General features: G+C 32.9%; 55 protein-coding genes and 1 tRNA gene (2 of these 56 cut by a window edge). 22 read left to right on the top strand and 34 right to left on the bottom strand.

All coding sequences use genetic code 11. The annotated features are described in order from the left end of the window. Positions 1 to 741 carry the 3' portion of a peroxide stress protein YaaA gene (yaaA, locus tag AAON49_RS10755; RefSeq protein WP_349554538.1) on the top strand. It extends 18 nt beyond the left edge of the window, so 741 of the gene's 759 nt are visible here — the last part of the coding sequence; its start codon lies off the left edge, out of view; the stop codon is at positions 739 to 741. Here the strand turns inward: yaaA and AAON49_RS10750 are convergent. Together AAON49_RS10750 and AAON49_RS10745 are read right to left on the bottom strand one after the other, a co-directional pair. Next, entirely contained in the window at positions 738 to 2,159 is a 1,422-nt protein-coding gene (locus AAON49_RS10750) for an L-serine ammonia-lyase (RefSeq protein ID WP_349554537.1), read from the bottom strand. The two genes, yaaA and AAON49_RS10750, sit on opposite strands and share 4 nt — an antisense overlap. Before the next feature lie 4 nt (positions 2,160 to 2,163). Next, positions 2,164 to 2,499, bottom strand: a complete 336-nt coding sequence (locus tag AAON49_RS10745) for a DUF2853 family protein (RefSeq protein ID WP_349554535.1) — start codon at positions 2,497 to 2,499, stop codon at positions 2,164 to 2,166. A 294-nt stretch (positions 2,500 to 2,793) separates the two neighbouring features. Between AAON49_RS10745 and dnaK the strand changes: the two genes are divergently transcribed. The 11 genes from dnaK (at position 2,794) to AAON49_RS10690 (ending at position 15,052) form a co-directional block, all read left to right on the top strand. Beyond that, complete coding sequence (gene dnaK / locus AAON49_RS10740; protein ID WP_349554534.1) at positions 2,794 to 4,698, top strand: molecular chaperone DnaK; 1,905 nt, start codon at positions 2,794 to 2,796, stop codon at positions 4,696 to 4,698. Positions 4,699 to 4,948: 250 nt separating this feature from the next. After that, entirely contained in the window at positions 4,949 to 6,250 is a 1,302-nt protein-coding gene (locus tag AAON49_RS10735) for an NAD(P)/FAD-dependent oxidoreductase (protein WP_349554533.1), read from the top strand. A gap of 9 nt (positions 6,251 to 6,259) precedes the next feature. Beyond that, the gene (locus AAON49_RS10730) at positions 6,260 to 7,183 is read left to right on the top strand and encodes an AraC family transcriptional regulator (protein ID WP_349554532.1); all 924 of its coding nucleotides are present in this window, start codon (positions 6,260 to 6,262) and stop codon (positions 7,181 to 7,183) included. Between the two features lie 112 nt (positions 7,184 to 7,295). Beyond that, the gene (locus AAON49_RS10725; protein WP_349554530.1) at positions 7,296 to 8,156 is read left to right on the top strand and encodes a UbiA prenyltransferase family protein; all 861 of its coding nucleotides are present in this window, start codon (positions 7,296 to 7,298) and stop codon (positions 8,154 to 8,156) included. An 89-nt stretch (positions 8,157 to 8,245) separates the two neighbouring features. Beyond that, positions 8,246 to 8,791: a class I SAM-dependent methyltransferase gene (locus AAON49_RS10720; protein ID WP_349554528.1), complete on the top strand. Its 546-nt coding sequence runs from the start codon at positions 8,246 to 8,248 to the stop codon at positions 8,789 to 8,791. Between the two features lies 1 nt (position 8,792). Further along, the gene (locus tag AAON49_RS10715; RefSeq protein ID WP_349554527.1) at positions 8,793 to 10,355 is read left to right on the top strand and encodes a hypothetical protein; all 1,563 of its coding nucleotides are present in this window, start codon (positions 8,793 to 8,795) and stop codon (positions 10,353 to 10,355) included. Beyond that, positions 10,348 to 10,941: an HAD-IB family phosphatase gene (locus tag AAON49_RS10710; protein ID WP_349554525.1), complete on the top strand. Its 594-nt coding sequence runs from the start codon at positions 10,348 to 10,350 to the stop codon at positions 10,939 to 10,941. Before AAON49_RS10715 ends, AAON49_RS10710 begins: the two co-directional genes overlap by 8 nt. A gap of 119 nt (positions 10,942 to 11,060) precedes the next feature. Next, positions 11,061 to 13,220: a TonB-dependent receptor gene (locus tag AAON49_RS10705; protein ID WP_349554523.1), complete on the top strand. Its 2,160-nt coding sequence runs from the start codon at positions 11,061 to 11,063 to the stop codon at positions 13,218 to 13,220. Between the two features lie 121 nt (positions 13,221 to 13,341). After that, complete coding sequence (locus AAON49_RS10700; protein ID WP_349554522.1) at positions 13,342 to 13,767, top strand: DUF2141 domain-containing protein; 426 nt, start codon at positions 13,342 to 13,344, stop codon at positions 13,765 to 13,767. 2 nt (positions 13,768 to 13,769) lie between these two features. After that, positions 13,770 to 14,393 (top strand): DUF2306 domain-containing protein, encoded by a 624-nt coding sequence (locus AAON49_RS10695; protein WP_349554521.1) that lies wholly within the window; start codon positions 13,770 to 13,772, stop codon positions 14,391 to 14,393. A 32-nt stretch (positions 14,394 to 14,425) separates the two neighbouring features. After that, a complete protein-coding gene (locus AAON49_RS10690; RefSeq protein ID WP_349554520.1) occupies positions 14,426 to 15,052 on the top strand; it encodes a tetratricopeptide repeat protein in 627 nt (208 codons plus the stop codon). A 63-nt stretch (positions 15,053 to 15,115) separates the two neighbouring features. Here AAON49_RS10690 and AAON49_RS10685 read toward each other — a convergent pair whose 3' ends face one another. The 12 genes from AAON49_RS10685 to kynU form a co-directional block, all read right to left on the bottom strand. Next, positions 15,116 to 16,198 (bottom strand): amidohydrolase family protein, encoded by a 1,083-nt coding sequence (locus tag AAON49_RS10685; protein WP_349554519.1) that lies wholly within the window; start codon positions 16,196 to 16,198, stop codon positions 15,116 to 15,118. Then, a complete protein-coding gene (locus AAON49_RS10680; protein ID WP_349554518.1) occupies positions 16,195 to 16,608 on the bottom strand; it encodes a PaaI family thioesterase in 414 nt (137 codons plus the stop codon). Before AAON49_RS10680 ends, AAON49_RS10685 begins: the two co-directional genes overlap by 4 nt. After that, the gene (locus tag AAON49_RS10675; protein ID WP_349554517.1) at positions 16,605 to 17,129 is read right to left on the bottom strand and encodes a 3-hydroxyanthranilate 3,4-dioxygenase; all 525 of its coding nucleotides are present in this window, start codon (positions 17,127 to 17,129) and stop codon (positions 16,605 to 16,607) included. The genes AAON49_RS10680 and AAON49_RS10675 overlap by 4 nt, the downstream gene beginning before the upstream one ends. Positions 17,130 to 17,221: 92 nt before the next feature. After that, positions 17,222 to 17,998, bottom strand: coding sequence for an SDR family oxidoreductase (locus AAON49_RS10670; protein ID WP_349554516.1), 777 nt, complete (start codon positions 17,996 to 17,998; stop codon positions 17,222 to 17,224). After that, positions 17,999 to 18,439 carry a GNAT family N-acetyltransferase gene (locus AAON49_RS10665; protein WP_349554515.1) on the bottom strand — a complete coding sequence of 147 codons (441 nt, stop codon included), beginning with the start codon at positions 18,437 to 18,439 and terminating at the stop codon, positions 17,999 to 18,001. Beyond that, positions 18,432 to 19,880, bottom strand: a complete 1,449-nt coding sequence (locus tag AAON49_RS10660; RefSeq protein WP_349554514.1) for an aldehyde dehydrogenase — start codon at positions 19,878 to 19,880, stop codon at positions 18,432 to 18,434. The genes AAON49_RS10665 and AAON49_RS10660 overlap by 8 nt, the downstream gene beginning before the upstream one ends. 1 nt (position 19,881) lies before the next feature. Beyond that, the gene (locus AAON49_RS10655; RefSeq protein ID WP_349554513.1) at positions 19,882 to 21,387 is read right to left on the bottom strand and encodes a M20/M25/M40 family metallo-hydrolase; all 1,506 of its coding nucleotides are present in this window, start codon (positions 21,385 to 21,387) and stop codon (positions 19,882 to 19,884) included. Position 21,388: 1 nt separating this feature from the next. After that, positions 21,389 to 21,790: a RidA family protein gene (locus tag AAON49_RS10650; protein WP_349554512.1), complete on the bottom strand. Its 402-nt coding sequence runs from the start codon at positions 21,788 to 21,790 to the stop codon at positions 21,389 to 21,391. A gap of 1 nt (position 21,791) precedes the next feature. Further along, positions 21,792 to 22,316: a DUF1697 domain-containing protein gene (locus AAON49_RS10645; protein WP_349554511.1), complete on the bottom strand. Its 525-nt coding sequence runs from the start codon at positions 22,314 to 22,316 to the stop codon at positions 21,792 to 21,794. A 5-nt stretch (positions 22,317 to 22,321) separates the two neighbouring features. Continuing rightward, the gene (locus AAON49_RS10640; RefSeq protein ID WP_349554510.1) at positions 22,322 to 23,701 is read right to left on the bottom strand and encodes an FAD-dependent oxidoreductase; all 1,380 of its coding nucleotides are present in this window, start codon (positions 23,699 to 23,701) and stop codon (positions 22,322 to 22,324) included. Next, the gene (locus tag AAON49_RS10635) at positions 23,694 to 24,068 is read right to left on the bottom strand and encodes a DUF6980 family protein (protein ID WP_349554509.1); all 375 of its coding nucleotides are present in this window, start codon (positions 24,066 to 24,068) and stop codon (positions 23,694 to 23,696) included. Before AAON49_RS10635 ends, AAON49_RS10640 begins: the two co-directional genes overlap by 8 nt. Then, positions 24,058 to 25,326, bottom strand: coding sequence for a kynureninase (gene kynU / locus AAON49_RS10630; RefSeq protein ID WP_349554508.1), 1,269 nt, complete (start codon positions 25,324 to 25,326; stop codon positions 24,058 to 24,060). The genes AAON49_RS10635 and kynU overlap by 11 nt, the downstream gene beginning before the upstream one ends. An 89-nt stretch (positions 25,327 to 25,415) precedes the next feature. Here kynU and AAON49_RS10625 point away from each other — a divergent pair, with 89 nt between their 5' ends. Further along, positions 25,416 to 26,174, top strand: coding sequence for an IclR family transcriptional regulator (locus AAON49_RS10625; protein ID WP_349554507.1), 759 nt, complete (start codon positions 25,416 to 25,418; stop codon positions 26,172 to 26,174). A 2-nt stretch (positions 26,175 to 26,176) separates the two neighbouring features. Here AAON49_RS10625 and serA read toward each other — a convergent pair whose 3' ends face one another. Together serA and AAON49_RS10615 are read right to left on the bottom strand one after the other, a co-directional pair. Continuing rightward, the gene (gene serA / locus AAON49_RS10620) at positions 26,177 to 28,069 is read right to left on the bottom strand and encodes a phosphoglycerate dehydrogenase (protein WP_349554506.1); all 1,893 of its coding nucleotides are present in this window, start codon (positions 28,067 to 28,069) and stop codon (positions 26,177 to 26,179) included. 102 nt (positions 28,070 to 28,171) lie between these two features. Then, positions 28,172 to 28,990 carry a UbiA prenyltransferase family protein gene (locus tag AAON49_RS10615; protein ID WP_349554505.1) on the bottom strand — a complete coding sequence of 273 codons (819 nt, stop codon included), beginning with the start codon at positions 28,988 to 28,990 and terminating at the stop codon, positions 28,172 to 28,174. A 124-nt stretch (positions 28,991 to 29,114) separates the two neighbouring features. On the opposite strand from AAON49_RS10615, the gene gcvP reads away from it, so the two are divergent. Further along, on the top strand, positions 29,115 to 31,964 hold the full coding sequence (gene gcvP / locus AAON49_RS10610) for an aminomethyl-transferring glycine dehydrogenase (RefSeq protein ID WP_349554504.1): 2,850 nt from the start codon (positions 29,115 to 29,117) through the stop codon (positions 31,962 to 31,964). Between the two features lie 213 nt (positions 31,965 to 32,177). Here gcvP and AAON49_RS10605 read toward each other — a convergent pair whose 3' ends face one another. Next, entirely contained in the window at positions 32,178 to 32,429 is a 252-nt protein-coding gene (locus tag AAON49_RS10605) for a type B 50S ribosomal protein L31 (protein ID WP_349554503.1), read from the bottom strand. Between the two features lie 170 nt (positions 32,430 to 32,599). On the opposite strand from AAON49_RS10605, the gene AAON49_RS10600 reads away from it, so the two are divergent. After that, positions 32,600 to 33,643 carry a glutaminyl-peptide cyclotransferase gene (locus AAON49_RS10600; protein ID WP_349554502.1) on the top strand — a complete coding sequence of 348 codons (1,044 nt, stop codon included), beginning with the start codon at positions 32,600 to 32,602 and terminating at the stop codon, positions 33,641 to 33,643. A gap of 41 nt (positions 33,644 to 33,684) precedes the next feature. Then, positions 33,685 to 35,196 carry a hypothetical protein gene (locus AAON49_RS10595; protein WP_349554501.1) on the top strand — a complete coding sequence of 504 codons (1,512 nt, stop codon included), beginning with the start codon at positions 33,685 to 33,687 and terminating at the stop codon, positions 35,194 to 35,196. Here the strand turns inward: AAON49_RS10595 and AAON49_RS10590 are convergent. Both AAON49_RS10590 and AAON49_RS10585 read right to left on the bottom strand, forming a co-directional pair. Then, on the bottom strand, positions 35,186 to 36,199 hold the full coding sequence (locus AAON49_RS10590; RefSeq protein WP_349554500.1) for a hypothetical protein: 1,014 nt from the start codon (positions 36,197 to 36,199) through the stop codon (positions 35,186 to 35,188). The genes AAON49_RS10595 and AAON49_RS10590 overlap by 11 nt on opposite strands. Positions 36,200 to 36,268: 69 nt before the next feature. Continuing rightward, positions 36,269 to 37,549 carry a metal-dependent hydrolase family protein gene (locus AAON49_RS10585; protein WP_349554499.1) on the bottom strand — a complete coding sequence of 427 codons (1,281 nt, stop codon included), beginning with the start codon at positions 37,547 to 37,549 and terminating at the stop codon, positions 36,269 to 36,271. Positions 37,550 to 37,681: 132 nt separating this feature from the next. Between AAON49_RS10585 and AAON49_RS10580 the strand changes: the two genes are divergently transcribed. Beyond that, entirely contained in the window at positions 37,682 to 38,362 is a 681-nt protein-coding gene (locus AAON49_RS10580; RefSeq protein WP_349554498.1) for an SDR family NAD(P)-dependent oxidoreductase, read from the top strand. Positions 38,363 to 38,370: 8 nt separating this feature from the next. On the opposite strand, the gene AAON49_RS10575 is transcribed toward AAON49_RS10580, so the two are convergent. Further along, entirely contained in the window at positions 38,371 to 40,575 is a 2,205-nt protein-coding gene (locus tag AAON49_RS10575; protein ID WP_349554497.1) for a zinc-dependent metalloprotease, read from the bottom strand. 128 nt (positions 40,576 to 40,703) lie between these two features. Here AAON49_RS10575 and AAON49_RS10570 point away from each other — a divergent pair, with 128 nt between their 5' ends. The 5 genes from AAON49_RS10570 to AAON49_RS10550 are packed head-to-tail and all read left to right on the top strand — an operon-like array spanning position 40,704 to position 44,743. Then, complete coding sequence (locus AAON49_RS10570) at positions 40,704 to 41,219, top strand: hypothetical protein (protein WP_349554496.1); 516 nt, start codon at positions 40,704 to 40,706, stop codon at positions 41,217 to 41,219. After that, a complete protein-coding gene (locus AAON49_RS10565) occupies positions 41,203 to 41,796 on the top strand; it encodes a SprT-like domain-containing protein (RefSeq protein WP_349554495.1) in 594 nt (197 codons plus the stop codon). Before AAON49_RS10570 ends, AAON49_RS10565 begins: the two co-directional genes overlap by 17 nt. Further along, positions 41,786 to 42,862: a mannose-1-phosphate guanylyltransferase gene (locus AAON49_RS10560; RefSeq protein WP_349554494.1), complete on the top strand. Its 1,077-nt coding sequence runs from the start codon at positions 41,786 to 41,788 to the stop codon at positions 42,860 to 42,862. The genes AAON49_RS10565 and AAON49_RS10560 overlap by 11 nt, the downstream gene beginning before the upstream one ends. A gap of 11 nt (positions 42,863 to 42,873) precedes the next feature. After that, positions 42,874 to 44,289, top strand: coding sequence for a DUF389 domain-containing protein (locus tag AAON49_RS10555; protein WP_349554493.1), 1,416 nt, complete (start codon positions 42,874 to 42,876; stop codon positions 44,287 to 44,289). Between the two features lie 31 nt (positions 44,290 to 44,320). Then, positions 44,321 to 44,743: a hypothetical protein gene (locus tag AAON49_RS10550; protein WP_349554492.1), complete on the top strand. Its 423-nt coding sequence runs from the start codon at positions 44,321 to 44,323 to the stop codon at positions 44,741 to 44,743. Positions 44,744 to 44,821: 78 nt separating this feature from the next. Here AAON49_RS10550 and AAON49_RS10545 read toward each other — a convergent pair. The 14 genes from AAON49_RS10545 to carA all read right to left on the bottom strand — a co-directional run. Further along, a tRNA-Lys gene (locus AAON49_RS10545) sits at positions 44,822 to 44,894 on the bottom strand. A gap of 61 nt (positions 44,895 to 44,955) precedes the next feature. After that, positions 44,956 to 45,723 carry an ABC transporter ATP-binding protein gene (locus AAON49_RS10540; protein WP_349554491.1) on the bottom strand — a complete coding sequence of 256 codons (768 nt, stop codon included), beginning with the start codon at positions 45,721 to 45,723 and terminating at the stop codon, positions 44,956 to 44,958. After that, the gene (locus tag AAON49_RS10535; RefSeq protein WP_349554489.1) at positions 45,723 to 46,463 is read right to left on the bottom strand and encodes an MlaE family ABC transporter permease; all 741 of its coding nucleotides are present in this window, start codon (positions 46,461 to 46,463) and stop codon (positions 45,723 to 45,725) included. The genes AAON49_RS10540 and AAON49_RS10535 overlap by 1 nt, the downstream gene beginning before the upstream one ends. Positions 46,464 to 46,544: 81 nt before the next feature. After that, positions 46,545 to 47,423, bottom strand: a complete 879-nt coding sequence (locus AAON49_RS10530) for a sterol desaturase family protein (RefSeq protein WP_349554488.1) — start codon at positions 47,421 to 47,423, stop codon at positions 46,545 to 46,547. A 3-nt stretch (positions 47,424 to 47,426) separates the two neighbouring features. Further along, positions 47,427 to 48,347 (bottom strand): sulfurtransferase, encoded by a 921-nt coding sequence (locus AAON49_RS10525; protein WP_349554487.1) that lies wholly within the window; start codon positions 48,345 to 48,347, stop codon positions 47,427 to 47,429. A gap of 1 nt (position 48,348) precedes the next feature. Continuing rightward, positions 48,349 to 48,807, bottom strand: coding sequence for a monoheme cytochrome C (locus tag AAON49_RS10520; RefSeq protein WP_349554486.1), 459 nt, complete (start codon positions 48,805 to 48,807; stop codon positions 48,349 to 48,351). Beyond that, positions 48,807 to 50,021, bottom strand: coding sequence for a sulfite oxidase (locus AAON49_RS10515; RefSeq protein ID WP_349554485.1), 1,215 nt, complete (start codon positions 50,019 to 50,021; stop codon positions 48,807 to 48,809). Before AAON49_RS10515 ends, AAON49_RS10520 begins: the two co-directional genes overlap by 1 nt. Before the next feature lie 64 nt (positions 50,022 to 50,085). Continuing rightward, on the bottom strand, positions 50,086 to 50,757 hold the full coding sequence (locus tag AAON49_RS10510) for a PrsW family intramembrane metalloprotease (RefSeq protein ID WP_349554484.1): 672 nt from the start codon (positions 50,755 to 50,757) through the stop codon (positions 50,086 to 50,088). 27 nt (positions 50,758 to 50,784) lie between these two features. Further along, positions 50,785 to 51,723, bottom strand: coding sequence for a citrulline utilization hydrolase CtlX (gene ctlX, locus AAON49_RS10505; RefSeq protein ID WP_349554482.1), 939 nt, complete (start codon positions 51,721 to 51,723; stop codon positions 50,785 to 50,787). A 17-nt stretch (positions 51,724 to 51,740) separates the two neighbouring features. After that, complete coding sequence (locus AAON49_RS10500; protein WP_349554986.1) at positions 51,741 to 53,000, bottom strand: M20/M25/M40 family metallo-hydrolase; 1,260 nt, start codon at positions 52,998 to 53,000, stop codon at positions 51,741 to 51,743. A 177-nt stretch (positions 53,001 to 53,177) separates the two neighbouring features. Continuing rightward, positions 53,178 to 54,125: an arginase gene (gene rocF, locus AAON49_RS10495; protein ID WP_349554481.1), complete on the bottom strand. Its 948-nt coding sequence runs from the start codon at positions 54,123 to 54,125 to the stop codon at positions 53,178 to 53,180. Positions 54,126 to 54,190: 65 nt separating this feature from the next. Further along, positions 54,191 to 55,480 (bottom strand): citrate synthase, encoded by a 1,290-nt coding sequence (locus AAON49_RS10490; RefSeq protein ID WP_349554480.1) that lies wholly within the window; start codon positions 55,478 to 55,480, stop codon positions 54,191 to 54,193. Positions 55,481 to 55,657: 177 nt separating this feature from the next. Continuing rightward, the gene (gene eno, locus AAON49_RS10485) at positions 55,658 to 56,944 is read right to left on the bottom strand and encodes a phosphopyruvate hydratase (RefSeq protein WP_349554479.1); all 1,287 of its coding nucleotides are present in this window, start codon (positions 56,942 to 56,944) and stop codon (positions 55,658 to 55,660) included. 289 nt (positions 56,945 to 57,233) lie between these two features. After that, on the bottom strand, positions 57,234 to 57,671 hold the 3' portion of the coding sequence (carA, locus tag AAON49_RS10480) for a glutamine-hydrolyzing carbamoyl-phosphate synthase small subunit (RefSeq protein ID WP_349554478.1). It continues 681 nt past the right edge of the window; the window shows 438 of its 1,119 coding nt (coding positions 682–1,119); the start codon falls outside the window, past its right edge — the gene reads right to left on this strand; its stop codon occupies positions 57,234 to 57,236.

Genomic DNA, 57,671 nt, shown 5'->3' with positions numbered 1-57,671 from the left:
CCTGCAAAATCTTTAGATTTTGAAAACAAAGCAAACACAAGTTTACATACGCAACCTTGTTTTTTAGAGCAATCTGAGAAGCTAAATAAAAAGCTAAAAACTATTTCTAGAAAAAAATTAGGTGAAATGATGGGAATTTCTCCAGCGCTAGCACAATTAAATTATGATCGTAATCAAAGCTGGCAACCACCTTTTACTCTAGATAATGCTAAGCAAGCAGTTTATGCATTTACAGGAGAAGTATATCGAGGATTGGATGTGACCACCTTAGAAGAGGAAAAATTACCTTTATTACAAGATCGATTGCGTATCTTATCTGGTTTGTATGGTTTGTTAAAGCCTTTGGATCTAATTCAGCCTTACAGATTAGAAATGGGAACACGCTTAAAAGTAGGAAGAAGAGATAATTTATATAAGTTCTGGGATCATTCTCTTGCTCAAGCATTAAATGAAGAAATGGGAGAAGATGATTTATTAATTAATCTTGCTAGTTCTGAATATTTCAAAGCGGTTCCTAGTAAAGCATTAAAAGTCCCAATGATTACTCCTGTTTTTAAAGATCTAAAAAACGGACAATACAAAACCATTATGACCTTTGCGAAAAAAGCTCGTGGGTTGATGGTTCGTTATATCTTAGATCATAATGTGAATACTCTAGAAGAATTAAAAGGATTCAATACAGAAGGTTACGGATTTAATGAAGCGATGTCTACAGATACTGAGTTGGTGTTTATTCGTTAACAATCCGCCAAACCAACAGTTACTGCTAAACCGCCTTCCGAAGTTTCTTTGTAGTTCTTATTCATGTCTTTGGCTGTTTCCCACATGGTATCAATTACCGAATCTAAAGGAACTAACGAATCTTCTGGGTTTGTTTCTAAAGCCAATTCTGCAGCATTAATTGCTTTAATCGCTCCCATAGAATTTCTTTCAATACAAGGAACTTGTACCAATCCTCCAATAGGGTCACAGGTTAATCCTAAGTGATGTTCCATAGCTATTTCAGCTGCTACTAATACCTGAGCAGGAGTTCCGCCTAACAATTCGGTTAAAGCTCCAGCTGCCATTGCTGAAGAGACACCAATTTCTGCCTGACAACCACCCATGGCTGCAGAAATAGTTGCGTTCTTTTTGAAGATACTTCCAATTTCTCCTGCAACTAGCAAGAACTTTTTAATCTCTTCAAAACCTGCATTATGGTCTTCTATCACTAAATAGTACATTAATACGGCAGGAATTACTCCAGCACTTCCATTGGTAGGAGCAGTAACTACTCTTCCTAAAGAAGCATTTACTTCATTTACTGCCAATGCAAAACAACTTACCCATTTTAAAATCTCTCGGAATTTTACTTCGGTGCTTCTAATCGCAGTAATCCATTCTGATTGATTTTGATAAACAGAGTCTTTTATTAACTTTCTGTGTGTATCATAAGCTCTTCGTTTTACATTTAATCCGCCAGGTAATTTTCCTTCAGTATGGCAGCCTATATACATACATTCTAACATGGTTTCCCATATTCTTCTAATATCTTGATCTATGTCATGTTCAGAACGCAGCTCCAGCTCATTTTGCCAAACAATTTCAGAAATAGCTTTTCCTGTAGATTCGCAATAATCTTCTAACTGTTTCGCTTTTTCTATTGGAAAGGGAAAGTTTTTCTTTTCTAATGATTCTTTTTTTAGTGATTCAGATTCTTGCACCACAAAACCTCCACCAATAGAATAGAAAGTCTCAGTAGAGATTTCTTGCCCTTTATTATAACCTCTAAATGTAATTCCGTTTGCGTGAAATGGTAAAAACTCACGATTGAAAACTAAATGACTTTTCTGAAAGGATACTTTTTTAGAATTATCTAAGTTGATGGATTCACTGTTCTCTATCTCTTGAATAATTTGATTAATTAACCGAACATCAATCAATTCAGGATCTTCACCACTCAATCCTAGCAGTACAGCAACATCTGTAGCATGTCCTTTTCCTGTAAGAGACAGTGATCCATAAAGATCTATTTTGACAGTATCTATTTGATCAAATAAACCTTCAGATTGTATTTTTTGAATGAATGATTGAGCTGCTCTCCAAGGTCCCAAAGTGTGAGAACTTGATGGGCCTACTCCAATTTTTAGCATATCGAAAACGCTAATAAATTGTGACATACTTTTAGATTTTAGATTCTTGACCTAATTCTTTTACTAACAAATAATAAAATATCGCACGATATTTAACTCGATTGGTCTTTCCCATTTTATCAGCTACAACAGAAATAGCAGTGTCTAAATTTTCTCCATCCTCAAGACCCAGTTTTTTAATTAGAAAGTTTTGTTTAACCGTTTCTAATTCGCTTGGGTCTGAAGTAGAAACCGAAGCAGCATCTCTTTTAAAAATAGAAGGGCCTAATCCTCTAGTTACTTTATCAAAAAGCTCGTCTTCATAAGTCAATCCCATTGTATTCATGACATCCTTATAAAAACTGATTTTTTCATCGAATTTGCTCATCCTTCTATCTATTTAGAAATTATTTTGGTGTCAAATATAACTAAGAAAATGAAACAATTTTCAATTATCCGCAAACAATGGTAAATTGAATGATGATTGATGAATTTTTATTTCCTCCTGTCTATTTTACCTTTACTTCAGCTCTACTTCTCTAACTTCTGCCAATCTGTCACATAAAAAAGAAAAGAAATCTAAAATTCTGACAATCTTCAAATAAAATTCCAATGGCATACATATTGACTATAGCTAACCAGTAAAATTTGAACAACGATTTTAAAAATATAAATAATTAGTATGAGTAAGATTATAGGAATTGATTTAGGAACAACCAACTCTTGTGTTTCTGTTATGGAAGGTAATGAGCCTGTGGTAATTCCTAACGCAGAAGGAAAAAGAACCACTCCTTCTATTGTTGCTTTTGTTGAAGGTGGAGAGCGTAAAGTAGGTGATCCTGCAAAACGTCAAGCAGTAACAAATCCAACAAAAACAATTTATTCTATCAAACGTTTTATGGGGAACAAATATTCTGAATCTAGTAAAGAAGCAGAAAGAGTTCCTTATAAAGTTGTAAAAGGAGATAATGATACACCAAGAGTAGATATTGATGGTCGTTTATATACACCTCAAGAAATTTCTGCCATGGTACTTCAAAAAATGAAGAAGACTGCTGAAGATTATTTAGGACAAGACGTTTCTGAAGCTGTAGTTACTGTTCCTGCATATTTTAATGATGCACAAAGGCAAGCTACAAAAGAAGCTGGAGAAATTGCCGGACTGAAAGTAAGCAGAATCATCAATGAGCCTACAGCTGCTGCTTTGGCTTATGGATTGGATAAATCTAACGATGACAAAAAGATTGTAGTATTTGATTTTGGTGGTGGAACACACGATGTTTCTATCCTAGAATTAGGTGATGGAGTATTTGAAGTATTAGCTACAGATGGTGACACACACTTAGGAGGTGATGATGTAGATCAAAAAATCATCGATTGGTTAGCAGACGAATTTAAAGCTGAAGAAAACATGGATCTTAAACAAGACCCAATGGCTTTACAACGTTTAAAAGAAGCTGCTGAAAAAGCTAAGATCGAATTATCCAGTACTACTTCAACTGAAATTAATTTGCCATATATCACTGCTACTGCAAGCGGACCAAAACACTTGGTAAGAACAATGAGCAGAGCTAAATTTGAGCAATTAATCGACGATTTAGTAAAGAGAACTATTGAGCCTTGTAAAACAGCTTTAAAAAGTGCTGATTTGTCAACTTCAGATATTGATGAGATTATCTTGGTTGGAGGTTCCACAAGAATTCCTGCTATTCAAGAAGCAGTAGAAAAATTCTTCGGAAAAGCGCCAAGTAAAGGTGTAAATCCTGATGAAGTAGTTTCTTTAGGAGCTGCTATTCAAGGAGGAGTATTAACTGGTGATGTAAAAGATGTTCTTTTATTAGATGTAACTCCTTTATCATTAGGAATTGAAACTATGGGGAATGTGTTTACAAAGTTGATTGATGCAAATACTACTATTCCTACAAAGAAATCTCAAGTTTTCTCAACAGCTGTTGACAATCAACCTTCTGTAGAAATTCACGTTTTACAAGGAGAAAGAGCGATGGCTGCAGATAATAAAACAATTGGTCGTTTCCATTTAGATGGTATTCCACCTGCAGGAAGAGGTATTCCTCAAATCGAAGTTACTTTTGACATTGATGCAAACGGAATTATTAAAGTATCTGCTTTAGATAAAGGAACCAACAAATCTCATGAAATCAGAATTGAAGCTTCATCTGGATTATCTGATGAAGAAATTGAGAAAATGAAAGCTGAAGCTGAAGCAAATGCTGATGCCGATAAAGCTGCGAAAGAAACTGCTGACAAAATCAACGGAGCTGATGCAATGATTTTCCAGACAGAAAAACAATTGAAAGAATTTGGAGATAAATTATCAGATGATAAAAAAGGTCCAATTGAAGAAGCTTTAGAAGAATTGAAAAAAGCACATGAATCTAAAGACATTGCGCAGATTGATGCTGCCATGGAAAAGATTAATGAAGCTTGGAAAGTTGCTTCTGAAGAAATGTATAAAGCACAGCAAGAAGCTCAAGCTGGAGCTGGCGCACAACAGGGTCAACCAGAAGCTGGAAATGCAAATGAAGGAGATAATGTTGAGGACGTTGACTTTGAAGAAGTTAAATAGTTTAAAGACCATATAACTACAAAACCTCGAAGATATCTTCGAGGTTTTTTTATAGCTTGATTTTCAAAATATAAGTACTAGTACGTAGCAATGTCATAAAATATATTCAGACATTTATCACCGTTTATAAATTTAAATTCCCCCGTTTCATTACAGTTTTACTTTTATAAGTTACAAAAAAGCCTTAAAAATATCTTTAAGGCTTTTCTTTTTCGTAAATTTGTGTGTAGCTAAAACTTACACAGCTTTCATGAACATACCACAAACCAGTTTCCCTCGAGTTATCATCATCGGAGGAGGTTTTGCAGGCCTAGCGGTTGCAAAAGGGTTAAGAAAACAAGAGTTACAAGTAGTTCTTATAGACAAACACAACTACCACACATTTCAACCTTTATTATATCAAGTAGCCACAGGAGGTTTAGAACCCGATAGCATTGCTTTTCCTCTTCGAAAAACAATCAATAATCTAGAAAATTATTATTTCCGGTTGGCAGAAGTTCTCAAAATCAATTCTGAAAAAAGCAGTGTTGAAACTACAATTGGAGAATTAGAGTATGATTATTTGGTAATAGCTACTGGTTCTAAAACCAATTTCTTTGGCAATAAGAATATTGAAGAGAATGTCATGGAAATGAAATCAGTTCCTCAATCTTTAAACATTCGAAGTCTTATTATTGAAAATTTTGAAGAAGCTTTGCTAACCTTAGATCTTGATGAACGAAATGCACTAATGAATTTCGTGATTGTAGGAGGTGGTCCAACAGGTGTTGAGCTAGCTGGTGCGTTAGCTGAGATGAAAAAAGGAATCCTACCAAAGGATTATCCTGACCTAGACATTCGTCAAATGCAAATAAACCTCATTCAAGGTTCAGATAAATTGCTAGACGCTATGAGCCCTAAAGCTTCTAAAAAAGCAGAAGACTTCTTAATCAAACTAGGGGTAAATGTTTGGAAAAATATCTATGTTAAAGATTATGACGGGAAGAATGTAATAACCAATACCGAAGAAACTTTTGAATCTGCAACTGTTATTTGGGCAGCTGGAGTGAAAGGAGAAACTATAGATGGCCTGAATTCTGATGCCGTCCAAAGAGGAAATCGATTTAAAGTTGATGAATTTAGTAAGGTTGAAGGTTACAATAATATTTATGCAATTGGTGATGTCGCTTCTATGCAATCTGAAAAATATGAACATGGTCATCCAATGATGGCACAACCTGCAATTCAGCAAGGAAAATTATTAGCTAAAAATATTCTTGCACAAATGAAAGGGAAAAAATTAAAATCTTTCTCTTATCATGATAAAGGATCTATGGCCACTATTGGGAGAAACAAAGCTGTGGTTGACTTACCTAAATGGAAGTTTCAAGGAGTTTTCGCATGGTTTGTTTGGATGTTTGTTCACCTTTTTTCATTAATTGGTTTTAGAAACAAAATCATTGTTTTTATGAATTGGGTATATAATTACATTCGATTTGACAGAGAAACACGACTTATTATCAGACCTTTTAAAAACAAGAATAAATATTCCTTTAGATCAAAGGATAACTAATTATTATTTATGAGTTCTTCTTCAAAAATTGCTAAAGAAAATGTAGCTAGAATTAATAAAGCTATTGTTTTTATTGAAGAAAATTTAGCTCAAAAATTATCGCTAGAGAAGATTGCGCAAGAAGCCCATTTCTCTTCGTATCATTTTCACAGATTGTTTTCTGTGATAATGGGAGAAACCGTCAATAATTTTGTTACTAGAAAACGAATTGAAAAAGCAGCTTCTTTTTTTCTTCATAAAAAAGAGATTCCAATTACAGACATTGCCGAGAAAACAGGTTTTTCAAGTTTGTCGGCATTTTCAAGAGCTTTTAAAAACTTTTACGGTTTAAGCCCTCAAGAATTTAAAGATCAAAGCGAAGAAAAATTTAGCAAGATTTGTAAAACAGAAAGCAAGAATGGTCAACTTAAAGTAAGTTTTGAGCAATACATTAGCAGCATTCAAAAATCAATGAACTGGATTGAAATGAATGCTACAACAGAAGTGAAAATTACAGAAGAACTACAATTGGCCTACATAAGCCATGTTGGAAAAATGGATTTAATTGGCAATGTTCTTAATCGGCTGGTAAGATGGGCTGGACCAAAAGGTTTAATGGCTCAAGAGAATCTCAGGTTAATTACTATTTATCATGACAGCCCAAAAATAACTGATCCTAATCATTTAAGAATGAGCGCGTGTATTGTTTTGAATCACCCAGTAAAAGTAGATGGAGAAGTTGGGTTACGCACTATAAAGCCTACTAAATGTATTATTTCTCGTTTTGAAATTTTCTCTATGGAATTTCAACAAGCTTGGGAATCTAGTTTTGTATGGATGAATGAACATGGATATCAAAAAGCAGATAAAGATCCTTTTGAAATTTACTATAACAATCCGCAAGATCATCCTGAAGGAAAATGTATTGTTGACCTCTGCATTCCTGTACTTTAAAAGTTATAAGTGAGTAATTTTTAGGATAGAAAACAAAAAAAATCTTAAATTATTTAATACGGTTTTTCTAGTTTTTTCTAGTACATTTGGATAGATCTATTTATATTTTAGAATGTCTACCCTTTTCAAACTTCTTAGAATAAAGCACTGGATTAAAAACTTTACAATTTTCTTACCTGCTTTTTTTGGTGGTATTTTTTTCAACCTCGACAATGTATTTAAATTGTCACTTGTTTTTATTGTGTTCTGTATATGTGCCAGTATGGTTTATATTTTTAATGACCTAAGAGATTATGAAAATGACAAGCTACATCCTTCAAAGAAAAATAGACCTATTGCCAGTGGAGCAATTAGTAAAGGCTTTGCTAAAATTGTCTTACTCATCTTATTAATTTTAGCAGCTTCTCTCTCCTATTTCTTAAAATTTGGAGAAGAAGTTTTAATTGTGTTAGGTATTTATATTACAAGCAATATTCTTTATAGCTTATATCTAAAAAAAGTTCCTATCATAGAACTCTTAATTGTAACTATAGGTTTTGTGCTAAGAATCATTATAGGAGCTGCTACGGTAAGTATCACGCCTTCTAAATGGATTATTATTGTAACTTTTTTTATCGCTTTATATCTAGTAATTACTAAAAGAAGAGGAGAATTCACTAATAATAAGTCTTCATCAAGAGAAGTCTTAAAATCATACAATTTAGCATTTATAGATGCTATTATGTATATCAGCTTAACAGCAAGCTTAATTTCCTATTTAATGTACTCCGTTGAAATCAATTTATCAGAAAGATTTCATACAGATTATATTTATGTCACGACTGTCTTTGTAGTCATCATCTTAATGAGACATCTTCAACAGACATTAGTTTATGGCAAAACAGAATCTCCTATTAGTTATTTCTATTCAGATGCCATTAATTTTGTATCGATTATAGGATTTTTATTAACTTTTTACTTCTTAATATATTGAATCAATACATACATTATTTAAGAGACAAGACAAAAAATGAAGGTTTCATTAACAGACTTAAAATTGTTTTAAGACCGTTAATTTTTCCAATGGACTTGTTACTAAAACAAGTAAACAAAGAAGATAAAATATTTGATATAGGTTGTGGTTCTGGTCAATTCTTATTGGTAGTAGCCGAATTTGTAAAAGCAAAAAAATATTTTGGAATAGAGATAACCGACACACTAATTACCAATGCAAACAATTTATTCTCTAAATATCAAAAGAATGCAAACTATCAATTTTTGAAATATGATGGAGAATTTATCCCTCAAGAAATTACAGATTATAACAAAGTTTACATGAATGATGTATTGCATCATATCCCAAAAGACAAACAAGAACAATTTATTGAAACCTTATACAATTCACTAGCTAGCAGTACTACCTTTATTTTAAAAGACATGGATGCAGCTTCAATATTAGTTTATTTTAATAAACTTCATGATTTGGTGTTTTCTCAAGAAATAGGAAATGAAATTTCAATGAAAAAAGCCTGTGAACTCTTAGAAAGTAAGGGATTTATCATTTCTAAACAATATAGAAAAAGAATCTTTTGGTACTCACATTACATTATAGTTTGTAAAAAGAATTAAGATGTTGTTACAGCGTTTTCAAATAGAAACTTTTTCAAGATTGTGTTTTGTAACACTTGGCACAATATACTTTCTATCTCAACTCTTATTCTTTTTTGGTTTTAGCCTCAATACATTCACTAGTGTTGGAATTGTGATAGTAGCAATTATCCTTTCAAACTTATTTATAAAAAACAAGAAACTCATCTATCCGACACTTTTCATAGTGCTTACATTCATATTATTTGTCATTATCAATCTTTATATTGATTTTACATGGGATGGGCAAGCCTATCATCAGGAAATGGCGATAAGAATGGCCGAAGGATGGAATCCTATTACCACCAAGCAAGATGCAATTTGGGTATATCATTATCCGAAAGCTTTTGAAACATTAGGAGCCTTTTTTTATATGATTTTCGGCACTATAAAAGCGGTAAAAATTCCAAATCTTTTTATTTTTTTACTCCTATTTCTTTACTCATTTTCCTACATAAAAAAATATTACTCTAAAGTAGAGTCTTTAGGTATATCAGTTATCATAGCTTTTAACCCAATATTGTTATGTCAATTAACCTCTAATCTTGTAGACGGGTTTTTATATGCTATATGTATCATCTTAGTTCTATCGTATCTTAATCTTAAAAAAAATAAGAGGTATCTCATAGATTTTTTCTTGGCTCTCATCATTTTGGTAAATATAAAGTATACAGGCGTAGTATTTGCCTGTGCTATTATAGGTTACGTAGGCTTTTACGAACTTTTTATTAAAAAGAATAGAGCAATCGTTAAAAAAATAGTTATTGCTTCTATTGCAATGATTCCTTTCCTCTACACTCCATACATCAAAAACAACCTAATAGAAAACAATCATGTATTCTATCCTTTAATGGGTGAAAATAAAATTGATTTTGCTGAAAACTACGTGCCAGAAATTATAAAACCTTATAATAGGTTTGAAAGAATAATCCTTGCAAATTTTACAACCATATCCAACCGTGGTGAGGGGGAATTCAAAATCCCATTTACCTTCAGCATGAAAGAATTACAGCGTTATCGGAACGGAGGTCCTAGAAACGGAATCTTGGGAGTATGGTGGAGTGGATTGTTATTAATCTCATTGCTTTATTATTTTTTCAACCTAATCAAGCTTAGAAAAGAATTTGCTTTCAGTCATTTTGAGATGATAATTCTTTGTATTCTGTTCTTTACATTCATAAATAAAGCTGGATGGTGGTATAGATACACTCCTTTTATCTGGTTAATTCCTTTATTTTTAACACTATCAATAAAAAGATATAAAAAGTCGCGTTTGTTTGAATATAACTTTCTTTTCATCGCCATTGTAAATGGGCTATTGACTTTGTCCATAAGTTTTGGGGCAAAATATATAGATACAAAACGTTTTGAGGATAATTTGCAAAAACTTGCTTCAAAAAGTTATCGAATAGATTTTGGAGATTTTTACGGAAATAAAATCTTACTGAAAGAATATGATATAAAATATATAGAGTCAGATAAATCTACTTTTAAAAACCCAATTTCTTTAAACAGTGAAGTAATCCTTGAAATTCAAGATGAATAAAAACTTATACCTTTTTGACTTTGACGGAACAATAACAAAGAAAGATTCTTATATAGATTTCTTTGTTTCTCAGTTTGGGAAATGGTATTTATTCAAAAAAATTGTTTCAAATATATTTCCTATCATGAAGCTATCGCTTCAAAAGGACAAAGCTGAATTGAAAAAAAAGTTAACATTCATCTTGCTAAAAGATAAAAGTAAAACTCAATTGCAAGAGGATGCAAAAAATTATTTTCAGAATAGAAGACATCTTTTAATCTTCAATTCTGCTGAAAAAGAAATTACTGCTATTACGAAAGATCCTCAGAATGATGTTTTTATAGTTTCTGCTTCTTTAGATTTATGGTTAGTGTACTTTGCTGAATATTTTAAAGTCAAATTAATTTGTACAGAACTAGATTTTCAAAAAGACAAATATGTTGGCTTTAAAACTAAAAATTGTAGAGGGAAAGAAAAAGTGGTGAGAATTCAAAAAGAAGTCTCTTTAAGCGATTATGACAATATCTATGCTTATGGTAATAGCTCTGGAGATAAAGAAATGTTTGAATTAGCCAACGAGTATTTTTATAAGCCATTCAATAAATAACTCTTTTTCTTCTAATTTATACTTCAACAACGATTCGTCGTTTTTTTTCTACAACTCGGTCATTCTTTTTAGACCAACCTTTTTTCTTGTTACACTTTTGTATCATCAAAACAACCGTAATGAAAAAAATTATATTCTTATTTGTTAGCTTATTTTACATCACTAGTTTTTACAGTCAAACTACTGTTTCAGGAAAAGTAACAGATCATAAAGGAGAAGCTATATTTGGCGCCAATGTTTATTTAGATGGAACTTATGATGGGGCTTCAACCAATGAGAAAGGTGAATTCTCATTCACTTCAGAAGAAAAAGGAACTCAAACATTAGTCGTTTCATTCGTCTCGTTTGAGGAATACACACTAACTGCAGATATATCAACCTTTAAAAAATTGACAATCAAACTTCGTGAAGATGTAAATACATTAGATGCTGTAATTATTAATGCAGGAACCTTTGAAGCAGGTGATAATGCAAAAGTAACCGCATTAAAACCTTTAGATGTTGTGACTACAGCTAGTGCTCTGGGTGATTTTGTAGGGGCTTTGCAAACACTTCCAGGAACTTCTACAGTTGCTGAAGACGGACGTCTATTTGTTCGCGGTGGTGATGCTGAAGAAACTCAAATATTTATTGACGGAATTCGAGTATTCACCCCTTTTACACCTTCTTCAAATAATATTCCTACACGAGGCAGATTTTCACCTTTCCTTTTTAAAGGGATTTCATTCTCTACAGGAGGATATTCAGCTGAGTATGGTCAAGCCTTGTCTAGTGTCTTGTTATTGAACACCATCGATGAACCAGATCAAGAAAAAACTGATATTGCGGCAATGACAGTTGGTATAGGTGTTGGAAATACTCAAAAATGGGAAAAAGGATCATTTAGCATCAATACTTCCTATATCAATTTAGCTCCTTATTTAGAAGCTTTTCCCGATAGAAATACATGGAACAAACCCATTCAATCTGCAAACGGTGAAATGGTATACAGATATAAGTTGCCTAATGATGGTTTGATAAAATTATATGGCGCCTTTAGTTATACAGATTTTGACTTAATCCAACAAGATATCAATTTTACGAATGGTTTCCGATTTGGTTTAGAAAACAGGAACTTATATTTCAACGGATCCTATAAAGGGATTTACAATAATGGATGGACCTTAGCCACAGGATTTTCTTTTGCCAATGATAACACCAATTTAAAAATTGTAGATGATTTGGTAAACGATAATGAAAATTCTGCTCATATGAAGATAAAAGCGAGAAAGCGTTTTAGCAATCGATTTAAACTCAACTTTGGTGCTGAATACTTTATCACCGATTTCAAAGAAAATTTCCAGAGCATGACTTTTGGCGATTTTGATTATGGGTTTCAAAACAATATTTTTGGAACATTTGCTGAAGCTGATATTTTCTTTTCAAAAAAACTAGCTTCAAAAGTAGGAATACGTTTAGAACATTCAGAACTTTTAAATCAAACTACTGTTTCTCCAAGAGCTTCTATTGCATATAAATTTGGTGAGTATTCACAGTTTTCTTTGGCTTATGGTCAGTTTTATCAAAATCCGAAAAGCGAGTATTTAAAATTTAGTAATGATTTTGTGGCAGAAAACACTTCTCATTTGATTGCTAACTTTCAATATGTAAAGGAAAAACAAATTTTTAGAATTGAAGCTTACTATAAAGATTACAAAGACTTAGTGAAGTTTGACACGCAATTTGTTGATCCTTCAAGTAATTTTAGCAATGATGGGGGCGGTTTTGCCAAAGGAATTGATGTTTTCTGGAGAGATAACCAATCAATTAAGAATACAGATTACTGGATTTCCTATTCTTTTTTAGATACAGAAAGAGAGTATCAAAACTATCCCGTTGCTGCTAGACCTAATTTCGCTTCTGCTCATAACCTCTCTGTTATAAGCAAACATTGGGTAGAAAAATGGAAAAGTCAATTCGGTTTTAGTTACAATTTTGCATCAGGTAGAAATTATACAGATCCAAATCAATCTGGTTTTCTAAATAGAGAAACAAAAAGTTATAATTCTATTAGTTTGAATTGGGCCTATTTAATTGATCAACAAAAGATTCTGTATTTTTCGGTAAATAATGTGTTAGGCACGAAAAATGTATTTGGTTATAATTATGCAAATCAACCAAATATTAACGGAACTTTTGCACGAGAAGCCATTGTTCCTAACGCAGATCAGTTTTTCTTTGTAGGATTCTTTTGGACCTTGAGTGATGATAATAAATCTAATCAATTAGACAATCTGTAATGAATGATGAAGTAGACCTTTGAAGTGAAAACTACAATTCGGTATTAAAAAACAACAATTCGGTAGATTCAATGTTTACAAAAGAAAAAAACAATTGATATTTGAACTATAAAACAAAACAATGAGGACAATCTTTTTTATCGCAACTTTTTTAGCTGGTAATATAGTCTCTGTATTCGCTCAAGAAAAAGAAACTTTTACTTTAACTATAGATGTAACAATTACCAAGCACCATAAAGGAACTATCTTTTTAGCTTTATTCAAGGGAAAAGATTCTTATTTGAAAAAACCTTACAAACATGGTATTAAAGAAGTAAAAGGCGGTAAAACAACACTAGTCTTTGATCAAATTGAAAAAGGAGATTATGCATTTTCGCTTTTTCATGATCTGAATGGAAATAAAAAGATGGACAAAAATTTCTTTGGGATTCCTAAAGAGCCTTATGGGTTCTCAAATAATAAAAAAGGAAGTATGGGGCCTCCTGATTTTAAAGACGCAAAATTTAATATAGACAAGAACAAAACTGTACAAGTAAGTATTAAGTAATTATGTTTAAAAGAATTCCATATATATTATTAGCTATTGGAGGAATTGGAGTGGGACTCTATCCTATTCTCTACTTTATTATGGAGAGAACTTTTGGTTTATTAAGCTCAAAGTCTGATACTATTTTAACCAGTGATCTTTGGAATTCTATGTTTTATACACATATAATTTTTGGTGGTCTTGCTTTACTGATAGGTTGGATTCAATTTAGTAAAAAAATACAACGGAAAAGAATTCAACTTCATAGAAATATTGGTAAGACATACTTAATTTCTGTATTGCTAAGCGGTGTTTCAGGAGTTTATATTGGCTACTATGCAACAGGAGGTTTGGTGCCAAAAATCGGTTTTATAACCTTAGGGTTTGTTTGGTTATTTACAACTGTAAAAGGTTATATTTCTATTCGAAAAAAAGATATTGTTACACATCAAAAAATGATGATTTATAGTTATGCTGCATGTTTTGCAGCAGTCACACTAAGAATCTGGCTTCCAATTCTAATTGCTAGTATGGGAAGTTTTATTCCAGCTTATAAAATTGTAGCATGGTTATGTTGGGTTCCAAATATAATTGTGGCTTACTTTATTATTAATCGAAAATTTAAAATAGCCGCGTCGGCAAGTTAAAATTAAATCAACTTATTAAAAATCAATCTATTATGAAAAAATTATTTTTATTCATCGGGGTATTGTTTGCCTTAAATGTAACGGCACAATCACAATACGAAAAAGGAATGGCGAAAGCATTAGGGCTTTGGCAACAAGGAAAAAACACAGAAGCTTCAAATTTATTCGAGAGAATTGCCAAAGCAGAAAAAGACAATTGGATACCTTACTATTACGCAGGAACCGTAACTACTTTATCAGCTTTCGGAATGAAAGATGAAGCTAAATTAAAGGTGAAATTAGAAAAGGCTGCTTCTTTCTTAGACAAAGCTGCTTCACTTGAGTCAAAAAATCCAGAAATTATGATTGCTCAGGCTTTAGTCAACACTGCCTATATCGCTTTTGACGGACAAAAATATGGAATGACATTATCTGGAAAGAATGTTCAAATCTACAAGAAAGCAATGAGTTTAGCACCTAACAATCCAAGAGTTATTTTAAGTAAAGCTGAATGGGATATTGGTGGAGCAAAGTTTTTTGGTCAATCTACAGAACCATTTTGTAAAGACATTAAAAGGGCTATCAAAATCTTTAAAGAAGAAAAAAGAACAAAGAAATTTTTCCCTTATGGAAGCATAGAAAGAGCTGAACAAGTTTTAAAGCAAAATTGCGGGAAATAAATTTAGTTATCAGTTATCAGTTATCAGTTATCAAAAAAACTAAAGGTTGACCATTGATAATTGTTAACTGATAATTTTATTGATTAGTTCTTGCTTACTCTTTTCATCATCACCAAACAACCATTGCAATACATTGTTTTCCCAAATGTCATCGTATTCTTGAGAAGTGATAATATTTCTCTCAACTCCTAAATCTAATATTTTCCCTGGATAGGAAGATTGGTTTTCACTTTCCATTTCTCCAAGTGGATACGGATCATCTAATCCCATTAATACTTGCTTTGCTCCTTGGTTCTTAATTAACAATTCTAAAGAACCTGTATCGTGCACTAAAGTGTCAAAGAAAATATTTTTATGTCCAACAGCTTTTCTAGGATGCTCTTTCCCTTCAAATAAATCGGGTCTTCCATCAAAACCTTGAATTCTTCTTCCTAAATTCATTTGAGCTAATTGTCCTCCGTGTGCAAAACAAATCCTCATATTTGGATATTTCTCATAATATCCGTTCAAGGTTAAAAAGTGGTAAGCATCTGCACATTGTGCTAACATCCAAATCAAATGAAAACGCCATGATGTATTTTGCAGTTTTATAAATTTCTCACCATCATAAGGATGAATTTCTACCGCTAAATTATATTTATTAGCCAATTCGAAAATAGGTTCGTTTTCTTCATCAAAAATACAACGCCAAGTTCCTATGGTATCCATATAGTGAGTGGGTAAACACAATAAACGCATACCCAAAACCTCTACGCAACGTTCTATTTCCCAACAAGCTCCTCTAACAAAACCTGGGTGCACAACAAATCCACAGGTAAACTTGGAAGGATTGTCATGTTGAATTCTTGCATTAAAATCGTTTTGAAAACGTAAGGCTTGTTTCATTTCTTCTACTCTCAATCCGTTTCCATATAGTTGAGAAAGATTTAAAACCACAGCATGATCGATCTTGAATTTCTCCATCCATGCCAACTTTTCATCTAAGAAGAAACTAGAGTCGGTTACGGGTCTACTCCAATCCTTTTGTAGCATATACTTTCTATCTTTATCTACCCAAAAGATTCCTTTATCTTTCATATACGTAGGAATTTCCTCTGGGTAAGGAAGTAAATGAGAGTGTCCGTTGATTCTTAATTTTCTCTTCATTGATTTGGTTTTGGTTGTATACACATCATTGTGCCTTGTAATGTTGCGAAAATGATTTCTTCTTTTCCATCTGTGATTTTTGCTTCGCAAAAAATTAAATTCTTGCCTGACTTTATGACTTTTCCTGTAGCTATAATTTGATCTGATGTAGCTGGACGCATTAAGTTGGTTTTAAACTCAACACTTAATACTTCTGAACCTAAAGGCATAGTTGTATGAGCTGCGTAACCACAAGCTACATCTGCTATACTAGTAATCACTCCTGCGTGAAAATAACCATGCTGTTGCGTTAAGCTTTTATTTTTATCGCAAGCAATTTTTACCATTCCTTTTTCAATGGCAATAATTTTAGCCCCCAAGGTTTTCATAAAACCTTGTTTGTCAAAACTTTTTTTTGCTTGTTCTATCATTTTCCAGGTGCTTCCATCACTGTTCCACAATTAGAACAAGAACATTTCTCCTTATCTGAATAGTAGGTGTCAAAAATAATAGGCATATCAGTCTCAATATTGTTAAGTGCAAATTCTTCTCTATACAAAGGAGCATGACAATTTTCACAGTACCATTCTAAAGCATCCATCACTCCTTCTGGTCTTGGATATTCAATCACCAATCCAACAGTATTTGCTTTTCTTTGCGGCGAATGTGGTACTTTGGCTGGTAATAAATAAATATCACCTTCATTGATTTCTACGTCTACTTGTTTGCCTTCATCATCAATAATTTTTAGCACCATATCTCCTTCTACTTGATAGAAAAATTCTGGAGTTTCATTGTAATGATAATCCTTTCTGCCATTAGGTCCTCCTACGACCATCACAATATATTCTCCACCATCCCATACACATTTGTTTCCTACAGGAGGTTTTAATAAATGTCGATTTTCATCAATCCATTTTTGAAAATTCAAAGGTTGTACTAGTTTGCTCATCTTTTTGACTTTTAGATTTATTGACATAAGAGTCAAGACAGTTTAAAAATACCTAAAAATATCTTGGCCCTAAAAATCTTACTTTTTATTCCTTATAATGATTTCGTTCTCCCTCCATCTACAGGAAGGTTGATCCCATTGATATATCCAGCCAAACCGCTTGCTAAAAATGTAATAGCTGCTGCTGTTTCTTCTGGTTTTGCAAATCGTTTTGCAGGTGCAGCATTTTTCATTGTTTCAGCTACTTCTTCTATGCTTTTTCCTGTTTTTGTTGATTTGTTCTTTAATATTTCATTCAATCGTTCTGTTTCGGTAGCTCCAGGCAGCACATTGTTGACTGTAATTCCAAATTGTCCTAATTCATTTGCTAAAGTCTTAGACCAATTTGCTACTGCTCCACGAATGGTATTGGAAACTCCTAATCCGTCTAATGGTTGCTTTACTGAAGTAGAAATAATATTGATAATTCTACCATATCCTGCTTTTTTCATCCCTGGAACCAAGCTTTGTACCAACACATGATTACATTTTAGATGCATTGTAAAGGCGCGTTCAAACTCATCTAAGCTGGCATTAAAAACTGGACCTCCAGCAGGACCTCCTGTATTATTGATCAAGATGTGAATGTTCATATTTATGGCTTCCAGTTTCCTTTTTAGATCTTCTGGATTGGTAAAATCTGCCACCAAATAATAGTGATGTTGGTTATCGTTAGGCAATTCTGCCAAAACTGCTTTTAGTTTCTCTTCGCTTCTCGCAACTAACATTACATTAGCTCCTTCTTTGGCTAAGGCAATTGCTGTTGCTTTTCCTATTCCTTGTGTACTTCCGCATACTAATGCGTTTTTATTTTTTAGCTGTAAATTCATTTATTCGTAAATTAATTTTGCTCTTTTGCTTAGTTTCTCCATCAATTTTTCTGGACTTTTCACCAGATTAAATCCAAATTTTTCATACAATGTATGTGCATCTTTGGTTGCTAGCATCCATTTATCAATATTCTTTAAAGGTGATTCATTTAATATTTCATTGATTAATAGCTTAGAATACCCTTTGCCTTGTTCTTCTTCAATTACAAAAACATCTAACAAATAGGCAAAAAACACTTTGTCGGTCATTACTCTTGCATAAGCAATTTGATTCCCTTGTTTAAAGAGTCCAAAATTGATGGTATTCTCAAAGGCAATTTTTTGTTCTTCATAAGTTCTTGATTCACCCCAATAAGAGTTTTTGATGAAGTTGAAAATCATCTCAAAATCCATATCCTTATTATTGGAAGAGAAATAGATGTTTTCCTGTAACTTAATCATACTTGATACAAACATTTTTAGGTTCTGTAAAGAAACGTAATGCTTCAAATCCTCCTTCTCGTCCAACTCCAGAGTTTTTAACTCCTCCAAATGGAGTTCTTAAATCTCTTAACAACCATGTATTTACCCAGACAATTCCAGCTTGAATCTGTTTAGACATTCTCATGGTTCTATTTAAATTACTTGTCCATAAAGTTGCTGATAATCCATAAGGAACATCATTAGCCATGGCAAGAACTTCTTCTTCAGTTTCAGTATCAAAAGGCATTATAGTTACTATGGGTCCAAATATCTCCTCTTGATTTAATTTGCATTGATTGTCTTGTACTTCAATAATTGTAGGTTCTAAATAGTATCCGTTCTCAGAACCACTTACTATTACCTCTTTTCCTCCAAGTAGAACCGTTCCTCCATAATCTGAAGCATTTTCTATATAGGATTTTACTTTTTCTAAGTGAGGTTTAGAAACCAAAGCTCCAACATTGGTATCTGCGTCAAATGGGTTTCCAACTTTTAACTGTGAAACAGCAGTAACAAAGTCTTCTTTAAATTGTTGATATATTGGTCTTTCTACAAAAATTCTGCTTCCGCATAAACAAATCTGCCCTTGGTTGGCAAAGGAAGATCGAACCGTTGTACGCAACATTTTTTCGTAATCACAATCAGCAAAAATGATGTTAGGATTCTTCCCTCCTAACTCTAATGATAATTTTTTAAACATTGGTGCAGCAACACTTGCAATATGCGCTCCTGTTTTTGTTCCTCCTGTAAAAGAAATGGCTTTAATGTGAGGATGTTCTACAATAGCTTGACCTGTTGTAGTTCCTAACCCATGAACAATATTTAAGACTCCTTTTGGCAATCCTGCTTCGTTGCAAATCTCTCCTAATAAATAAGCAGTCATTGGCGTAACCTCACTAGGTTTTGCTACCACACAATTTCCAGCTGCAATTGCGGGAGCAATCTTCCAAGAAAATAAATAGAGTGGTAAGTTCCATGGTGATATACATCCGACTACACCAATAGGTTGTCGTAAGGTAAAATTCACAGCATCTAGCCCTACACTTTCATGTGCTTCTGCAGCAAACTGTGTAATAGCATTTGCAAAGAATTGAAAGTTACTTGAAGCTCTAGGAATATCAACTGCTTTAGCAAGTTTTAGTGGCTTTCCATTGTCTTTAGACTCTGCTTCTGCTAACGATTCTAATTTATCAGAAATCAGTTGAGCTATTTTTGATAAAATGGCAGAACGTTCATCTAAAGTAGTATTTGACCAAGAAGGATAGGCTTCTTTGGCAGCTGTATATGCTTTTTCTACATCTTCTTTTCCTGAATTAGGAATCTGTCCGTATACCTCTCCTTTTGATGGATTGTAGTTATCTATCCAATTCTTAGACATTGGATTTGTAAATTCACCATTGATGTAGTTGAGTATTTTCATATTACAAATTTGTATTCAAAATAGCCAAGCAAATTTTTATGCCTTGGCGTATATTTCCGATTCGAATATTTTCATTTGGATTGTGTTGATTGTTATCCATATTCACCATCGGAACAATAATTGCTGGAATTTTCAATTCGTTAATTGCTGGAATGATTGGCACTGTTCCTCCCATCGTTCTAATTAGGACAGGTTTTTTTCCAAATGCATTTGTTAAGGCGCTATTTAGTTTCTTTCCAAATGGCGAATCCAACTCTGTTCTAAAAGCATTCACTCCAGAATTCCCTAAGAATTTTACAATTTTAGGATATTGCATTCTTTCTTCATCTGTTGGATCTCTGTCTAAAATTTTAAATCCTTGTTCTTCAATGTGATTTTTAATTTTATCCAATTGCTTTTTACCATCGGTTTCAACAACCAAACGAACATCTATATGAGCTGTTGCTATCTCGGGAATAATTGTTTTTAGTTTTTCTCCTTTCCATGAAGTTTCTATTTGGCGGATATTCAAGGAAGGGAATTGCATCGATTCTTGATAATTGTTACCCACAGATTCTTCTTTGCTAATTTTGAGTTTACGATTTATTTCTTCTTTGTTATCTGGAACCGAGTTTAAAATTTTTGTCACTTCAGGAGAAATTGTAATTCCGTCATAGTATCCTTTGATAAGAACCCTTCCGTCTTCACCTTTCATTGTTGACAGTAAATTGGTTAATCTGAAAACGGGGTTAGGCACATAGTTCCCATAATGACCACTATGCTGTGGCAATTTAGAACCGTAGGTAGTGATGCTAAATCTGGCAATTCCTCTACATCCAAAAGTAAGTGTAGGTTGATTACTGTTATGAGCAGGACCATCCATAATAATCATATAATCAGCTGCATACCTTTTCTTATATTTTGACAAAGTTGACAGAAAAGCTTTTGACCCATATTCTTCCTCTAGATCGAAAATGATTTTGATATTGAATTGAGGTTGTAACTTTTGAGCTTGTAATAGTTCCATAGCACTTAAGAACATCACTATTGGAGCTTTATCATCAGCTGCAGATCTGGCAAAAATTCGCCAATCATCATTGATTTTCCCATTTAATTTTGACCAAGAGATTGATTTCCAGTCACCATTATTTCCTTGTTCTTTTAAGACAGGAATAAAAGGATCTTTTTGGTTCCACATTTTCGGGTTCACCGATTGTCCGTCTAAATGAAAATAAAAAAGAACTGTTTTCAGCTTTGGGTTTATAATTCTTTCGGCTAATAAAACGGGTAATGTTGATGATTCTAATTCTGATACTTTAAAACCCACCTTTTCATAATGCCTTTTTACCCATTGAATGTTTTCATTCATTTTTTCAACATTCAATGGCAGGTTAGGAATGCTGACCAGTTCCTTATGATTTTTCAATACTTCAGGAAACTTTTGATTAATCTTAGCATCCCAGTTTTGAGCATGCAAATAACCACAGCATATAAAAATTAAGAATGCTATTTTTTTTACTAGTTTCAAACTATTTCTTTTTGTAAGCGGTTACTTTAATCTCTACAACTAAATCTGGATGTGGTAGTTGGTGTACTGCTACTGTTGTTCTTGTAGGTCCAGTTTCTTTATCAAAAAACTCTGCATAGGCCTTATTGTACCCAGCAAAATCGTTCATATTCACCAAGAATGCGGAAACATCTACTACGTCTTTTAAGCTCGCTCCAACCGTTTGAAGGTTCCTATCTATATTTTGCAAAACTTCACGTGTCTGTGTTTCTATATTCAAGCGTTTTGTGCCCATTTCGTCGATGATATCAACTCCAGCAATTGTATTATCTGGACGTCTAGAACTGGTTCCCGAAACAAAAATAAAATCACCTACTACTTTTACATGTGGGTAAGCTCCTCGTGGTGTTACTTTTTTTGACATATTATATTTTCTTTGCTAATTCTAACAACTTCATAGTTGTTCTATAGTTTCGAGAAGTCGCTATTACTTTTAGCTTTTTCTCAAATAAATTATTACTCAATTTTGTTTTTCCGTATCCTCCTAAACAGTGTAAATACACAACATCTTTCCAAATTGTAAACTCATCATCCTTTGCTCCATTGACCTCAATTTCAATATTTTGAGGAGCTTCATTTAAGAATGTAAAATACAATTTTTTCTCTTCGTTTACTGGATAAGGATTATTTTCAATAGTTGTTTCCCATTCTTCTACTGTTCTTATAACAACAGGAACATCATACCCAAACTTGGATTGAATACTTTCTTTAACCTTTGAAGCAATACTATTTTTTGATTCCTCGGTATCTAAAATGATATTTCCGCTTTGGATATATGTTTCAACATTTTTATACCCTAAGTCATTCAGCATACTTCTCAGCTCTTGCATGGGAAGTTTGTTTTTTCCCGATACGTTAATTCCACGAAGTAAAATGATATACTTATTCATGTATTTTATAATCTTTCTGTCCGATCCTGCAGCTTGTTTAGTATTTCTTTCAAATACTCTTTGGTTGTTATCTCTTGTATATTGATTTCTCCGGTTTTAATCATTTCTAACAAGCTTTCATCTTGAATCCTTCCTTTGACCATTGCTTGATGATAACCAATATGTTCGTTAAAGGTTACTAACGAATATTTAGAAGAATATTCTGATGGAAATTGTTCTTCTAAGGCCATTTCTATCTTTCTTTTTTCTTTAAAAATAGGATTAGCTACATGATCTCTCATTTCATAGTAATTGTCTATTGCTAAATCTGCAATAGCATCAGCATCTTGCTTCCTTTTCTTTTGAAACTCTGAAAAGATATACTCCCAATCACGCTCACCTGAACTTAACACCTCATCAAACACAACTACATCTTCAAAAGAAGCATTCATCCCTTGTCCGTAAAAAGGAACAATTGCATGCGCAGCATCTCCCATTAAGAGTGTATTTCCTTTATAAGCCCAAGGGTAACATTTTACTGTTCCAAGTTTACCTGTAGGATTGTTTTCAAATTCGTGTAAAATATCTGGTATTAAATTTAGCGCATCAGAAAACTGCTCTTTAAAAAACCTTGTGATTTTTTCCTTTGAAGTTAGGTGATCAAAGCAATGCGCTCCTTCAGAAAAACTTAAAAATAAGGTCACAGTGAAACTCCCATCCATATTAGGTAAAGCAATTAACATATATTTCCCTCGTGGCCATATATGCAGGTAATCTTTGCTAATGAGATGATTGCCTTTTGCATCTGCTGGTATTTCTAACTCTTTATATCCATGAGTTAAAAACTCTTGAGAAGCTTTAAATTCAAGGAATTGTTTTTCATAACTCTTCCTTAAAACAGAACCTGCTCCATCTGTACCGAAAATAACATCTGCATTAACTGCATACTGCTCTTTTGTTTGATGCGACTCAAATCTCGCCCATTTATTTTCGACATCAACTTCCAAACATTTTGCATTGAAGTGGATGGTCACGTTTTCATGCTTTTCCGCCTCCGTTAATAGAATTCCATTTAGGTCTCCTCTAGAAATAGAATTGATGTATTCTCCTTTTCTACCTGAATAATTAGACTCAAATGTATTTCCCTCAGTATCATGCATCAATCTACCTTTCATAGGAATACAAATTGCTCTCGCCTTCTCTTCAACTCCTGCTAAGCGCAAGGCTTTTAAACCTCTATCTGACAAGGCTAGATTGATTGATCTCCCTGCTGAAATATCGGTGACTCTTAAATCAGGTCGACTTTCATATACTGCGACCTTATAACCTCTCTGAGCTAGTCGTAATGCTAATAATGAACCGCACAAACCAGCTCCAATAATTAATATATGATCTTGTTTATTCATCTTTTTTCAGATTCGTTCCACACCAAGGGCAGAAATTAATTTCAATTACAGAAGTTCCCCCATCATGAATAGGTATTCCAAAGGTTCCATCTTCCCATTTGTTCATGACCACATCATAATCATCATGTTTAATTTCTCCTTCGTCATCCAGACTCTCATGTATCCTTTGCGCCATAGTTACACAACAGAAGTCTTTGTATGGAAACTTCTTTTTTTCAAATCCTTGAATTAACTTCCATTCATAGAACTCATTATTATCATACATCGCATCAACATAAGCCTCATGCTCTTCCCCATTCCATTTTGACTTTGTATAATCAAAATCGTTGTACTTATCGTACAGCTTTTTAAATTCTTCAAATGTCATTGAGTTCTTGTTTTAAAATCTCAACCATTCTATATACATCTTCAAAACTATTGTACAAAGGAACAGGTGCACAGCGTATTACGTCTGGCTCTCTCCAGTCTGTAATCACATTATTATCCGTCAATTTTTGATGCAAACGCTTATCTGCATTTTTCACTTGCACAGACAACTGACACCCTCTTTGTTCTGGATCGCTGGGTGTTATAATTTTAATCGCATCAGAATCTATTTGATTGATCAAATACTCAAAATACCCCGTAAGTTGGATTGATTTTTTACGTAGAGCATCCATCCCCACTTTTGCAAAAACATCTAAAGAAGCTTTAATTGCCGCCATTGACAATATAGGCGGATTACTTAATTGCCATCCTTCAGCTCCAGGAATCACATCAAAAGGTTGACGCATATTAAATCTGGTTTCTTTGTTATGATTCCACCAACCTGCAAAACGAGGAAGATCTTTTCTATTGGCATGCTTTTCATGAACAAAAAGTCCTGATAAACTTCCAGGCCCAGAGTTTAAATATTTGTAAGTACACCACGCAGCAAAATCTACATTACTTTCATGCAAATTAGGTTGAATATTTCCTGCTCCATGCGCTAAATCAATTCCAACTATACAATCTTTAGCATGGCCAAGCTCAGCAATTCTTTTTATATCAAAATACTGTCCTGTGTAATAATTCACCCCTCCAATCAATAGCAATGCTATTTCATCACCTTGCTCTTCCAAAATAGTTTCCAAGTCTTCCATATGCAACAGCTCTTCTCCTTCTCTTGGTTTCCATTCAACCAATCCGTCTTCAGTATCAAAACCATGAAATTTTAATTGTGATTGTACCGCATATCTATCTGAAGGAAATGCATCACTCTCAATAACAATTTTATATTTAGTCTTTGTAGGTTGATAAAAAGAAACCATTAATAAGTGTAGGTTGGTTGTTAAGGTGTTCATCACCACAACTTCAATAGGCTTTGCGCCAACAATTTCCGCCATTGTTTCAGTAAGAAACTCATGATAAGGCATCCATGGATTTTTAGCTTCAAAATGACCTTCTACACCATACTTAGCCCAATCATCTAATTCTTGCTGAATATATTGTTGTGTTAACTTAGGCTGCAATCCCAGAGAATTTCCAGTAAAATATAACCACTCATTTCCTTCTTTATCTTTCGGAATATGAAACTCTTTACGCAAATGAGACAGCGGATCTTTTTGATCCAATTGCTTTGCATATTCTAAAGTATTTGTGTGCATTTTATAAAAAACGTTTCATTATGTGAAACGGCGTTTTATAAATTTACAACTTTTTATTACTTTAGCAAAGTATCTCTTCAAAAATATACATGGAAAAAGATGTAAAAAATCTAAATCAATCTATCATCAAAGCTTTTAAAGTCTTAGATGCTTTTACTCCAGACAAAAAAGAATGGGGAGTAAGAGAGCTAGCAGCTAAAACTGGCTACAATAAAAGTACAACATATCGTTTGCTAAGCACTCTAGTTTCATTACACATTGTATATCAGAATGAAAATGAAAAATATAGCTTAGGGAGCAAGCTTTTTGAGTTAGGCAATCGAGTTTCATTGTATGAATCCTTAACTACCATAAGCAATCAACCTATTAGAAATATTGCATTAGATATTGAAGAAACTGTATTACTAGGCGTTCTGAAAGAGAATCAAGTACTCTACATCAACAAAGCTGATAGTTTGAATGGTTTAAAAATTAGCACTTCCATTGGATCCCATCAACCTATTTATGCAACCGCAACAGGGAAACTTTTGATGGCTTTTTCATCCTTAGAGAAACAAAAAAACTATTTGTATCAAAACACTTTTGGCTCTTTAACAAAGAACACAATTACAAACATCTCTAGTCTTCAAAGTGAATTCAATAAAATTAAAAAGCAAGGGTATTCTTTAGATTTAGAAGAATTTGAGTTAGGTTTGATTTGCATTGCTATTCCCGTTTTCAATAAAAAAGGTGAGGTTATTGCTGGAATTAGTGCCTCAGGACCTTCAAGCAGATTTAAAATGGAGAAGGTAGAAAAATACATTTCCATTATGCAAAACGGAGTGTCTTTAATAGAGAGGTTTTTGTAATTTTAATACAATACTCTAAACTTAATAGTTCCTTCTACTTCTTTTAAAGCTTTGATTACTTTTTTGTTATACTCTTTATTGATATCGGTAATTACATATCCTACTTTAGCATCTGTAGATAAGTATTGACCAGTGATATTTAATTCAAATTCAGCCAATACTTGATTAATCTTAGCCATTACACCAGGAACATTCTTGTGGATGTGTAAAAAACGATGTGCATTTATTTGTCTTGGCAAGCGAATGTTAGGAAAGTTAACGGCATCAACTGTATTTCCAGAATTGATGTATCCCATAATCTTACTAGGAACAAAATCAGCAATATCTTTTTGCGCCTCTTCTGTACTTCCTCCTACATGTGGAGTTAAAATTACATTTGAGAGCCCTCTTAATTCTGTATGATAATCTCCGTTAGCTCTTGGTTCTTGAGGATATACATCTACAGCTGCTCCTGCCAACTTACCTGATTGCAAAGCTTCTTTTAATGCTTTGATATCTATTACAAAACCTCTAGAAAGATTTACCAAGTGAGCACCATCTTTCATTTGATTTAATTCTTCTTTTCCTATAAAGTTTTTATTTGCTGGATTATCATCAATATGCAATGTAATAACATCTGAAATTCTTAATAAATCTTCTAGTTTATCAATCTTCGTAGCGTTACCAAGAGCTAATCTATCTTCTACATCATAGTAATAAACATCCATCCCTAAAGATTCTGCTAAAATTGATAATTGTTTACCAATATTTCCATATCCTACAATTCCCAATTTTTTCCCTCTAACTTCTTTTGATCCTTGCGCAGTTTTATTCCATTGGCCATTATGTAATTCTGTACTTCTTTGGAACACGGAACGCATCAGCATGATAATCTCTCCAATTGCCAATTCTACAACAGATCTTGTGTTGCTATAAGGTGCATTGAAAACTACAATTCCGTTTTCTTTACAAGCTTCTAAATCAATTTGCTTGGTTCCAATACAAAAAGCTCCAACAACCATTAATTTATTTGCAGATTCAAGTACTTTTTTTGTCACCTGAGTTTTAGAGCGAATTCCCAAGACATGAACTCCTTTTAACTTCTCAATTAAATCATCTTCAGACAAACTTGTAGAAACCGTTTCTACTGTAAATCCATCTCCAGATAATTTTTGAAATGCATCAGGGTGCACATTTTCAAGTAACAAAATTTTAATTCTATTCTTCGGATAAGAAATATTTCTCGGGAGTTTATTAACAAATAAAAACTCGTCTAAATTAGGTGCGATATGATCTGCATTTTCAATAGTTTTTTCTCTTTCAACATTTTCAGTATAGGCGAAAAACTTATCTGCCACACCAGCTTCCTTAGTAACATAATCGCTATAACCATCTCCAATAACCTGAATCTCTCCATCTAAATTCAAATCTTTTAAGCATTGAATTTTTCCATTATGGGCTGACAGTACATTCTCTGCATCAAATCCAACAATCACATCATTTTCATCAAACACAAAAGTATTAGCATACACTCTTTCTGATGGGATATTATAATCTTTGACAATATCATCTATGAATTCTTTAAAACCACAAGAGATTACATAAATATCTTCTGAAAAATTTTCAAAAAACTCTTTGTTTCTTTCAATAGATGGTGACACTTTCTCTTTTAACTCTTCTATAAGAAGTGTTAAATCAGATTTTTTTGCGTTCAATAATTTGATTCTTCTTTCTAGAGATTCTGTGAAAGAAATTTTTCCATCAATTCCTAGATTGGTAATTTCAATAATCTCATTAATAATTTCATCTTTCTTTGGATTATTTACCAAAGTAATTTCCGCCAAAACATCTAAGGCTTCAACACGTGTAAGCGTGCTATCGAAATCAAATACAAAGTTTCTTTTAGTGTGGATCATGCCATCAATTAATAAGCCATAAACTTACAAAATGAAGCAATAAAACAAGGGCTTTCGTATATTTTTTTACTAAAACGATTTCAACCGCTTTTCAAGTTCTAATTATTGAAAAATCAATAGTGACATCCACCACATAATCGGAAGAGCTTCCACCCAAAAAGAACTATAATATTTAGACTGATTTTCTTTGGCTCTCATCAAGAAAAATAACAATATAAAGCTGACTCCTAACAAGGCATTTCTAAAGAACAAAGAGTCTGTTATTACAAATTCAAGTGTTAAGACTATCAGCAACATCCCAAACCCAATTCGCTTTGTTTGTTGGACTCCAACTTTTTGAGGCAGTGTTTTTACATCCTTGAAGTCTAATTGTATGTCTCTAATTTCAAAAGGAAGGATTAATACAATAATGAAAAGTAATCTTTGAATAAATAATAAAACGAGGTTTACATCCACCTCATGGCCATTCTCCAGCAAAGGAACAACAGCTGTAACTCCAGACCAAACTCCAGCAACAACAAAAATCTTTAAATAACTTATTCCTCTTAGATTTTTTTGAAAGCCTCCCAAAAAAGGAATGATATATAGCACTGTTAAAAGTCCAAACGGAGAAAAATAAATGAGTGTTTCTATAGATAATTGCCATCCGTAATAACACAACAAACAGAAACAGATGAATGAGAAAATCTGAATCAATCTCATACTTTTAGTCAAGCTCATATGGTAGAACTTTGCTACTCCAGCATATTTGATGAAATTATATCCAGTTATAGTTCCAAAAAAAATAAAATAATTTAGGTTTTCGTTATACGGAATATCAAAATACAATTCGGTAATTCTTGTTAGCGCATAAACTGACAACGCTACATGAATACTAGCATTGATATAAAAACTAAAAAGATGCTTTAAAAATGTCATCATACAAAAATAGGTATTCTTTTCTAGGAAAATTATGAAGAGAATTTTTCATTAGTTTTAAATAAAATCACACGCATTTTACATTCAATTTTTCCTTATTTTTGATACGCAAAATAAATAACACAAAATGAACACAAATTTGTTTCAAAGTAGACACATTGGACCTAACAAAAAGGAACAAGAACAAATGCTCAAAACTATTGGAGCTGATAGCCTTGAAAATTTAATTTTTGAAACCATTCCAGATGATATTTTACTAAAAGATTCTTTATCATTGGACGCTCCTATGAGCGAGTATGAATATTTAAATCATATTGAAGAGCTTTCAAAAAAGAATAAAGTTTTTAAAAGCTATATTGGTTTAGGTTACAATGAAGGTATTTTACCAAGTGTTATTAAGAGAAACATTTTAGAAAATCCAGGTTGGTACACTGCTTATACTCCTTATCAAGCTGAAATAGCTCAAGGAAGATTAGAAGCTTTATTAAATTACCAAACAATGGTATGTGACCTAACTGGAATGGAATTGGCAAATGCTTCTTTGCTTGATGAATCAACAGCTGCTGCTGAAGCAATGGCTTTGTTGTTTAATGTTAGAGAAAGAGCTCAAAAGAAAGCAGGCGTGAATAAGTTTTTTGTTTCTGCTGAAATTTTACCTCAAACTCTTTCCGTATTAAAAACTAGAGCTATTCCTATTGGAATTGAATTAGTTGTTGGAGATCATGAAGAATTTGATTTTTCAGAGGAATTCTTTGGCGCGATTGTGCAATACCCAGGGAAACACGGACAAGTGTATGATTATACAGATTTTGTAGCTAAAGCAAATGCGAAGGATATAAAAGTAGCAGTAGCTGCTGATATTTTATCTTTAGTAAAGCTAAAAGCTCCAGCTGAATTTGGCGCTGATGTTGTGGTTGGGACTACACAACGTTTTGGAATTCCTTTAGGATATGGCGGACCTCATGCTGGTTATTTTGCGACAAAAGAAAAATACAAAAGAAGCATTCCAGGAAGAATTATTGGAGTAACAAAAGATAAAGATGGTGGGCGTGCTTTACGAATGGCTTTGCAAACTCGTGAACAGCATATCAAACGTGAAAAAGCCACTTCAAATATCTGTACAGCTCAAGTATTATTAGCTGTTATGGCTGGAATGTATGCGGTGTATCATGGAAAAGATGGAATTCAGTTTATTGCAGACCGAGTACATCAAAGTACTATAACCTTAGCCAAAGCATTAACTGATCTTGGATTCAAACAAGTCAATTCTCATTATTTCGACACAATTCAACTTAATGTTGAAACTTCTGTTTTAAGACCAGTTGCTGAGGCCAATGAGATTAACTTCAACTATATTGATAAAAACACAGTTTCTATCTCATTAAATGAAACCGTAGGTTTAGCAGAAATTAATGCTATCGTAACTACTTTTGCTAATGCATTTAATATTCAAGCAAATGAGATTACTGAATTTGCCAGTGCTGATGTAATTCCTCAATTAGCAAAAAGAAACACAACCTTCTTAGAGAATGAAGTTTTTAACTCGTATCAATCAGAAACTGAAATGATGCGTTATATCAAAAAACTAGAACGTAAAGATTTAGCCTTAAATCATTCTATGATATCTTTAGGTTCTTGTACCATGAAATTGAATGCAGCATCTGAAATGCTGCCTTTGAGTTCAGCAAACTGGGGTAATATCCATCCTTTCGCTCCTTTAGATCAAGCTCAAGGATATCAAGAAGTATTGAAAAAATTAGAGCATCAATTAAATGTAATTACTGGTTTTGCTGGAACTTCCTTACAACCAAATTCTGGAGCTCAAGGTGAATTTGCAGGTTTAATGACTATTAGAGCTTACCATCAAGCAAATGGAGATCACCACAGAGATATCTGTTTGATTCCTGCTTCTGCTCATGGAACCAATCCAGCATCTGCTGTAATGGCAGGAATGAAAGTAGTGGTTACAAAAACTGATGAAAAAGGAAATATCGATGTTGAAGATTTAAGAGCAAAAGCTGTTGAATATAAAGAAAACTTAGCAGCTCTAATGGTAACCTATCCTTCTACACATGGAGTGTATGAAAGAGCTATTAAAGAAGTAACCCAAATTATCCATGATAATGGCGGACAAGTATATATGGATGGCGCAAACATGAATGCTCAAGTTGGGTTGACTAATCCAGCTACAATTGGTGCAGATGTTTGTCACTTAAACTTACATAAAACTTTTGCCATTCCTCACGGTGGTGGTGGTCCTGGAGTTGGACCTATTTGTGTGGCTCCTCAATTGGTTCCATTTTTGCCAACCAACCCTGTGATTGCAACTGGTGGCGAAAATGCGATTACTGCTATTTCAGCTGCTCCTTGGGGAAGTTCTTTAGCTTGTTTGATTTCTTACGGATATATTACCATGCTAGGAACTCAAGGCTTAACTGATTCTACCAAAGTTGCCATTTTAAATGCTAACTATATCAAAGAGCGATTAAGTGAGCATTACAAGACGTTGTATACCGGTGAAATGGGAAGAGCTGCTCATGAGATGATTATAGACTGTCGTGACTTTAAAGAAAATGGAATTGAAGTAGTAGACATAGCTAAGCGTTTGATGGATTACGGATTCCATGCTCCAACGGTATCTTTCCCTGTTGCAGGAACAGTAATGATTGAACCAACAGAATCTGAGAACAAAGCCGAACTAGATCGCTTCTGTGATGCTATGATTTCTATTAGAAAGGAAATTGCATTTGCCAAAAAAGAAGATCCGAATAATGTTTTAAAGAATGCTCCTCACACGATGGCGATGATTACGGCTAATGATTGGGATTTACCATATTCTAGACAAGAAGCTGCATTTCCTTTAGATTATATAGCTGAAAACAAATTCTGGCCAACCGTTAGACGTGTAGACGAAGCTTTTGGAGACAGAAACTTGATTTGCTCTTGTAATCCTATTGAAGATTATATGGAAGCGTAAATCAATTGATAAATTACGGATTTTGAATTCTAAATAAACCGTTCCTTTTGGAGCGGTTTTTTTTATGGATTATTAATCAAAGTAGTAAATGGCATACCTAAAATGGCAACAATGACAGATAAGAAAATGATTGAATTGCAATCTGAAATAAATCCATAAAAAAAAAGCCTCGACAATGTCGAGGCTTTTTTTTTATTATTGTTTGCTACAAAATTACTTTTTGAATTTCGCGTATTTGCTTTTGAACTTATCAATACGTCCTGCAGTGTCTACTAACTTAGACTTACCAGTGTAAAATGGGTGAGATGTTCTAGAAATCTCTAATTTTACTAAAGGATACTCAGTACCATCAACATCTAAAGTTTCTTTGGTGTTTGCAGTTGAACGTGTTAAAAATACATCTCCGTTAGACATATCTTTAAATGCTACCATTCTGTAATTTTCTGGGTGTATTCCTTTTTTCATTTTTCTGACTTTTAAATACTTATGTTTTACTTTTACAAGAACAAAGTTGGTAAAGCTTTCTTCTTTATTTATTCAAAAAGCTTGAGTAGAGCTAATTGAGGGTGCAAATTTAACCATATTTTTGAATTTACAAACAAATAAATTGTTTTATTTGTATAAAATAATTCTACATGAAATCAATTCGTCTATTTTCACTTTTAGCACTGACAATCATCGTTTTAACATCTTGCGAGACATCGTATAGGTTTACAATTAACACACCTAAAAAAGCTGTTCTAAACGATAAAATCACTATTAGTTTAAAAGAAGAAAACAATCAGTCTTTTGAAAAAGCACTCTTTTTTGTAAATGGGAAAGAAGTATCTGCTCAGAATAATTCTTTTACACTTGACACAAAAGATTATGGCGTTGGTAAACAAATGATTTCTGCAATGGTATATTATGGTGAGGGAAAAACCAAACGTGTAAACAATTCAGTAGAAGTTTTTTCTAATATTCCTTATCAAGCTTATACATACAAAATTATCAATAGCTATCCTCATGATGGAAATGCTTTTACTCAAGGACTAGAATATCACAATGGGTTTCTATATGAAAGTACAGGAAGAAAAGGTCAGTCTACCATTAGAAAAGTAGAGCTAAAAACAGGTAAGGTTGTTCAAAAAATAGATATCGATGAACGTTATTTTGGTGAAGGTATGACTATTTATGACAACAAAGTTTATTTTTTAACATGGAAAGCTAACAAAGGGTTCATCTATGATTTAGAAACCTTTAAAAAAGAAAAAGAATTTGCTTATGGAAGAAGTAAAGAAGGTTGGGGATTAACTCATAGCGAAAATGAATTGATTAAATCTGACGGAACTAATAGAATTTGGTTTTTAGATGCTACTACTCAAAAAGAGAAAAGGTCAATTCAAGCTTATAATCACAAACAGAAGATTCCAAAATTAAATGAGTTAGAATATATTAATGGAAAAATATATGCAAACTACTGGCAGAAACCATTAATTGCTATTATAAATCCAGAAAACGGTATTGTAGAAGGAATAGCAAACCTTACGGGTCTTATTAAAGAGATGAGAAAAACTCAAACTCTAAAAGAAGATGATGTACTCAATGGTATTGCATATGACAAAGAGAATAATCGTTTGTTTGTAACTGGTAAAAACTGGAAGAAGTTATACGAGATAGAATTAATCAAACAACAATAATCAAATCGTTTAAAAGTTATACTTTTATACAAATTGTTTCGATGAGAAATTTTGTTTTCCTTTTTTTTATCATTCTTGCTGTTTCAATAACATCTTGTAGAAAAGATTTTAGCACAATTCCTAGTTTTGGTGAATTAGAATTTTCTAGAGATACTGTTTATTTAGATACTGTCTTTACCAACATAGGTTCTGCTACATACAATTTAAAAGTATATAATAGAAGCAATCAAGATATCACTGTTCCTAGTATTGGCTTAGAAAGAGGAAACACTTCTAACTATCGATTAAATGTTGATGGAATTCCTGGAAAAACATTTGAAAATATAGATATCCTTGCTAAGGACAGTATCTTTATTTTTGTAGAAACCACCATAGATATTAGCTCTGTTTCCAATCCTTTGTATACAGATCGAATTTTATTTGATAATGGAACCAATCAACAAGATGTAGATTTAGTAACATTGGTTCAAGATGCTACTTTTATTTTTCCAGGTAGGGATCCTATTACAATGGATATAGATCAATTAGATTTAGATGGGCAAACTACCACAATTCAAGGTCGTTTTTTAGAAGATTCAGAATTAAACTTCACCAACACAAGACCCTATGTAGTATATGGTTATGCAGCGGTAGCTGCTAACAAAACCCTTACTATAGATGCAGGTGCTAAAATACATTTTCATGATAATTCTGGATTGATTATCGATAGAGACGCCACATTAAAAGTGAATGGAACTTTAAATGAAAAAGTAGTCTTTGAAGGTGATAGGTTGGAACATGGTTTTAGTACAATTCCAGGACAATGGGGAACAATATGGATGCGAGCTGGAAGTAAAGAAAATGAGATACATCATGCTCAAATTAAAAATGGTATTATCGGTATTTTAGTTGACTCAACAACTTCTGCTACTCCTACCCTACGATTGAGCAACACAGAAATCTTTAATCATACAAACTTTGGTATTCTTGGAAGAGAAACTAGTATAGTAGGAGAAAATGTGGTCATAGGAAGTGCTGGAGAAGCTTCTTTTGCTGGAATTGTTGGAGGTTCTTATGATTTTACGCATAGTACTTTTGCTAATTTTTGGAATCGTGGAATTAGAGCTTTACCAGCTGTTTTGATTAATAATTTTTTCACATTTACCAACGACCAAGGTCAGCAAGTAACAGAAACTAGAGATTTGAATCAAGCTAATTTTACCAATTGTATTATTGATGGAAATAATAACATTGAGTTTATTGCCGATAAAGTTGATGGGAGTGCTTTTAATTTTAATGTAGCCAATTCAATGATTCAGTTTAACGATCTTAACGGAACATTTACTGGAATTCCCGAATTGGATTTCACAAATAGCAATCTATATCAGAATATTATTTTAAACGGATTTTCTCATTTTAGGGATGCTTCTGCTAATGATTTTATTATTGGTCAGGATAGCGATGCCATTAATCAAGCTAATGCTTCAGGAGCAGCTCAGGTTCCTAATGATATTTTAGGAGTAATAAGAACCTTAAATCCAGACTTAGGCGCTTATCAACATATTAATTTTTAAGAATTTCTTCTAGCTGATTTTTGAATCTTTCTTTGTCATCAACATAAATTGCGATCGATCTGGCTTTTCTTTTTAATCCATAAATACCTGAAAAACGAATCTCTTCTTTCATATGTAGGATAATATTGTATTCTCCTAAAGTTCCCAAAGGAGAAAAAGGAATTACACTTTTGTCTTCAGGTAGATCTTTAGATGAAACTTCAAGGCTTTCAATTTTATTTATCGGAATGAAAGTATCTACAAAGAATCCGTATCGTAAATTCAAATTCTCTTCAACCTTGTCTATGATATAGGGACGCATCATAACTGATTTAGTCAAGGCAAAAATCTGCAGTCCGGTATAGGCACTTAAGACAGTAATTATCCAGCCAATAACTAGGTTCCATTTTACTAGAAATGCATGCAACCAAACAGTTTCAATAACAATAAGTAAAGTGAATCCTGCCAAGATAGATACCAATGCGTTTTTTTTGTGATAACTAAATTCGTTTTCTGTTAGTTTGGGTGATTTCCATCTCAGAAAACCATAATAAATCATCGATATTTCTGTCACTAAAATCGTAGCAATCTTCTTCGGAAAAACTTCAGATGCAGCTTGCTTTAGATTCGTATAAAAATCATTAGATGTCTTTTGATATCTTTTTGAAACTTGTCTTACTTTGTAAATCAAAAAACTTAGCACACCTAATTCTAATACTGGAATCAAGTATGTTTTTATAGAGTTTAAAAGAGAACTATGTTCTTGAGGTAAAAAAATACTCAATACCACCACACCTAAAACGGCCACAGTAATAACTGTAAATTTTGGGATGTTTCTTTTTCGAATAATCAAAAAATAGATGAACGGAATTGTAATTAAAAAATCGATTGTAATTGCTGAAGAAAGCGCTTCAGGATTATCTAAAAAAAAGCTTGACTTCAAAAGAAAAATCAAGCTTACTCCAATAATAAATGGTATTGTTACTAGAAAATATTTGGTAAAGTTGAGTGCGGTATTTCTCATACTCTTATCGTTATATTGCGATTACCTATATGTCTCTTAGAAACGTATTTCGTTACGTTTTAAATCAAATTATTTCTTATAAATTTTACCATCTTTCATAACAAAAACTACATTCTCCATAGTAGAAATTTTCTTGGTTGGATCATCATTTACAGCAATAATATCTGCGAAAAATCCTTTTTTAATTTGACCAATCTCATTTTCCATTCCTAAAATCTTAGCATTGGTAATGGTAGCTGATTGAAGTGTTTCCATAGCTGGCATCCCAGCTTCCACCATAAATCCAAACTCCTTACCACTATTTCCGTGTTTAAAAACTCCTGCATCGGTACCAAAAGCAATTCCTACTCCTTTTTTATAAGCCCTCGCAAAAGTTCCTTGGATTTGCGGACCTACAGCTAATGCTTTGGGAACTACAATTGCTGGATAAAATCCTTTGATTTTTGCTTTCTCAGCCACTTCTTTACCTGCTGTAATAGTTGGAACTAGATAAGCATTATGTTTTTTCATTAAATCCATTGTTTCATCACTCATATAGGTTCCGTGTTCAATAGTCTTTACACCTCCAAGAATGGCTCTTTGCATTCCTTCGTCACCATGAGCATGAGCAGCTACATGCATTCCGTAATCTTTAGCAGTATCACAAATTGCTTTAATCTCTTCAACTGTAAATTGAGGGTTGTCGCCACTTTTCGCAACACTTAATACACCACCAGTTGCTGTGATTTTAATACAATCTGCTCCATTTTTATATCGTTGTCTTACTGCTTTTTTTGCATCCTCTACACTATTTACAACCCCTTCTTTTGGCCCTGGATCTCCAATTAACTTTCTAGCTCCTCCATTAGTAGGATCTGCATGTCCTCCTGTTGTTGCCAGAGATTTTCCAGCTGTAAAAACTCTTGGCCCAGGAACCTTACCTGAAGCAATCGCTTTTTTTATTGAAATGTTAACTCCTGTTCCTCCTAAATCTCTTACGGTAGTAAATCCAGACAACAATGTTTCTTTAGCGTATACTGTTGAGTTAAAAGCTATGTCTGCTTCATTTAAAATATATCTTTCTAATCTTGTCTTAGGGTTAAATTCCTGTTCGATATGCACGTGCATATCAATCAAACCAGGCATTACTACTTTATCCTTTAAATTGATGACCTTATCATCTTTATTTCTAGGTTGTACATACCCATCCATAACACTAACAATTTTATTGTTTTGAACAATTATTGTTTTTTTAGACTGAACCTTTCCAGCTTTTACATCTACAAGCTTGCCACAAAGAATATAGGTGCTTTGAGCCATTGTTATAGTTGAAGAAAGAATAAATGCTAGAAGTAAGAGTACTTTTTTCATTGTTTTTATTTTGATGCCTAAATGTATGAAAAAATGACTAGATTGGTCTTTGGTTAGAAAAAGAGAAAAGAGAAAAGAGAAAAGAGAAAAGAGAAAAGAATTTAGAATTTAGAATTTAGAATTTAATTGATAATGAAAAAAGTAATTATAACTGGGACTAGCAGAGGAATTGGTTTTGAATTGGCAAAAATTTTTGCAAAAAAAGGTCATCAAGTTCTTGCGCTTTCTAGAAATCAAAAACCTTTAAACGATTTATCAATAGAAAATATTACAACAATTTCTATAGATTTAAGCGATAGTGATGATTTATATAAAGTTCAAACATATTTGAACAACGAATGGAAAGAAATTGATATTTTAATTCATAATGCTGGTTTTTTAGTAAATAAACCTTTTACAGAATTAACTAAAGAAGATTTTCAAAAAGTATATGACGTTAATGTTTTTGGCGTCACACAACTCACACAATTAGCAATTCCTTTTTTAACAAAAAAGAGTCATGTTGTAACTATAAGTAGCATGGGAGGAATACAAGGAAGTCTAAAATTCCCTGGTTTAGCCGCCTATAGTTCTGCTAAAGGTGCTGTAATAACATTATCTGAATTATTAGCAGAAGAATACAAAGAGCAAGGAATTGCTTTTAATGTATTGGCTATAGGTGCTGTGCAAACAGAAATGTTAGAAGAAGCTTTTCCTGGATACAAAGCTCCCTTATCGGCAACAGAAATGGCAGATTATATCTACAATTTCGCGCTTACCGGAAGCCAATATTACAACGGAAAAGTCTTACAAGTTTCTAGCTCAACACCTTAAAATGCCAATTAGTTGATTACTACTTTCTTTGTAGTGAATTTACTTCCATTTTGAACTTGCATCAAGTAAACTCCTTTCGTTAAGTTATTGAATGTTACCGTCTCTGAAAATGACCCAAAAAGATTGTTATAACTACGTTCTTCAATTCTTCGTCCTCTAATATCATACAGAGAAATGTACACTCTATCAGAATCACTTAGTGTAAAATTCAATTTAAATGTCCCCTTAGAAGGGTTAGGATATAAATTAAAGTTTTCTAATTGATTATTGTCTACTGAAGCCGTACTTTCATTAATTGTAAAGTTTCCAAAATTTATATTGAAGAAAATATTATCTGCCGCTTCCACCATAATTCTAGCTTGACTTGTTGGATTATTAGGCACAGTTATATCTTGAGTACCGTCATTAGGCGTATTTTCTAAAATTGTGATTGGATATGTAAGTCCTCCATCAATTGATAATTTAATATTTACCAATTGACAATTAATAGGAGCCACATCTGTAGTTCCTTTATCCCATGAAACAGTCCTTGTTGTTCCCGCTTCCCAAACTGCAGCCAATCCTGGACTGGAAATTGAAAAAGGAGTTGCATCAATTACTGTTACTTTGATATCATCTCTAGCTGTACTTCCTCCTCCTGAATTATTATCTCTTACTAAAAATGAAAAATTCATTTCTCTAGCTACGGAAGGTAATACTTCCCAAGTTGAAGAATTATTTCCTGTGGATAGTGTTGATAATCTTGGTAAATATCTATTGGGTGAAGTTTTAGAAGGCAATGAACGAAACATTGGCCCACCTGTATTACTAGACTGAGGAGGCATTGTTCCTATTTCATTATCTGTTTGCTCCCAATTATATGTATGGCTAGATGTTCCATCAGCATCAGTAGCTACACCTCTTAATACAAAAGGAGTTGATTTTGGAATTGTAACATCTGCACCAGCATCCGCTGTAGGTGCTGCATTATTTGTATTTGTTTCAACAGCACAAGTTGCAGAATTCTGAATTCTTGTCCACATTTCATTAATACTTACTGCGTGGAAATGGTCATCACTATTGCTTTGCACATTAGGGCTACAGATTCCTGCGTATCCCATAATAGTTGAAGCACTTCCTGGTTCAACAGCCGTACTACTATTTCTTTGACAAGAATTATTCTGAGTATGGTTTGCTCCAAATTGATGCCCTATCTCATGGGCTACATAATCTATATCATACGGATCATTAATTGGGGCTCCTCTTCCAGTAATTCCTCTAGCTTTTTGCCCATTAAGACAAACCACACCTAAACCTGCTAATCCACCTCCACCAGTACTAAATGCATGGCCTATATCATAATTTGCTGATCCTATAATACCATCACAAGTTGACTGACTTTCATTGATAAGACTACCTGCATTGGAGTTAGATAAACCATCTGTTCCTGGGTCAAGGAAAATAATTTGATCGTTATTTGCAACAATTTCTAATTTTACAGACAAATCTTTTTCAAAAACGCCATTTACACGATTCATTGTAGTATTCATAGCTGATAAAACTGCTCCTTTTTTTACAGCATCCAATGCATTTGGGTCTACTCCTTGATTTGTTAAGTGAAACTGAGAATATTCTCCGGTTGAAACAATTGCTAAACGGAATGTTCTTAATTTTCCATCATCAGCAGTTCTTTCAAAAGTTGAAATTTCATTGTTACTAAATTTTGATTCTTCTACCATACAAGCAAAATCTTGGTCACTCTTTTCTAAAGAGTTTCTTTCGTATACCATAAATTTTTTATTGTTTTTGGTATACGGATCTATATATACTGTACTATGTTTTCCTGAAAAGACAATTGCATGCATTCCATTGGTTCCAAAATCTATTTTTGCAAAAGCAGTTGGATCATCAATCCCATAGCCTGTAAATGAGCGTATCATAGGATATTTTGCTGCCAATTCAGGAGCTAGGTTAGATGTTTCTACAATACGAAACTTTTGTAAACCTTTTGAGTTAATTGGTAAATCAATAACAGAGTTTCCATTTTTATTAAATACAGAAGATTTAAACATCTCTAAATCGATAGAGTATACATCAAAATCATTCGGTGTAGATTTTCTAAAATGGATATTTTCTTTGGATTCTTTTACACTTTCTATAGATTCTTTATGCCAAATTTCTTGACCTTGAACCTGAAAGGAAATTAAAATGAATAATAGTATAACTTTTTTCATTACAGTTAGTTAAGGGTTAACATTTGTGAATTGAAGTATAAACTTAGTAAAACATTTAAAATTAATTATGATCGTTTGTTGGTTTTTTTTCTTTTTACTATACATTTAGAGCTCATTATTAAAAATTCATGGAATTAAAAGACCTATTTAAGCTTGCTTTAAAACTCATTGCTATTTTTTATGCTATTGAAGCTATCTTCATTATCGGAAGTAATATACGCTACTTCTTATATGGTTATGATCTTCTTAACATTAGCTCTATTTGGATGTTTATCTCTACAATTGTGCCTGTTTTGATGTACTATTTGATTTTTGTTCAATCTGATAAACTCATCAAATTTTTGAAAATTGATAAAGGATTTACGAGTCAGCAAGTCAATTTCGGAAATCTTTCATCAGGTGAAATATTAAAAATTTCCTTTATTATTTTTGGACTGATCATGATTGTTTGGGGACTACCAAATTTTGTTACCAATTGTTTTTATGCTTTCAAATATTCAGCAGGCAATCATCTTTTAAGTGATAGTGAAGCTCTTAAATATGATTATTTTGAAATAACTCAATCAGGTATATATATCCTACTAGGGTATCTAATGATTTCAAATTATAAAAGAATAGCTAACTGGTTTGACAAACAATCTTAAACAATATATTCCTAAACATTCTTTTAATGATGTTGCATCTCTTATTAATGAGCACAACATCAACCTTAAGATTGTAAATCAACGGCAAACAAAACATGGGGATTTCAGGAGATTGCCCAATGGTAAATTTCAAATTACCATCAACAATAATTTAAATCCTTATCAATTTTTGTTAACTTTAATCCATGAAGTTGCACATCACATCACTTTTAAAAAATATGGAAGAGTTCGGCCTCATGGTAAAGAATGGAAACAAACGTTTCAACACTTAATGCTGCCTTTTTTACATCCCGATATTTACCCTATTGAAATCTTAACACATTTAGCTCATTATTTAAAAAATCCAAAGGCCAGCACAGATAGCGATGTGAAATTATCGTTAGCTTTAAAAGAAAATAAAGCAGAGTACGGAAAGAGTTTTATATTTGAAGTTCCTCACAATACCTTTTTTGTTTTTAAAAACAAACGCTATCGTAGAGGAAATAAACGAAAAACTAGGTATGAATGCCAAGAGTTAAGTACAGGAAAAATATACCTTTTTAATCAAAATGCAGAAGTAACAATTTATGAAGAATAAAAATTTTTATGCAGTCATTATGGCTGGAGGAGTTGGTTCAAGGTTTTGGCCAGTAAGCACTCAAGAATTCCCTAAACAATTTCATGATATGCTAGGAAAGGGACAGTCTTTAATTCAACGAACTTTTAGTAGAATTAATGACCTTGTTCCTTCAGAGAATATATTAATTGCCACCAATGAAAAATACGAAGATTTAGTACTTGATCAAATTCCAAAAGCAAGTAAAAACCAATTACTTTTAGAGCCAGAAATGAGAAATACAGCTCCCTGTATTTTATACGCAGCTTTAAAAATATACGACCAAAATCCAGATGCTGTAATTCTAGTTGCTCCTTCCGATCATTGGATTGATGATGAAGCAGAGTTTTCTAGAAACATTGAAACTTCATTTGAGGCTTGTTCTCAACAAGATATTTTAATGACTTTAGGTATTCAACCTAACTCGCCAAATACCGGTTATGGGTATATTCAGTTTGAAACTTCAGAAGATGAAATCAAAAAAGTAAAGAATTTTACTGAAAAACCCAATCTAGAAACTGCTGAGAAATTCTTAGCTAGTGGTGATTATTTATGGAATGCTGGAATTTTTGTTTGGTCAGCTAAAAGCATTGTAAAAGCCTTTGAAAAATCGCTTCCAGACATGCTGAATTTGTTTAATGCTTCCGAAACTTATAATACAAATAAAGAGGCTTCTTTCATAAAGTCGAATTATGAAAATGCTGAAAATATTTCTATTGATTTCGGAATTATGGAAAGAGCATCCAATGTACATGTTTTGCCCGTAGATTTCGGATGGAACGACCTTGGAACTTGGGGCTCGTTGTACAACAAGTTGGAAAAAGATGCATCTAAGAATGCCACGGTAGGTTCTGAAACTATTTTTAGAGATGCTCAAGGCAACATGGTTCGCACTCAATCTGGTAAACGAGTTGTAATACAAGGGCTAAATGACTATATTGTGGTTGAAAAAGAAGATGTTTTGTTGATTTGTCCAAAAAAGGATGAACAAGACATTAAGCAAATTGTTGCTGATGTTAAAGACACATTTGGCAGCGATTTTGTATAAAAGGTTAGTACATGGAAGAAAATCAAGCAAATCCTACTCAAGAGAAACAAGAAAACGTTAAGAAAGAGTTTAAAAGCTTTACTGTTAGTATTAAAGAGTTCTTTTTAGATCTTCTAGATATTCGAGAAGGAACTGATAAAAAGGAAACCATTCAGAAAATTAAAGATGGAATTCCTGTAAAGAATCATACTGCTTGGATTCTTGTTTTCTCTATCATTATCGCATCGATTGGATTGAACGTAAGCTCTACAGCTGTTGTAATTGGTGCCATGCTTGTTTCTCCTTTAATGGGTCCTATTTTAGGAATTGGTTTGTCTATTGGAATTAATGATATAGACACCATGAAAAGATCATTAATTAATCTAGGTGTTATGATTGCATTAAGTGTTGTGACATCTTTTCTATTCTTTAGTATTCCTTTATTTCAAGAGTTAACTCCTGAATTGATGGCGAGAACAAAACCAGATGTTCGAGATGTATTGATTGCCACAGCTGGTGGATTTGCTTTGATTATTGCTTTGAGTAGACATAGAGAAATTACCAATGCCATTGCAGGTATTGCAATTGCTACTGCCTTAATGCCACCATTGTGTACAGCTGGCTACGGATTAGCGGTAGGAAACATTTCTTACTTCGGAGGCGCCATGTTCTTATTCATTATCAACGCTGTTTTTATAGCTTTGGCCACTTTTGTAATTGTAAAGTTTTTACGTTTTCCAATGGTGAAATACATCAATTCAGCGAAAAGAAAAAGAATTGCTCAACTCGCTTCTATTTTAGCTTTGATAATCTTTTCATTTAGTATTTATCAATTCTATCAATTATTTCAAGAGAATAATTACAATCAAAACTGCGAGTTATTCATTAAGGATTTAAAAGAAAAAACAGGAGCAGGAATTATTGATCAGGATTTTGATTATAAAAAGTCAGACATTGACTTAGTTATTTTAGGAAATAACTTAACTGAACAACAAAAAATAGAGTGGGAAGGAAAACTAACAGAGTATAATTTAGAAGGGCGAAAGTTAAATATAAAGCAAGATGAGGAAGATCTAGAACTTTTAGATAAGGTAAAATCTATTGAAGATTTATATGTGAAGAATCAAAAATTGATAGCTTCAAAAGAAGAAAGTCTTCAAGAAAAAGATATTAAAATTCAAGAGTTAAGTCTAGCTCTTGAAAAATTGACAAGTGAACAGATTCCATTTTTACAGGTAAGTAAAGAAGCTAAGATTAATTATGAAGGTTTAAAGACTATTAGTTTTTCGAAAGTATTGGTTACAAATTTCGAGTCTATAGACACCATTCCTGTTGCATCCATTCGTTGGTATGATTCTATTGCCGAAGAGAAAAGAACTCAAGCAAAATTGGCTATTTGGCTTAAGACTAGATTAAATTTAGACACCTTAGTTGTTAAGGAAGAATAGGTTATTGAAAATTTTGCTACAATTCTCTAATATGAAACTCAGCGAAGTAATAGGAAAGAAGTTGACTAATGTGTATGTGAAAACTAAGCTAAGGGTTAATGGTATGGATCAATCTGATATTTGTTTAGAAATAGATGGAAAAACAAGAATCAAATTTCCTTGGGATTTTGAAGAAATAAACCTAAAGAAAAGAAAGCCATGGTCATCAAAAAGTTTAAAAAAAACAGATTTTTTTAAGGAAATCAGAAATTCTGTGATAGTTGATTTTTTAATATTAGATGATCCGATATCGACTGGCTACTTCGAATTAAGCAATGGTAATGTCATATATGAGCAAAGAGTGTTTCCATCTGGAGCTATGGCTACAGGTCTTATAATTTCACCATCTATTTATGCTTTAAAAGAAGAATTTGAGGAGGACTTTATTCGTTATAGTGATCAAAACATAAAGTAGTATTTACTTTAACAGCTGTTTTTAAAATTATTTTTATACAAAAAAACTCCAGATTTTCATCTGGAGTTTTTAAAACAGTGACCGGGCTGGGGCTCGAACCCAGGACCCTCTCCTTAAAAGGGAGATGCTCTACCAACTGAGCTACCCGGTCGTCAACTTTTCCTTAGCGGGTGCAAATATAAAAGCAATATTTTTAATTTCAAACTAAATTTTTACTTAGTTTCATTTAAATATGCTTGTCTAACTTTTTTAAATAATTCGGAGCTATAAACAAAGTTTACAACCGCCTCATTATCAGTTTTAAATATTTCTTGATTGGTTCCTTCCCATGCTTTCACTCCGTTTTTTAAGAAAACTATTTTTTCTCCGATTTCCATCACAGAGTTCATATCATGGGTATTAATTACTGTAGTAATTTTATATTCGTCGGTAATTTCTTGTATTAGGTTGTCTATTAATATTGCGGTATTAGGATCTAATCCTGAATTAGGTTCATCACAAAATAAATATTTTGGATTCATTACAATAGCTCTAGCGATAGCTACTCTTTTTTGCATTCCTCCTGAAAGCTCAGCAGGGAATTTATAATTTGAATTTTCTAGGTTTACTCTTTTCAATACAAAATTTACTCGTTCAAGCATTTCTTCTTCAGGTTGTTTGGTAAACATCTTTAGAGGAAACATCACATTTTCTTCTACGGTTTGAGAATCAAACAAAGCACTCCCTTGAAATACCATTCCTATTTCTTGACGCCATTGTCTTTTTTCTTCAGTAGTAAACTTGGTATTAATTCTTCCATCAAAAGAAATGGTTCCTTCTTCTGGCGTATGCAACCCTATCAATGATTTTAAAAACACTGTTTTTCCAGATCCACTTTGTCCAATTATCAAACTTGTTTTTCCTGGTTCGAAAGTAGTAGAGATTCCTTTTAAAACTTGAACTCCATTAAAGCCTTTATGTAAATTATTTACTTCAATCATTATGTTAGCAACATTTGAGTTAGAAAATAATTTGCTATTACAATTAAAATAATCGTCCAAACCACCGATTGTGTACTGGCTTTTCCAACAGCAATTGAACCTCCTTTTACATAATACCCGTGATACGAAGGAACTGTTGCTATTAAAAAGGCAAACACCAATGTTTTGATTACTGCGTAAGTGATTAAAAAAGAGTCAAAATCTAATTGCACTCCTTGTATATAATCGATATAAGAAAAAATACCTGAAGTAACTCCTGCAACCCATCCTCCTAAAATACCTAAGAACATTGCCAAAACAATTAAAAACGGATAAAAGAAAACTGTTGCCAACACTTTAGGTAATACTAAATGATTAAGAGAATTAATCCCCATTACTTCCAATGCATCTATTTGTTCTGTTACTCTCATCGTTCCAATACTAGAAGTAATATAAGATCCTACCTTACCGGCTAAAATAATGGAACAAAAAGTGGGTGCAAATTCCAATATAACAGAACGTTTTGTAGCAAATCCAATTAAGTATTTTGGAATAAAAGGATTCTCTATATTTAAAGCTGTTTGTAAAGCAATTACTCCTCCAATAAAGAAAGAGATAAACATGATTATTCCTAACGATTTTAATCCAAGCTCATCCAATTCTCTAACAATGGCTTCTCTAAAAACTCGTCCTCTCTGCGGTCTTTTAAAAACTTGACCTAACATCATGAAATATTTACCAATATGTCCTAGGTAATTCATCCAGCTTTTTTTGTTAGTGCTAAAGTATTAAAATATCATCAACCTATGCTAATAATCTATCATAGGATACTCATAAATATTCTAGTTGTTTTTTGATTTTGTAAAACCATAGGTATTTTGTCTTAAAAAATCGGTTGGAAATTTCTCATCGCCTTCAAAACCTAATTCTATAGTTCCACTGTTTTCAGGGACATAGTTTGTTTTAAAGATATAATCCCAAAGGCTTAAGCTTATTCCAAAATTCACACCAAATCTTCCTTCTGGAAGGCTATATGCGTGATGATATAAGTGCATCACAGGATTGTTAAAAACATACTTTAAAACACCCCAAGTGATTTTGATATTTGCATGATTGAAATGACCTATAGCTATACTTATAAAATGAACTATATATGCTTGTTGAGGCTCAAATCCTCCTATAAGCATGACTACCAAAGTTTTTAATGGTTTGTACAAAACATTTTCCATCCAGTGATAGCGTAAATGCGCAGCAAAACCCATTTCTTTTACACTGTGATGGACTTTATGGAAATTCCAAAGGAATTTATATTTATGAAGTAGCACATGCGTAAACCATTGTACAAAATCAGATAAAATAAAAAAGATTATCAACTGCGCCCAGCTTGGCAACGAACTCATATTAATCAATCCTAAGCTAGTTTCTGTTATTCCAACATTTGAAAAAGTAATTTCTAAAATCTTATAGAATCCACTAATCATGATAGAAAAAACAAAAAAGTTGAAGAACATATAAAATGCATCTAACCAAAAATCTTTTCTAAAAATAGATTGATTCTTTCTCCAAGGAAAAGCTATTTCTAAGAGCCAAACAATTACTGAAATTGCTATCAATCCCCAGAAATAATTGGTGTACCAAGGAACTTCAAAAATGATGGATTTCCAAGTCCAATCAACAGTCCCTTTAAAAGCGTTTATAAATGAATCTAAATAATGTTGCATAAGTTATTCAAAGATAGTTGTTATACTATCCTTTTCAAAAGGTAAGTCGTTAAAATAACTCCACTCTACCCAAGCTCCATCATAATTTTTAACATGTTTAAACCCTAAAATTTCTTTTAAGACAAAAGTTGTATGTGATGAGCGAAATCCGCTTTGACAATAAACAATAATTGTATCATTTTTATACGGTAAAAGGTCTTTGTAAATTTCTTTTAATTCTGCTACTGATTTTATTTTTTTATCGCCATTGAAATTAATCGCTGATGCCCAATCAATTAATTTACTATCAGGAATTCTTCCTGCCTTTACAGCTCCTTTTTTTTGTCTTTTCCCAGAAAACTCGTTGTGTGTTCTTGTATCTAAAATCAATTTCTTTTGATACAATGCTGCCAACACTTCTTCTTTTGTAGCATGTGTTTCGAATGATGATGGTTTTTTAAACACAAATTCTCCTACGCTCTTTTCAGGAACTTTTGTAGTTACTTCATTTTCTTCTTTCCATAGTGAAAAGCCTCCATGTAACATTTTTATCTTGTTATAACCATAAACTTGTAATAACCACCAAAGTCTAGAAGAGTCGCACAATCCATTATCATCATAAACAACAATAATGTCTTCGTTATTAATGCCAAGGCTTCCGAAGAGTTTTTCTACTTGTTCTTTTTCAGCCATCATTCCTTTATAAGGATAGGTTTTATTTTCTAAATCTGTTCTCCAGATATTTAGAGCACCTTCTATGTGGGACTCTTTATAAAATTCTGGTTTTCTAAAATCGAGAAGTTTTACATTCTTATGAGAAGCAATCTTTTTGAACTCTTCAAATTCAATCAAGTACCCTTTACTAAGGGTTAACTTTTGACTTTCTTCATTTGTACACGAAACAAAGACTAATACTAAAATGAAAAAGATTCTTTTACAGTTCATTCTATTTAAGCTCATACCATTCTATATTAGACAACTGACTTCTTCTTCCTTTCTCTTCAACTGGGTAATTTGCAACTAAATAATCTACTATTACTTTTTGGTTTTCACCCAAATCCCATAAGTTTTGAGTTTTTTGCATCCATCTAATTGTAGCGTTCCAACGTTCAGCGTTCATTCTGTTTTGTGTTACTAATTTTGCTGAATGGCAATTTGTGCAGTTATTAATTACAACTTGCAATCCTTCAGCATCAATTAATCCAGTACGAACATGAATTCCGTTTTCTATTCTATCTTCATCTAGAGATATAGTATTTGTTGAGTTTTCTTTAAAAGTTGAAAGCGTGGGATCTACAGCCAAAAAAACTAACACTAAAGTAGCTACAGACAATAAGAAAACTGCTTGCATGGCAAGTTTTTCTGCTTGTTTTAATTTGGTGTTTTTAATGTGATGCTCGCTCATTATTCAACTTTAACTGCAATTCTATGGCATGCATTATTTAGATATCCTTTTGGATTCCATCCAGGAAGTAACATTGGTTGAGAAACATTATTTGTGTCTGTTGCTCTTGCCCATACTTCATAGTATCCTTGTTGAGGGAATTCTATTTCTGCAGAAAAATGTTGCCAAGCTAAACGATTGATTGGTTTTTGGAGTTTACAGGTTTTCCAAGTTGATCCAAAATCTATAGAATATTCCATATTGGCAACTTCCAATTCTCCAGCCCAAGCATGTCCATTAATTTTTAACTTTTTTCCTTTTTTGATGATCGCACCTGTTTTAGGATATGTTATTAGTGATTTTACTGGCATCGATTCGATGATGCACATATCTTCATCTTTTACCTTCTCTCCTGGAGCAACAGGTGAACAAGGAACTCTGTAGGCCTTCCCTGTCATTTTAGTTCCGTCATGAACTTTATTTCTGATACTAATTCTTTGAATCCATTTTCCTGATACAGATGCTGGCCAACCGCCAGCTACTAAGCGCAATGGATATCCATGTGCAATGGGTATATCTTTTCCATTCATTTGAAAAGCTATTAGCGTTTCTTCTTGCATGGCTTTGCTCATAGGAACCCCTCTTGAAATTGGCTCTTTACTTAAATCACCACTCAGATGTATATCTGCCGAATGATAGCCTATATATACTGCGTTGCTTTTTATGCCTACATCCTCTAAAATATCTTTTAATCGAACACCTGTCCATTTGGCACAGTGTACTGCTCCTACTGTCCATTGATTTCCTTTTGCGGGAGGATCAAATTCACTTCTTCCATTTCCACCACATTCTAATGTTAATTGATAGGTGTGCTGTTTGAATTTAGTTTTTAAATCTTGTAAAGTGTAACTTTTCTTTTGTTTGACAGATTCACCATCAATTTCTAATTTCCATGTATTTACATCAATATCTAAAGGAATTTGTCCGTTGTTACGGATAAACATTTTACTGTTCGGAGTTATCGCATCATTTAATAAATGGGCTTGAGCTTCTATATTCCATGGCTTATTATTTAACACAACCATTTCTTCATTTAGCTTAAACATCTTGAAAGGATCAGGGTCTTGAAACGCTAAAGGAGTATATCCTTTTGGTAAAGCGTAAACAATTTTGGTTCCTAAGGTTATAGCTACAGAAGTTAGTGAAGCTTTTTGAATGAATTCTCTTCTTTTCAAAGTGTAAACAAGTTTAGTTTGCTAAAGATAAAAAATAAGCTAGAATAAAAAGTTTCTACTCTAGCTACTTAAATACTGAATTATCTTGGTGCTTTTTCATGGCCCTTCTAGATAGCAAAATTCCAACTAATAAAGATGCAAATGCACCAACGGCTATTCCAGGAACAAATTGAATAAATAGAAAAAAATCATAGGCTCCATGGAACAATGTAGCCACTAATAATCCCATCATATTTAAGGCAAATCTATTTTTAGAAAATTTTGCTTTTCCCATAAAATAGCCCATTAAAATCCCAAATGTTGCATGAGCTGGAACTGCAGTAAAAGCTCTAAAGATTCCTGTTTCTAATCCGTAGGTATAAACATATAAGACATTTTCTAGGGTGGCAAATCCCATGGAAACCATTACAGCATATACAATTCCGTCAAAAGGTTCGTCAAATTCTTTATTTTTTTGTGCTGCGTATCTGACAATGATATACTTAGAAAATTCTTCAACAAGAGCAACAACAAAAAATGCTTTGATAAACATATCAAAAATGCTGTTCTCGCTTAATGACGGAAAAAGTATTACCGCCAGATATCCTAATACACAAGTTAAAACGACGCTAACGGTAGCTCCTAAAATAAAATTCTTAAAAAGTAATTTCCATGGCTCTCTTTCAAATTTGTCTTTGAAATAGATGTAAGCAATAATAATCATTGATGGCGCTATTGCCAATAAGAGAAGATCCATGTGTTAAATATACATTTTAGAAATAGATTATTTTGCTTCAGGCAAAAAAACTTCAGCCATCATGCAGCGAGCACTTCCTCCACCACAAGCTTCAATTGTATCCAATGAACTTGAAATAATTGGACAGTGTTTTTCTATACTTTTTATTTGTTGTGCTGTTAAAGAGTCATGTGCAGAACGACTCATTACTAAATAAGCTTGATTATTTTCTCCAAGGACTTGCAACATATTACCTGCAAACCTATTAACTTGTTTTTCTGTAATAGAAATAATCTCTTTTCTATCTTCTTTTAAATGCTTGATTACATTTTTGCGTTCTTTTTTATCGTCTATACTTTCTAGACATATTACAGCAAATGTTTCTGCTAAACACATCATTACGTTGGTATGATAGATTGCTTTTCTTTTACCAGCTACAGTTTGATTTGCCTTGAAAATAACTGGAGTATATTCGAAATCCTCACAAAACTCTATAAACAATTCTTCATCAGCTCTTGGAGATAGTGCACAATATGCTTTTCTATTTCTTCTATCTAAAATAATACTACCGGTTCCTTCTAAAAATATTTCTTCCTCTTCTGCAGAGGTATAATCCATAACATCATCAATTATAAATCCTTTTTCTTCTAAACACTCTAGGACATCTTCTCTTCTTTCTAATCTTCTATTGTGAGCAAACATTGGATATAAAGCAACTGTTCCATTTTGATGGAAAGAGATCCAATTGTTAGGAAAAATAGAATCTGGTGTGTCAAATTCTTTGGTATCAGAAACAACAATGACTTTCACTCCATACGATCTCAGTTTCTCTACATAATCATCAAACTCATTTTGAGCATTGGCATTTACGGCAGTTGGCAAAATGTTATCGATAACTTTTTGATAATAATTATTAACTGCTGTTTGTTCATTCATCCTAAAGTTAACAGGGCGAATCATTAAGATCGTATTTGTAATTTGTTTCATTAAATGAAGAATTTTATTTATTCATTAATCAATCTGTAAATTAATAATGCAGCTCTTTTTGTTAGAGCCTCAAATGTTTTCAAATTAACAGTTTCATTTGGGGTATGAGCACCTCTACCCATAGCACCTAACCCATCTAAACAATTTACATACTGAGCTACAAATGAAACGTCTGCAGCTCCTCTTTTCGAAGGGTCATAAGGATGTACGGGCCCTTGATTTAAATCGATACTTACTTGACTTAATTTTTCTAGGAGTTTCTTATTCCCTTCTTTTGGGAACATCGCTGGGTAACTGTCTACAAAAGTAATTTTGGCAGAGGTCTTTGGTAGGTTATTGGCTACAATCTCTTTCATTTTTTTTCTTGCATTTTCTTTTTGCTCTTCACTAATAAACCTTAAGCCTCCTTTTACAACAGCAGTTTGCGCCACTACATTACTTTTTCCGAATGCATCACCTTTACTTAATACACTTTCGAAAGAAACTTTTGTTCCGCCTAAAATTATTCCAGGATTGAATGTTAAGTATTGTTCTCCTCTAACTTTATTGTAAAACTCATTTAGAATTCTAGAAACTTCAAAGATAGCCCCAGCTCCTACTCTTTCATTAAAAACTCCAGATGAATGTGCTCTCTTTCCTGTAACTTCTAGTTTCCATCCTGAAGAACCTCTTCTTGCTATTGCTGCGTTGTCATAACCTGTAGCTGTTTCAAAACCTAAAGCAACATCACTTCTTTTTCCTGCTTCTATTAGATCTTTTCTACTAATTGTTAATGGTTTCCCTGTAGATTCTTCATCTCCAGTGTATGCAACAATAATTTGCGCATCTTTTAATAGATTATTGTCAGCTAATGCTTTTAACGCATATAACATAATTACATCACCACCTTTCATGTCATTTCCTCCTGGAGCGTATGCCAAGGTGTCGTTAATTTTTTTGAATTTTTGAAAAGGGCTATCCTCTTCAAAAACGGTATCGAAATGACCAATAAGTAAAATTCTCTTTCCTTTTTTTCCTTTTTTTTCTGCAAATAGATGTCCAGATCTATTTACTTGGGACATGTCTATCCAATTGGTTTGAAAATTGATTTCATCAAATTTCTTTTTGAATTCGAAAGCTACTTCCTTCACTCCTTTATGATTCATTGTTCCGCTATTGATATTAACAACCTTTTCTAAAAACTGGATAGCTTCTTGGTTATTCTTTTCAATTGTTTTGACAATCTTTTTTTCTTTTCTGGAAAGTTTTTGCCCATAAGTTGTTTGCATACTAATCATAAGAGCTATGCAAACAACCTTTGTTAAACTAGGAAATTTCATCTCGGTAAAGTTTAGTTAGTTACTGAAAACCCATTCAGGATTTATTTGTTATCAACTGAAATTCAGGTCTTATAAAAACAAAACTACAGAATATATTCTGTAGTTTTTATAGTTTTATTCAAAAGAGCTTTAGGTTTAAGACTCTATAGATTTGGTAATCTCTTCTAGAATTTCAAAAGCAGTTTCTGCCATTTTATTTCCCTTTAAGTCTAACAAAGGGTTTACTTCAACAAATTCAATACACGCAACTTTATCTGTATTGATTATTTTATTAATGATTTCAATAATTTCGTATTGATCGAAACCTTTGGGAACAGGAGTACCGGTACCGTAAGAAATCATATCACAATCCATAGAGTCTACATCAAAAGAGATGTAGATTACTTCACAGTTAGACAATCTTTCTAGAGCTTCATTAACACATAATTCTAAACCTCTAAAACGAACTTCTGATACTGTATAATTTTTGATTCCTAATCTTTCTATCTGTTCATCTTCAGGTTTTTCAGTATCTCTTACTCCAAAATACACAACATCATCAGCAAGAACTTTAGCGCCAGGGATTTCAATGTTTTTCATACGTTCCCATAAGTCTCCTGTTTCTCTACTGACTTCATTGATTTGACTATCTAAGTTATCATCTCCTAACGCAGCTGCTAAAGGCATTCCGTGGATGTTTCCCGAAGGAGAAGTATAAGGAGAGTGAATGTCTGCATGAGCATCTATCCATACTACACCAACTCTTTTGTTTGGATAAGCGCCTTTTACTCCGCTCATGGTTCCTAAAGCTGAAGAATGATCTCCTGATAATACTATTGGGAAATTTCCTTGTCTTAGGGTTACTTTTACATGATTACTTAATCTTGTACATTGATCAAGTACACTATTGATTCTCTTTGCAAATGAGTTATTTACTTTATTATAAATAGATTCATTCTCAGTTAGAACATCTTCAAAATCGAACTTGGTAAAGTAATCACTTGACTTATTAATTGCCGCTATTTCCATAGCATCAACTCCCATATCAGAGCCTCTAGTTCCTGCTCCAATATCTGATCTGTTTTTTATAATCTTTATACTCATTCCTAACTTGGGTTTAAGTAAATAAAAAAAGCTCCATAAATTTATGAAGCTGATGTTTTTAGTTTTTATTTTCTTTTAGAAATTTTCTCAAATTTCCTTAAATTTTCTCCAGTATAGATTTGACGAGGTCTTCCAATTGGCTCTTTGTTTAAACGCATTTCTCTCCACTGAGCAATCCATCCTGGCAAACGACCCAAAGCAAACATTACAGTAAACATTTCTACAGGAATCCCCATAGCTCTATAAATGATTCCTGAATAGAAATCTACATTTGGATATAATTTTCTATCCACAAAATAAGGATCATTCAGAGCTTCTTTTTCTAACCCTTTAGCGATATCTAAAATTGGATCTTCTACTCCTAAATCTCCTAATACTTCATCTGCTGCTTTCTTAATAATTCTAGCTCTAGGATCAAAATTCTTATAAACTCTATGTCCGAATCCCATTAAACGGAAAGGATCATTTTTATCTTTTGCCTTAGCCATATATTTTTTTGTATCTCCTCCATCTTCTCTAATTGCTTCCAGCATTTCTAACACAGCTTGATTTGCACCTCCATGAAGTGGTCCCCAAAGAGCAGAAATCCCAGCCGATAATGAAGCGAACAATCCAGCATGAGATGAACCAACTATTCTTACTGTTGAAGTTGAACAATTTTGCTCATGATCTGCATGTAAAATCAACAACTTATCTAAAGCTTCCTTAATGATTGGATTTATTTCATATTCTTCATTAGGTTTTTCAAACATCATCTTCATTACGTTCTCTACATATCCTAGTTTGTTAGATCCATAATTTAATGGTAATCCTGTTTTTTTGCGCATTGCCCAAGCTACTAAAACCGGAAACTTTCCTAGAATTTTTACAATAGCATTGTACATTTCTTCTTCAGAATCTACATTTACAGATGTAGGATTAAAAGCAACTAAAGCACTTGTTAAGGAAGACAAAACCCCCATAGGATGTGCATTTTTAGGAAAAGCCTCTATAATTTTCTTTACATCTTCATCTACTATTGCTTTTCCTTTTATATCTGCATCAAACTTTTCTAATTGTTCTGCTGTAGGAAGTTCCCCAAAAATTAATAGGTAAGCTACTTCTAAAAAGTCTGCTTTTTCAGCCAAGTCTTCAATTGAGTAACCACGGTAACGTAAAATTCCTTTTTCTCCATCTAAAAAAGTAATACCACTAGTACAGGATCCTGTGTTTTTGAATCCTGGATCAACAGTGATTACCCCATTCGTTGCTCCTCTTAAAGTTTTCACGTCGATGGCAACTTCATTTTCACTTCCTTTTACCAATGGAAATTCATATGAGTTATCACCTATTTGTAGCTTCGCTATATCTGACATATTCTGTATAATTTTTATTTTTCCTGAAGTCTCACAAAGATAGCTATTTTAAAGGATTTTTAAACTATCGCTTGATAGTTTTTCAATATCAGAAAATAACTTTCTTCGATAATTATGGTCGAAAAAAAACCTTATAATTTACATTATAAGGTTTTCTCTTTTGAAGTTATTTGTTTTCTAGATTTTAAAAGCTTGTTCTTGAGGAAAATATGCAGTATCTGCCAACTCTTCTTCAATACGAAGTAATTGATTGTATTTTGCCATACGATCTGATCTAGATGCAGAACCCGTTTTAATCTGACCTGTATTTAAAGCTACAGCTAAATCAGCAATAGTATTATCTTCTGTTTCACCTGATCTGTGACTCATTACTGAAGTATATCCGGCATTTTTAGCCATATTAACAGCATCTATTGTTTCAGTAAGTGTTCCTATTTGATTTACCTTAATTAAAATAGAATTTGCAATTCCGTTTTCAATACCACGAGAAAGTCGTTCTACGTTAGTTACAAATAAATCGTCTCCAACTAACTGCACTTTATCTCCTACTTTCTCTGTTAAATATTTCCATCCATCCCAGTCATTCTCATCCATTCCGTCTTCTATAGAAACTATTGGATATTTTTCTACCAATTCAGCAAGATAATCAGCTTGTTCTTGGCTAGTTCGAACCTTACCTGATTCACCTTCAAATTTTGAGTAATCATATTTACCATTTACGTAGAATTCTGCGGAAGCACAATCTAAGGCAATCTTTATTTCTTCACCAAATTTGTATCCAGCATTTTTTACTGCCAAAGCTATTGTATCTAAAGCATCTTCAGTTCCTTCTAAAGTTGGTGCAAAACCTCCTTCATCTCCAACAGCAGTAGATAAGTTTCTATCGTGCAAAACTTTCTTTAAGTGATGAAATATTTCAGAACCCATCTGCATTGCATGTGTAAAACTTTCAGCTTGTACTGGCATAACCATAAACTCTTGAAAAGCAATAGGTGCATCTGAATGAGAACCTCCATTAATAATGTTCATCATTGGAACTGGCAATGTATTTGCTGAAACTCCTCCAACGTATCTATACAAAGGCATCCCTAGCTCGTTAGCAGCAGCTTTAGCGGCAGCCATTGAAACTCCAAGGATTGCATTAGCTCCTAATTTTGACTTGTTTGGAGTACCATCTAAATCAATCATCAATTGATCAATATGATTTTGTTCAAATACAGAAACTCCTAACAATTCTTGAGCGATGATTGTATTCACATTCTCAACTGCTTTCAGAACTCCTTTACCCATATAGGTTTTTCCGCCATCTCTTAATTCAACTGCTTCATGTTCTCCTGTAGAGGCTCCTGAAGGAACAGCTGCTCTTCCTAAAGCTCCATTTTCTGTTAGAACATCTACTTCTACAGTTGGGTTTCCTCTTGAATCAAAAATTTGACGTGCGTGAATGTTTATAATGATACTCATATCACAAAAAAATTTAGTTTATAACGGTTCGTTTTTTCAGACTGCTAAAGTACATATTATGATGGATTTTTATGAGCATAAAATTTAATTTATGCGAAATCGATTTCTACATAAAATAAAAACCCACTCCAGATGGAGTGGGAAAAATTGCTATGAAAAAGAAAGTGATGTTAAACATCACTTATGCAAATGTAACATTAAATATCTCGCAAACAACAATAAATCGTTAAAATGTAACAATCTATCGATGAATTGCATTATAAGTGCTAAAATCTACTTAAAAAGAGCTTTAAACAGCTACTTTTTTTGATTTTTTCACATTTTCAATAAACTGATCAAACAAATATTCAGCGTCATGTGGTCCAGGACTTGCTTCTGGGTGGTATTGAACTGAGAAACAATTTTTGTCTTTGACACGGATTCCTGCCACGGTCTGATCATTCAAATGAACATGTGTTATTTCCACATCAGGATGCGCTTCTGTTTCTTCTCTATTTATGGCAAATCCATGGTTTTGAGAAGTTATTTCTCCTTTACCTGTTAATAAATTCTTTACAGGGTGGTTGATTCCTCTATGTCCGTTATGCATTTTATAAGTAGAAATCCCATTTGCTAAAGCAATTACTTGATGCCCTAAACAAATTCCAAAAAGAGGTAAATCTCTTTTGATGATTTCTTTAGCTACTTCTTGCGCTTCTTTTAAAGGTTCTGGGTCTCCAGGTCCATT

The organism is Pseudotenacibaculum sp. MALMAid0570 (assembly GCF_040151415.1).
GTDB lineage: Bacteria > Bacteroidota > Bacteroidia > Flavobacteriales > Flavobacteriaceae > Polaribacter.
The sequence above is the reverse complement of the archived record's forward strand: the minus strand, read 5'-3'. Positions and strand labels throughout refer to the sequence as shown.

What these genes read in the sequence shown, in the direction of transcription:
- AAON49_RS10540 (WP_349554491.1), bottom strand. Translation starts at nt 45,723, where the DNA reads ATGATTGAAGTAAATAATTTACATAAAGGCTTTAATGGAGTTCAAGTT.
- AAON49_RS10665 (WP_349554515.1), bottom strand. Translation starts at nt 18,439, where the DNA reads ATGATTAAGTTACAGGAAAACATCTATTTCTCTTCCAATAATAAGGAT.
- dnaK (WP_349554534.1), top strand. Translation starts at nt 2,794, where the DNA reads ATGAGTAAGATTATAGGAATTGATTTAGGAACAACCAACTCTTGTGTT.
- kynU (WP_349554508.1), bottom strand. Translation starts at nt 25,326, where the DNA reads ATGCACACAAATACTTTAGAATATGCAAAGCAATTGGATCAAAAAGAT.
- AAON49_RS10510 (WP_349554484.1), bottom strand. Translation starts at nt 50,757, where the DNA reads ATGGATCTTCTCTTATTGGCAATAGCGCCATCAATGATTATTATTGCT.
- AAON49_RS10715 (WP_349554527.1), top strand. Translation starts at nt 8,793, where the DNA reads ATGTTGTTACAGCGTTTTCAAATAGAAACTTTTTCAAGATTGTGTTTT.
- AAON49_RS10535 (WP_349554489.1), bottom strand. Translation starts at nt 46,463, where the DNA reads ATGAATTACCTAGGACATATTGGTAAATATTTCATGATGTTAGGTCAA.
- AAON49_RS10490 (WP_349554480.1), bottom strand. Translation starts at nt 55,480, where the DNA reads ATGTCAGATATAGCGAAGCTACAAATAGGTGATAACTCATATGAATTT.
- AAON49_RS10660 (WP_349554514.1), bottom strand. Translation starts at nt 19,880, where the DNA reads ATGAAAATACTCAACTACATCAATGGTGAATTTACAAATCCAATGTCT.
- AAON49_RS10700 (WP_349554522.1), top strand. Translation starts at nt 13,342, where the DNA reads ATGAGGACAATCTTTTTTATCGCAACTTTTTTAGCTGGTAATATAGTC.
- AAON49_RS10625 (WP_349554507.1), top strand. Translation starts at nt 25,416, where the DNA reads ATGGAAAAAGATGTAAAAAATCTAAATCAATCTATCATCAAAGCTTTT.
- AAON49_RS10745 (WP_349554535.1), bottom strand. Translation starts at nt 2,499, where the DNA reads ATGAGCAAATTCGATGAAAAAATCAGTTTTTATAAGGATGTCATGAAT.
- eno (WP_349554479.1), bottom strand. Translation starts at nt 56,944, where the DNA reads ATGAGTATCATTATAAACATTCACGCACGTCAAATTTTTGATTCAAGA.
- AAON49_RS10555 (WP_349554493.1), top strand. Translation starts at nt 42,874, where the DNA reads ATGGAAGAAAATCAAGCAAATCCTACTCAAGAGAAACAAGAAAACGTT.
- AAON49_RS10725 (WP_349554530.1), top strand. Translation starts at nt 7,296, where the DNA reads ATGTCTACCCTTTTCAAACTTCTTAGAATAAAGCACTGGATTAAAAAC.
- AAON49_RS10640 (WP_349554510.1), bottom strand. Translation starts at nt 23,701, where the DNA reads ATGAATAAACAAGATCATATATTAATTATTGGAGCTGGTTTGTGCGGT.
- gcvP (WP_349554504.1), top strand. Translation starts at nt 29,115, where the DNA reads ATGAACACAAATTTGTTTCAAAGTAGACACATTGGACCTAACAAAAAG.
- AAON49_RS10695 (WP_349554521.1), top strand. Translation starts at nt 13,770, where the DNA reads ATGTTTAAAAGAATTCCATATATATTATTAGCTATTGGAGGAATTGGA.
- AAON49_RS10615 (WP_349554505.1), bottom strand. Translation starts at nt 28,990, where the DNA reads ATGATGACATTTTTAAAGCATCTTTTTAGTTTTTATATCAATGCTAGT.
- AAON49_RS10645 (WP_349554511.1), bottom strand. Translation starts at nt 22,316, where the DNA reads ATGAATAAGTATATCATTTTACTTCGTGGAATTAACGTATCGGGAAAA.
- AAON49_RS10650 (WP_349554512.1), bottom strand. Translation starts at nt 21,790, where the DNA reads ATGTCAAAAAAAGTAACACCACGAGGAGCTTACCCACATGTAAAAGTA.
- AAON49_RS10705 (WP_349554523.1), top strand. Translation starts at nt 11,061, where the DNA reads ATGAAAAAAATTATATTCTTATTTGTTAGCTTATTTTACATCACTAGT.
- AAON49_RS10560 (WP_349554494.1), top strand. Translation starts at nt 41,786, where the DNA reads ATGAAGAATAAAAATTTTTATGCAGTCATTATGGCTGGAGGAGTTGGT.
- AAON49_RS10685 (WP_349554519.1), bottom strand. Translation starts at nt 16,198, where the DNA reads ATGAAGAGAAAATTAAGAATCAACGGACACTCTCATTTACTTCCTTAC.
- AAON49_RS10600 (WP_349554502.1), top strand. Translation starts at nt 32,600, where the DNA reads ATGAAATCAATTCGTCTATTTTCACTTTTAGCACTGACAATCATCGTT.
- AAON49_RS10585 (WP_349554499.1), bottom strand. Translation starts at nt 37,549, where the DNA reads ATGAAAAAAGTACTCTTACTTCTAGCATTTATTCTTTCTTCAACTATA.
- AAON49_RS10720 (WP_349554528.1), top strand. Translation starts at nt 8,246, where the DNA reads ATGGACTTGTTACTAAAACAAGTAAACAAAGAAGATAAAATATTTGAT.
- AAON49_RS10670 (WP_349554516.1), bottom strand. Translation starts at nt 17,998, where the DNA reads ATGAATTTACAGCTAAAAAATAAAAACGCATTAGTATGCGGAAGTACA.
- AAON49_RS10710 (WP_349554525.1), top strand. Translation starts at nt 10,348, where the DNA reads ATGAATAAAAACTTATACCTTTTTGACTTTGACGGAACAATAACAAAG.
- serA (WP_349554506.1), bottom strand. Translation starts at nt 28,069, where the DNA reads ATGATCCACACTAAAAGAAACTTTGTATTTGATTTCGATAGCACGCTT.
- AAON49_RS10635 (WP_349554509.1), bottom strand. Translation starts at nt 24,068, where the DNA reads ATGACATTTGAAGAATTTAAAAAGCTGTACGATAAGTACAACGATTTT.
- AAON49_RS10500 (WP_349554986.1), bottom strand. Translation starts at nt 53,000, where the DNA reads ATGATTAGTATGCAAACAACTTATGGGCAAAAACTTTCCAGAAAAGAA.
- AAON49_RS10570 (WP_349554496.1), top strand. Translation starts at nt 40,704, where the DNA reads ATGGAATTAAAAGACCTATTTAAGCTTGCTTTAAAACTCATTGCTATT.
- AAON49_RS10750 (WP_349554537.1), bottom strand. Translation starts at nt 2,159, where the DNA reads ATGTCACAATTTATTAGCGTTTTCGATATGCTAAAAATTGGAGTAGGC.
- AAON49_RS10605 (WP_349554503.1), bottom strand. Translation starts at nt 32,429, where the DNA reads ATGAAAAAAGGAATACACCCAGAAAATTACAGAATGGTAGCATTTAAA.
- rocF (WP_349554481.1), bottom strand. Translation starts at nt 54,125, where the DNA reads ATGAGTATAAAGATTATAAAAAACAGATCAGATATTGGAGCAGGAACT.
- AAON49_RS10680 (WP_349554518.1), bottom strand. Translation starts at nt 16,608, where the DNA reads ATGATAGAACAAGCAAAAAAAAGTTTTGACAAACAAGGTTTTATGAAA.
- AAON49_RS10590 (WP_349554500.1), bottom strand. Translation starts at nt 36,199, where the DNA reads ATGAGAAATACCGCACTCAACTTTACCAAATATTTTCTAGTAACAATA.
- AAON49_RS10520 (WP_349554486.1), bottom strand. Translation starts at nt 48,807, where the DNA reads ATGAGCGAGCATCACATTAAAAACACCAAATTAAAACAAGCAGAAAAA.
- AAON49_RS10580 (WP_349554498.1), top strand. Translation starts at nt 37,682, where the DNA reads ATGAAAAAAGTAATTATAACTGGGACTAGCAGAGGAATTGGTTTTGAA.
- AAON49_RS10595 (WP_349554501.1), top strand. Translation starts at nt 33,685, where the DNA reads ATGAGAAATTTTGTTTTCCTTTTTTTTATCATTCTTGCTGTTTCAATA.
- AAON49_RS10550 (WP_349554492.1), top strand. Translation starts at nt 44,321, where the DNA reads ATGAAACTCAGCGAAGTAATAGGAAAGAAGTTGACTAATGTGTATGTG.
- AAON49_RS10525 (WP_349554487.1), bottom strand. Translation starts at nt 48,347, where the DNA reads ATGAACTGTAAAAGAATCTTTTTCATTTTAGTATTAGTCTTTGTTTCG.
- AAON49_RS10730 (WP_349554532.1), top strand. Translation starts at nt 6,260, where the DNA reads ATGAGTTCTTCTTCAAAAATTGCTAAAGAAAATGTAGCTAGAATTAAT.
- AAON49_RS10530 (WP_349554488.1), bottom strand. Translation starts at nt 47,423, where the DNA reads ATGCAACATTATTTAGATTCATTTATAAACGCTTTTAAAGGGACTGTT.
- ctlX (WP_349554482.1), bottom strand. Translation starts at nt 51,723, where the DNA reads ATGAAACAAATTACAAATACGATCTTAATGATTCGCCCTGTTAACTTT.
- AAON49_RS10675 (WP_349554517.1), bottom strand. Translation starts at nt 17,129, where the DNA reads ATGAGCAAACTAGTACAACCTTTGAATTTTCAAAAATGGATTGATGAA.
- AAON49_RS10735 (WP_349554533.1), top strand. Translation starts at nt 4,949, where the DNA reads ATGAACATACCACAAACCAGTTTCCCTCGAGTTATCATCATCGGAGGA.
- AAON49_RS10690 (WP_349554520.1), top strand. Translation starts at nt 14,426, where the DNA reads ATGAAAAAATTATTTTTATTCATCGGGGTATTGTTTGCCTTAAATGTA.
- AAON49_RS10575 (WP_349554497.1), bottom strand. Translation starts at nt 40,575, where the DNA reads ATGAAAAAAGTTATACTATTATTCATTTTAATTTCCTTTCAGGTTCAA.